Below are 57,671 nucleotides of genomic sequence, written 5' to 3' on the forward strand. Positions count from 1 at the left end.
GTCAGTAAGATTGCTCCGGAAAACAATACCTGAATTAGTTTCTGCTGGCTAAAAAAGTAGCAAAACTAATGGGTGTCATTGACTCATCACTTAAACTTACCTTTTGGATTTAAAGCTATTCAGGCTATATTAGTAAAAACTGGACTCAGATAAATATATTCTGTCCCCCAAATCTTGGACCACTGTTAAGCTGATTTAAGTTGATTGGTAGGTTCAAATTCATATAGCTTGCCAGACCTGGTTGCTGACGGTAATCTTCATATTTCTCAGCAAGTAGGGGCGAATGTATTTTGCCAGTCCTAATTTGCTTAGGTTCCTTTTCGGGTAAATCGTGGCAATGCCCATGGTTTTCATCGGCCTGCATACCCTTTTCCGATTTACTGTGATGCCAAGTTCCTTCAGCTCGTTGATGATTCTCCGAATCCCGAAACTGGGGCACTTTACCTGGATTTCATCAATCTGCCTCATTATTTCAAGGTTGTAGCCGCTCTCTTTTTTCGGACTATAATACAAGCTGCTCCGGCTGATGCACAATAGGTCGCACTGTCTCCGGACGCTTAATTCATAATTCTTGTCCACCATTCCCTCACGCTCTTTTACCGGCTGTCCATCCCTAAGTTTTTTTTAGAAAATTAATCTCTACCTGCAGCTGGCCAATCTTCTGATAGAGCTTTTTCGCAGGCTGGGCGGAAGTTTCTTTTTTCTTTTCTAAAGCAAAAACCTGGTCCGCGTTGTTCAAAAACTCCCTTTTCCAGGCAAGGATTTGATTGGGGTGGAGTTCGAAACGGCTTGCTAGTTCAGAAAGTGTCTCTCTCTCCTTTAATGCTTCAATGGCGATCTGGACCTTAAAAGCTGCCCCAAATTTTCTTCTTGTTTTTTTCATATTTTACGAGTTAAAATTAATGATTATTTTAACTTAACTCGTGGTCTGAATTTCGGGGAACATTATATCATATGGGAAGACTGAAAGGGCAAAGCGTGTGAAATTAATCTGCTTTTGATAAAAATCCCGAATCGTAACTAGCCCTGATTGCAGCGGTACCCCACAGTGAAGTCGCGAGCGCAGCGAGCGCCGAAACGAGGAGTATGAGCCGAAAGCAGATTCCCGGCTCCTGAACCACCCCGTCCGCAACAAGTTGCTGACACCCCTCCAAAGGAGGGGAAGAAAACTTCGTCTTCCTCACTCCGTTCGGAATCCACCCCTCTGAAAGAGGGGAATTATAAAAAAAGACACTCCGTAAAGTGTCTTTTGTCTTTATTCTTTGTTCTGTTTGTCTTACGATTTTGAACGCGCCAAAGGGGCAGTTCCTACAGTTATTCCGCTTTTGCCATTCTTTCAGCACGTTTTCTGTCTTCTTCGGCAAGGATTTTCTTACGCATACGGATGAAGTTTGGCGTCACCTCGATCGCTTCATCGGCTTGGATGTATTCCATGCATTCTTCGAGCGACATCTGGATTTTCGGGGCGATGCTTCCATCTTTGTCTTTTCCGGCAGCACGCATATTGTTCAGCTGTTTTCCTTCAACAATGTTCACAACCAAATCGCCGGGTTTGTTTTGTTCACCCACGATCATTCCTGCGTAAACTTCCTCACCCGGATCTACGAAGAAACGACCTCTATCCTGAAGTTTTTCAATGGAATACGCAGTTCCTTGACCTTGGTTTTTGGCAATCAGAACACCGTTGTTTCTTCCGGGAATTGCACCTTTGAACGGTTTGTATTCTGAGAAACGGTGCGCCATAATCGCTTCACCAGCAGTTGCAGTCAACATTTGCGAACGTAGTCCGATCAATCCTCTTGAAGGGATTTCGAATTCCATGTGCTGCATTTCGCCTTTGGTCTCCATAATGTGTAGGTCACCTTTTCTCTGGGTGGTCAAATCGATAACTCTCGATGCGTATTCTTCAGGAACATCCACCACCATTGATTCGTATGGTTCACATTTTTCACCATCGATGTCTCTCAAAATTACCTGCGGTTGACCGATCGTCATTTCGTAACCTTCTCTTCTCATGGTTTCAATCAAAACTGAAAGGTGCAGAATTCCACGACCGAAAACGAGGAAAGTGTTCGCGTCGTCGGTTTGCTCAACTCGCAATGCGAGGTTTTTTTCCAGTTCCTTTTCTAATCTTTCTTTCAGATGGTTTGAGGTTACATATTTCCCGTCTTTCCCGAAGAAAGGGGAGTTGTTGATGGAGAAAGTCATGTTCAAAGTCGGCTCGTCGATTGAAAGTCGGCTCAATGGTTCCGGATTTTCAAAGTCCACAAAGGTGTCACCAATCTGGAATGCGTCGAAACCTACGATGGCACAAATATCTCCCGCGAAAACTTCCTGTACTTTTTTCTTGCCCAGTCCTTCGAAAACGTAGAGCTCCTTTACTTTGCCTTTTACAATTTTTCCGTCTTCCTGCGCCAAACCGATCCACTGCGATTCCTTCACGGATCCTCTCGCAACTTTACCTACCGCGATCCTGCCAAGGAAGGAGGAGTAGTCCAAAGAAGTGATCTGCATCTGAAGGTTTCCTTCTTCCACTTTCGGTTCAGGAACGTATTGCAGGATTCCGTCTAACAAAGGAAGTATTGAATTTGCCGGCTCTAAACTGGTATTGAACCAACCCTGTTTTGAAGAACCGTAGAAAGTCGGGAAATCCAGCTGTTCCTCGGTTGCATCAAGGTTGAAGAACAAATCGAAAACATTGTCGTGAACTTCTTCCGGACGACAGTTGGGTTTATCTACTTTATTGATAACCACTATGGGTTTCAGACCGAGTTCCAACGCTTTATGCAAAACGAATCGTGTTTGCGGCATCGGTCCTTCGAAAGCATCGACCAACAGAATTACACCATCCGCCATTTTCAGAACTCTTTCCACTTCACCACCGAAATCGGCGTGACCGGGAGTGTCGATCACGTTAATTTTCGTGTCTTTGTAAGTTACGGAAATGTTTTTAGAAAGGATGGTAATTCCACGTTCGCGTTCCAGGTCGTTGTTGTCCATAATCAGTTCGCCTGATTCCTGGTTTTCCCTGAAAACGCTTGTCGCGTGGATAATTTTGTCGACCAAAGTGGTTTTACCGTGGTCAACGTGTGCGATAATCGCAATATTTCTAATGTTTTGCATAATCATTTTTTGACGGTGCAAAAGTAATGATTTTTAGTGAATTGATAATAAAATATAGATAAATTCACTTTCCTTTAATGTTAATAGAAAACCCTTGATTTTTCGTAAATTTTTTAAATCAAACATGAATTTTTTATTAATCGATTACCGAAATCGCTTTCACAAATCTTGCGGAATAGTGTGGTTCAGAAAGCGAAGAGACTGTAACGCCATTCGCTTTTCCGCTGGATGAGTGAATGAATTCGGAGTTGGTTCCATTTACATTTAGGACAATTCCCACATGTCCGATCTCCGGTGAATTTAGATCCGTCCCATTGAAAATCAATAAATCTCCTTTTCGAACATTTTCAACTGAAATCTCTTTTCCGAAATCAAAAAAATCTTTGGAAGAGCGAGGAACTTCATACCCGAAATGGCGATAAACATAATTGATAAAACCGGAACAGTCGAAACCGTTTTCAGGATCTGCAGAACCGTATAAATAGGGGACTCCCAGAAATTTCTGTGCGAAATCTACAATTTGCTGACGCTCTTTATTTGAATTGCTGATGACATTTGGTTTCTCAACTTTAGATGGATCTCTGTTAGAATTACATGAAAACTCTGCTGAATCTTTGGTTGAAACTAAAATCTCCTTCTTCCGGAAAATTAATTCAGAATATTGGTTTTTCAGATTGCTCTGATCAGTTTTTGAACAGGATAGAAGTGATAGGATTAATAAAAAACCAAGATTTTTCATCGACAATATTTTCAAAAAATTTGAAAACATTATGCCAAGAACACCCCGTATTTTTTCCTGCGGAAAAAATCCACCCCTCTGGAAGAGGGGAATAACGCTTCTTTGGAAATTTCTAGGAACAAAGCTCGATACTTTGGGCTTTCCTTATAAACTCCATAGGAGTTTTATCTGTGTAGCAATATTAAGTGCAGTTACATAGAACTCCGTAGGAGTTCAATCTATTTTATTAAAAAATTGTTTGCGATTCCGAATGATAAAAATAATACATTTAAATATTTGCGATTAATAATGGTTAGTTGTGAGTCATCAAGAAATTAATTGAAAACATTTGGTTAAAAAACACCCCGTCTTTTTTCCTGCGGAAAAAATCCACGCCTCTGAAAGAGGGGAATCATGTTTCCTTAAAAATTTCTTGCAACAAAAAAGCGGCTTTTCAACCGCTTAGAAATTATTATCGAAAAAATATTCTTAACCTTCCATTAGAAACGAATAAATTTCATCTTTCAGGTGTACTCTCTTTTTTCTGAGGTCGTTTAAGTGTTCATCAGTTGTGTGGTTAAAACCGTCTTCTTCGTAATGCTGAATGAGCGCGTTCACTTCCTCATAATTTACATACAGTTTTCTAAACGCTTCGTCATTCAGCTTGAGCTCCCCGATTTTTGTAACAAATTCTGGGAATTCGTGGGTTAAAGTATGATTTTCCATGACTTTAAGATTAATGGGTTTAATGGATTAAAGGTAGGAAAATTCAGGGGTGAAATCAATATGAAAAAAATCAGAATTTTTTTGTTGAAACAGTAATCGTGTTATTAGCGATCAATAGGAGCGGGCTTTAGCCCGTTTAGATTAGGTTAATCTCAGATGGCTTTAGCCAAAACGTAAATCGAAAAATCAATTATTTAATCATATCCAACTCCAGAATATTATTGTTTTTTGCCCTCAGTTCTTTTCCCTGAGTTTCCCGCTTTCTAAGGATTTCAGCGATGTCCACTTCCTTTCCGTCTTCGCCGATCACTTTTACCGCTTCATTTTGGTTCAAAAGTTCACGCAACGTTTTTCCGGGATCGTTTCTAAGTTCAACATACAATTTTTGGAACTGTTTCTGATTAATGACGACTTCGGTTGGAGCTATTATTCGTGGGTCGGTTTTCAATTTTTGCTTTTCCGGAATTTTAGCGATCCCTTTAAGCTCAAAAGCGTGGGTTTCATTTTTGTCGGAAAGTTTTAATATCAATCCAGGTAAACCTTGAAACTTATACGGACCATCCTGAATCGGGATTTCTGCGGTAAACCAAGCCGTCCACTTTCGACCGAAGATTTCAGTTTCTGCTTTTTGAGTGTGAAACTCCCCAATTTTTTCTTTTTCGGGTAGAATCTTCCAGACAGGTTTTCTGTCGTCGGAAACCTTGTATTCGTTGGAACCCATAAAAGTTTTGAAATAAGTCTCAAACGAAGGATAAATTTTCGATACTGTATAATTGATTTTCCCGCGGTAAATATGTTTGGTGTTAATGATATCGGAATCATCGAACTGTTGTTTTTCCGCGTCGATGGAAGCAAGGGAATCCATCTTGAATTTCTGGTAACTGTAAAACTCCGAACCTTTTGAAGTCACATCCAGAACCGTAAGTTCTTTCTCCAAATTGCTTCGGTCGGTTGAGTCGATGATGAATTTGTATTCGTAAATGAAGCGCTGGTTTTGTGCGTTTAATGCAGTGAAAATGAAAATAAAGAATGGGAGGAATTTGTTCATGATCAATTTTTTGTGAAGTTAAAAAAAAAACTTTGCCAAAGTTTCAAATCTTTGAACGTTAATATTTCGACCTCGGAGATTTTTGCGTTAAGAAAAATTGAAGTTTCTTCGGGATGAATCTTTCAACTTGTCCTGTATAAAAATCTCCACTGTTCGAAGCGCGGGAGAAAATTTCAATTCGAAGACAAAGCTTGCTTCCGCGAAAGTTTGGAGATTTTCTTGGAAGAAACTTCAATTTTTTAGCAAAAAGATCCAGTCTTGATTTTTGGTTACTTTTGCATCAAGGCAAAAGTAAAAGAATTGAAGAAGTTTGCTCAATTGTGTGATTTTTTTTCGCCGATTACCAAATTACGTAGATATTTTTTTGCAATTAATTCATGAACACAACTTTGCCAAAGATTTCAAACTTTGGCAAAGTTGGGAAGCGGTTATTTTCTAGTGTAAATACGAATCTCTGAATTTGCATTGCCGTTAAATCCTTTTTTGTTCACTTCCATTCTTTCGATTTTGTCGGATGGAAATCTGTTCATTTCTGATTTTGTAATCGGTTTCCCGTCGAGGAAGATTTTGATTTCATCGTCCGTTGCAATACTTTTTCCCGTACCGTTAAGAATGATGATGTTTGATTTTCCGAATAGGGAAGCATTTTTCGCGGCGAGTTCCGCAGCTTTTTTTGAGTCTTCGATACTTTGTTTGAATGCTTTTGAATTCACGAGCTTTTCTGCGTCCTTAGAAGCTTGCTCTGCAAGTTTAGCCATTTGTTCTGCACTTTTTGCAGTGAATTCAGAATTCCTGATTATTTCCTTAAACTGTGGAGAGTTCACCAAATCGTCAAAGTGGATCACTTTCGTGTTTGTTTGCTTCAGCATTTCTTCAAACTCTTTTTGGCTAAAGAAATATTTATCGGCATTGGCGTAAACTCTATCCAAATCGCTATATTTGCTTTCTAAAGATTTCAGATTTTTCTGGTATTCGTCGGATTTGAAGATGCCGTCAATTTTGCTGCCAAGTTCGTTCATCTGCTTTTCCAGACGCTTCAATTTCGGGTTGTCGAAATCCTTTTTCTTGGCAAGTTCGCGGAATTCTTCACCCTTTTTGCGGAGTTCCTCGCTGATTTTTTTTGCTTCGGTTTCCTTTAATCTCATCGCTTCACGGTGGGGCTCGATTTCTTTTCTTTTTGCATCGATTTCCTTTCTGATTTTTTCTCTATCGACGAAAACGTCTGGATTTTCTTTGTACAGTTCAATTTTATCTTTGTGCAAACCGGTTTCTTCTTCCACATAACCGATTTTTCCATTTGCTGAATCCAAATTGATTGTTTGAGGTTCGCTAAATTTCTTGGGAGAAATTGTGTCCTGTGTGAAGATTTGATTTGATTGATCAACTTTTAATTCAGTTACGAGCTTTTCAATTTCGCGGTTCGTTTCCTTTATTTCTCTATTTTTCGCATTTACCAAATACACGAAACCGATCGCGAAGAGCAGCGGCAATGCAAAAATCTTTCGCGCATAACCGTATTTTGTTTTTGATTTTTTGAGCATTTTCAGTCTTTTTTTTAGGTTGGAATTAAGGAACGGACTCGTTGCAGGCAACTGTTTTCCGGAAAAGTGACTTGCCAAAAGCATCTGCGCAAATGCTTTCGTGTCCGAGTTTTTTATGGCTTTCTTGTCGGCGAGGTATTCGTGGACAAGGTTGATTTCTTTTTTAACAAGGTAGAAAAACGGGTTGAACCAAAACAGGGAAGTGGTGATTTCTACCAGAATTTTGTCCCAGGAATGTTTTTGCTCGATATGGACCATTTCGTGTTTCAGGATCTGTCTTCCCAAATCGGAATGGAGGTGGATGGAGTTCTTCCAGAACAGGTTTCTGAAAAACGAGAACGGCGCTTCTTCTAAGTTGGTTTGGTAAAAATGGATCCCCTCAAAGTTTTCCTGCGGAAACTGTTTTTTGAACCGATGGATTTTAATTAGACCGAAAATTAGTTTAGTCAGAAAAAAGACAGCAACCAGTCCAAAAGCGAGAGCAATATGTTGAAGATAAAGTAAATCATGATTTTGGGAATTTTCAGAGTTAATACTTTGCAACTTGTTTAATATTAAATAAATATTACTGTTTACCTCAAGTGTAAAATAGTTCACTTTCAGCAAAGGAATTAAAATGCTGACCACCAGAACCGACAGCAAATAGAAGCGGTTATAGTGGTGGAAAGTCCTGTCTTTAAGAAACAACCGATAGTACAGAAACATTACACCGGAGCATAAAATAACTTTACCGAAATAGATGAAAATGGTTTCCATAGCTAATCTTTTTATTGTTTTGAACTCGAATCTTGGCTCTTCTTACTTGGCTCTTGGCTCTTTCCACTTGGTTCTTTCAATTCATTCAGCAACATTTCCAAATCTTCCACACTCATCTCGTTTTTCTCGACAAGGAAGGAGACCGCATTTTTGTAGGAACCTTCAAAGTAGTTTTTCACCAAACTCTTGATCGATTTTCCGCTGTATTTATCTTTAGAGATCAGTGCGAAATATTCGTGCTGCCTCCCGAAAACTTTGTAGTCTACAAAATCCTTTTCCTTTAATACCTTTAAAATAGTAGAAACAGTGTTGGTATGGGGTTTCGGTTCGGGGAATTTCTCGAGGATGTCTTTCAGGAAAGCTTTTTCAAGATCCCATAAATACTGCATAACCTGTTCTTCTGCTTTGGTGAGTTGCTGGATTTTCATATCACTATCTGTTTAGTGATACAAATGTAGGGATTAATTTTAATGATACAACTATTTTTTTAGTTATAAAATAAAATTTAATTTAACGAATTGATAATCAGCAACTAAAATTTTATTCCTGACTTTTTCTTTAGGTATCAAACTGAACACAAACGAAAAAATGTAATGTTAAATATTTTATAAACCAAGTTATCAAGGGTAAATCGGAACTATTCTTGCTACTTTTCTGGCACACCAAAAAATATCATTATGAACACAAAAAGACTTTCCACCAAAATGGAAAAAGCACTGAGCGACCAAATGAATGTTGAAGATTTGCAGTCGCATGTTTATCTTTCCTACGGAATTTGGGCGACCGATAAAGGTTACCAAGGAATCGGGAATTTCCTTTTCCGTCATGCGCAGGAAGAGCGCAACCATGCCATCAAGTTTATGCGTTATATTCTCGACAGGGGAGGAAAACCGGTCATCACTGCAATTCCGAAACCGGGAGCTGATCCGAAAAGTTTAACCGATTGTTTTAATAAAGTCTTCAAACACGAAGTTGATAACACCACCGCGATCTACAAACTCGTGGATTTGGCACTGGAAGAAAAAGATTGGGCAACCTGGAATTTCCTGCAATGGTTTGTGAAAGAACAGATCGAGGAAGAAACTTTGGCAATGGACCTGATCGACAAGCTGAAAATCGCAGGAGGAGACCAAGCGACCGACGAATCGCTTTTCACGCTCGACAAAACTTTGGAAAGCGCTCCGGATGACGCCGAAGATGCGAGAAATGCGACCGCGGAAAATCCGTAAATTATCAATACCTCAATACCTTCATTACCCGCAGAAAAATTTTCTGCGGTTTTTTTGGCTTTTTGATAAAGCTGGATCATAAAAGTAAATCTGTATGTACCTGTTGTGCATTTAAGACAAAATTTGTTCTCAGCGAATAATAGGCCTTTTGCAAATATTTGTTTGTCTTGGCTAAATGAAATGCCTTTGCGCTCTTGATGCAGTCATTTTGTCAAAATTTTCTTTGCGAACCTTTGCGAGAAAAAAAATCGTAAAGGGCTAGACAAAGCTAAATTAATTTTTTTGCTCTGTTTTTAAGATAAACAAAGGCGCTATAGGTTATTAATAATACACAAAGATACAAATGCACAACCGGTCTGTATATCAATTTTTACAGCATTTCAACTGGGTTAAAATACCCAAATCACGGTATTGAAAGTAAACTACTTCTTACTATTTTTACAAAAAATAACCTTAAATGAAAAAACGCTTACTATTTTGTTTTTTGGTAGTTTGCCAATTCTATTTAGCTCAAGATACGGATACTGTTTTTACAAACCTTGATAAAGAAAAAGTTGCCGCCAAAAAAATAACTCTCTATAGCCATTATATTGACATTCTTAAAACTAAGGATGTTTCAAAGTCCCTAAAACTATCAAGCAAGGCAATTGCGTTCGCAAAAGAGCAGAAGGATCCAATTTCAGAGGCGGACTTTATTAGACTTAGAGGGCTGACTCATTACCTCGGTGGCAATCTCGACAGTGCCAATAATTATTACCATCGGTCGCTTTCTATTCTCGAAAGCCATAGCGACAGCAAGCAGCTTGCAAACCTTTATAACAATTTGGGACAACTCAATAGAAAAATCCAGAACTATCCTAAATCAATCGAATATTATGACAAATCCATGCAAATATTTACGAGTATTAAGGATGACGAAGGTATTGCCACCATCTACAATGAAAGTGGTGTGGTTTACGAATACATGAAGAATTACGAGGAAGCCAAATCCCGATACATAAAATCGCTGAATATCCAGAAAAAAAGAGGGGATTTGGTAGGACAGGGTTACTCTCTCGAGTTCATCGGGGGCGTTAGTATGCTGCAGAAAAAGTATGCGGAAGCCGAAAAATACCTCACGGAGTCATTGAGTATCAGGAAAAAAACAAAGGACAATTTTGCGATAGCGCTCAACTACAATGTATTGGGGCATCTTTTTCTCGAAAAAAAAGAGTACCGAACCGCTGCGGAAAATTTCATAAAAAGCAATCAGATTGCCACGACTATTCCGTACATGGATTTAATGAGAGACAATTACTTGCAGCTCTCGAATGTCGATAAAGAAATAGGTAATTATAAGGGAGCTTACGAAAACCAGGAGCTTTTCGTACAATATAATGACAGCATCTTCACCGCTGAAAAAATGAAGCAGATTGAAGAAATCTCGGTGAAATATGAAACGGAAAAAAAAGACAAAGAAATCCTTATTCACAAATCGAAAATTTTCAAGAGGAACGTCGCCCTGCTTTCGTTGTCAGGTCTTTTAATTTTCGGTTTCGGCTACTATAAAAACTTTAGGCACCGCCAGAAAATAAAATTCCAGAAAGAAATCCTACACCAGCAGGATTTGGCGACGAAGGCCGCAATGAGCGCGGAAGACAATGAACGGAAAAGAATGGCAATGCACCTGCACGACGGAGTCGGGCAAATGCTCAACGCAACAAATATGAATCTTCAGGTATTGGAAGAATACCAAAACAACAAGGAGGGTTTCGAAATGGTGATGAACAAAACAAGAAATATCCTTACCGACGCAATGACTGAAGTGCGGACACTTTCGCACCAGATTATGCCAAACATGCTAGTGAAAAACAGTCTTAGCAATGCACTTAGAGAGCTAATCGACAAAAGCAATTCGCCGAAACTACACATTAATCTTACTATCGACGGACTACAAGAAGACCTCGCAGAAAATGTTCAGATTGTGATGTTCCGCATAATACAGGAATGCATCAATAACACCATCAAACATGCAAATGCCTCCGAAATTGACATTGCCGTAAAACAAGATTCCAATGAAATATCCGCATCATTCCGCGACAACGGCAGAGGATTCGATCCGACTTTATACCAGTCGAAATCTGAGGGAATGGGATTGGAAAACATTAAATCAAGAATTGAATTTCTGAAAGGGTATTTCCAGCTGGACAGCGAAAAATCGAAAGGCACCTCTATTACCGTAAAAATCCCCATATAATTGTTGGAAATTGTGGGCGCCCAAAACATAATTATTGGCAATGACACGGAAGGCGCTAGAAATGCGGCGACAGAAAATCCATAAATAATCAATACCGTTACGATAAAAACCCGCAGAAAATTTTTTTGCGGGTTTTTCATCACCAAAATTTACGCAGTTTTACGTATGCGATTACGTAGGAATACGTATTTGCTCGATCACTTTTCTGTAGGAATTTTGAAGAGTTAACCAATTACTTACTTTCGTTTTTAAAGTAAAAAATACCCAATTCGGGGTATATGAAATTTTGATGTTCCGCATAATTTTGAACAGTAAGAAAAATGAAAAATGAAAAAGCTCGCCCAATTTTTTAACCGGATAAAGACTGTAATTAGATCCTTTGTCATTATCGACCGAAATATCATTTGAAAAACAACCTTTAAATATCTTATTTTATGAAAACAAGAAAATTACTTGTGAGAGCACTTTACAGTGCAGCGTTCTCGTTATTTGCCACAGCGATGCAGGCAAATAACCTGCAAATCAGCGGGACATCTGTAGATACAACTACAGGAGAAGTTACCTTTAACATTAAGTGGGACAACAGCTGGCGCACCAATATCGCACCGGCAAACCACGACGCAGTTTGGGTATTCATCAAATATCAGGACTGTACCGACAAGCTTTGGAAACACGCAAATCTTAGTGTGACTTCGGCAGATCATTCCGCAGCTTCGCCGTTAAAGGTGGATGCGGTTACCGATGGAAAAGGAGCGTTTGTTTACCGCAGCGCAAACGGTGGCGGAAATATCGGGAATACTTCCGTAACCTTGAAGCTCAACATCGCGGGAGCCAACTATGCAAATCTCAACTTTAAAGTTTTTGGGGTGGAAATGGTGAACATTCCACAGGGAAGTTTTACAGTGGGTGATGGTGCTTCAACCAGTGCATTTACCCAATATACCGTGCTCAATGAAAATGCGCTTACCTCATCGACAATCGGGACAGGGAATGCCGCACCTGCAGCTTTTCCAAAAGGTTACAAAGCTTTCTACAGCATGAAGTACGAAATCACCCAGGAGCAGTATGTGGATTTCCTGAACACGCTTACTTACGGACAGCAGGCGAGAAGATCTGTTGCAAGTCCAGACGGAGCGGTGGGAACTTTTGCGTTCGCAAATACGTACAGAAACGGTATCAAGATTAAAGTACCGGGAAACAACGCAGCGGTTCCTGCGGTTTATGGATGTGATTTAACAGCGAACGATTTTGATGATTTAAATGATGGTCAGAACATTGCAATGAACCATTTAAGTTGGGGTGATCTTACCGCATATCTGGACTGGGCAGCACTACGACCAATGACAGAAATGGAATTTGAAAAAATCACACGTGGTCCTTTAGCTCCCGTTGCGAACGAATATGCATGGGGTACAACTACTCTTAACGGTTTTACAGCTGCAATGTTACAGAATGCGAATTCACCAAATGAAGGATTGTCAGTCGTTGCAAGTGGAAGAGCAAATTACGGACTGTGTTCTGGTTGGGGAGCAGGAGGAACTTATTCAAACCCTGTTAAAGTCGGTTTTACCGCTACCGCATCTTCAGGAAGAGAGTCCGCGGCGGCGGCTTATTACGGTGTAATGGAAATGAGTGGTAATGCAGTCGAATTGGCAATTTCTGCCAAAACAGCTGGTGGAAGTACATTTACAGGTGTATTAGGTGATGGGCAATTATCAACTACTACCGCAACCGATGGCGATTCCGATCAGGCAAACTGGCCAGATAATACTGGAGCAATTGAAAGAGGAGGAGGATTTTTTGTAGCTTGTGGTACTGTCTTTAACAATACTAACTCATCAACATTAAGAATATCTGATCGATCTTCTGGAGCATTGGGTGCTGCAAGAAGCTTGAATTATGGTGGTCGCGGTGTGAGATAATCAATTCTAATTTGAAGAGGCAGCGTCCTTTTAAGAATTATTCCATTAATATTAAAATCAAATTAGAATGAAGACAATCATATCAACCACAAAAACAGCGGTGCTGGGTTTCGTCTTACTGTTTTCATCTTTCCTGAAAGCTCAGGATGAAGCGTACGCCTACCGCGGAGGAATTGCGGACGGACACACGATGGAAGCCGTGGAAAACAACACCTGCGGAACTCCGTTCCACCAGTTTGCCTATTTCGGCGGGATTGGTGACGGGAGCTCCTTTGAACTGCTCGAAAACTCACCGTGTACAGCAACTCCGTTTCATCAGTTTGCTTACTACGGCGGCAACGGCGACGGTTATGCTCTGGAATTTATGAGGGTGTGTCCGGTAACGCCGCCTGCTCCGGTGATCGGTGCGAGTTCAGACAATATCTGCCTGAACCAGACGGTAACTTTCAGCGATACATCGAATACCGCGGTTATCTGGAAATGGACTTTCCCAGGAGGAACATTGGTGGCGCCATCAACCATTAACAGCAAAAATCCGGTAGTGAGATACACCACTGCAGGAACCTACTCTGTAACTTTGGAGGCGACGAATGCAGATGGAACATCCACGGTAACAGAAACCAACTTCATTACCGTAAATGCAACTGCATCTATTACTGCGACTACGCCCGGATCAAGATGTGGAGCAGGAAGTGTCACTATTTCTGCAACGCCGAACACGGGAACCGTAAAATGGTATAATGCGGCAACTGGAGGTACATTACTGTTTACAGGAAATTCCTTCAACACGCCGAGTATCAGTACGACTACAACGTATTATGCTGAAGCATTCAACGGATGCGTATCTGCGACCAGAACGGCGGTAACTGCGACAATCAATACTGTGCCTACAATCACCGGAACCGGCTCTACAAGCTGCACCGGAGGAACATTTACGCTCACTGCGACACCAAGCGCGGGAACCGTAAGTTGGTACGATGCAGCATCCGGCGGAAACCTTCTGGGAACAGGAACAGTTTTCAACACACCTAATATTACCGCAACCACAAGTTACTATGCAGAAACTTCCACAGCAACGTGTACTTCGACAAGGATTGAAGTGAAGGCAGTAGTGAACAATACCGCCGCTCCAACAGGAGATGCAACCCAGGTATTGTGCGGACCTAAAACGCTTGCCGATTTGGTAGTAACCGGAACAGCCATCAAGTGGTACGACGCGGCAACCGGAGGAAATCTTCTGCCGCCTTCAACGCCAATTGTTTATGGCACTACCTATTACGCATCGCAGACTGCAAACGGATGTGAAAGTGCATCAAGATTAGCGGTGACCGTAGAAGCTTGCTTGGCAACTTCAAACGTAGGTGGAAGAGAGGCGGTGCTTTATCCGAACCCGGTATCCGATATTTTAAATGTGAAATATCCATCGGAGATTGCAAGCATAGAAATCTACAGCATGACCGGACAGTTGATTTCAAAACATCATGAGAATTCGTCTCACTACAGAATGAATGTGCAAAAACTTACTTCAGGCGTTTACCTGTTGAAAGTTCATACTAAAGACGGCAAAACCGAGACGTATAAAATCATCAAGAAGTAGTTTTCATGTAGTTATTTTATGAAGGGTTCCTGGAGTATTTCGGGGATCCTTTTTTTTGAACTGTTAGAATTTCTGAATTCATAGAGAAACGGAAAAAATAACGGTTTACCCTCAAAAATACCCAATTCAGGGTATATCAAAAATTTACTACAAAAGTATCTTTGAACTAATAAAAAACCTAAAAACTTTATTAATATGAAAATTAAAAAACTACTTGTTGCCCTCGCAGTTGGAACTGCCGCACAGGTTTACGCACAGCAAACCGGAATCAATATTCTGGAAAAAGACTACGAAATATCCCGAAAAGCCAAAAAAGGGTATCTCGGTGGAGTGGAAGCTAAAGAAAATGGCAATTTCGACATGGTGTATTTTCTGCCTTCAAGCAGAAGAAAAGTGAAGATTGAAGTGTATAGTTTTGATAAGGACGCCAATCTTTTAGACACCAAAAAAGATGAATGGGATGTGGAAAAGGTTAAGAAAAAATGGAAATGGTTCAACTTTAAGGGTGACGAATATTCTACAACAGCAGCATCGTTAAGTACCAATCTTAGTGGCAAAATGATGTTTAAGAAAAGACTCATCAAAGCCAAATACAATTGGTTAGTTGGTGGATATTTGAAAAGTATAAAAATGCTTGATCGGCAAAAACTTACAAGTGAAAACGGTGAAGAATATCTTTTCAGCGGCGCTTATGAAGTAGAAAGAGACAGCACTATTTTAGCTTTGGCGTATCCTTATACAAAAGGTTCTTCCTACTCGAATTTGGATTTGATTAAAGTGAATAATGAAGGCGTTTCAAAAAAATTGGCTTCGGTTCCAACTTCAAGCCCAATGAAACCTATCTTTTCTAAACCCTTGTTGGACGACAACAGTAGGGATGTAGATAACGATGATTTTCCGCGAGATTGGGTTGTAGTTTTAGCTCCAACAAAAGCCTATGGAAAAAGCAATACAGGAACTCCAAACCAATTTACCTATTTGAGGATTTCCCCAGAAGGAAACTTAAAGGAAAATTTTACGTTTAATTCTCCTGATGCAGGTTACAGGATTTTGAACGTCTACGAAAAAAACGGAACTGTACTACTTTATGGCATGAGTATAAAGAAAGATGGCAAATATGCGGATGAAGTTTTAGGACAAACCGTGTCACCTTCAAGTATGGATGATCAGGAAAAAGCTGCAACATCTTCAAGTGGAGGTATGCTTGGCGGATTGGGAAAAATGGCAGGAATGATTTCTGGCAAAGAAGAATTGGCGCCATCACAAGCAAGTTTAGATAACGCATTAGACGAAAAAAAGTATGATAATTTCGTGATTACCAAAATCCAGAACGGAAATGCGGTCTATGTGAGACCTACCGCAATGCCTGAACTCAACCAAAAAGCAGTTGCAGGATCAGACATGAAAAAACCTTTGGAATTTGACGGAAAAAAATTCACAGCCAACAATTTTCAGATCCTGAAAGATGGTTCATTTGTTCTGTGTCTTCAAGATTTCAAACCAAGCAGTGGAGGAATTGGTGGAAATAAACTTTTAGGAGTTTCCAGATCGGGAAGTAGCTATGACAGAGTTTACAAAGGAATGTACATGCTACATTTTTCACCAGAAGGTAGTTTGGTAAGAAACTATACCGTTCTTCTTGATCAGAAGAATAAAAAGGGATTCTTCAATAATTCTCCAATGACTGCAGATAACTTTCCGGCAACAAGTTATGTGATTGAAAGTAAAGACGGCAAGTCGATAAACTGGATAATGGAAATGGTAAAAGCTATTGACAAAGATACAAGTGTAAGTACATTCTTGGATACTACCACAACTACAACAACCTATTCTCCGTTTTATAGTATTGAATATGGTAAATTGGATCTATCCACCGGAAAATCTTCCGAATTCAGAACTTTGGGAGATTTAGAAAAGAAAAAATATTACCTGTACGAAAAACACAACCGAATCCAGATTGGTGATTATACCTACTTCTTCAGCGAAACACCTAACGGAGGTCGCCTGCTGGTATCAAGAATCAATATTAATGATTAGAAACACAAACCGTGAGAATCAATTTCGCAACAAATAATGTTTTCATTATTCGTTTTTAGGGGTGGCCGGGAGAAATTCCGGTCATTTCTTTTATCGGTTGGTGAGGAATTGCTGCAAACTTGTATAAATTTTACGCTGAATTAAGTATTTCGAAACGCACCAAAGATTTTTAGTTTTAGATGAAAAATACCCAATTCAGGGTATATCGATTTGAAATGGCTGAAATACTTTTACCTCAATATTAACCCCTAAAATTTTTATTATGAAAACAATTTTCAAATCTATCGCTGTTTTAGCTGTATGCGCAGTTCTTTTTATTTCATGCAACAGAAGTGAAGATCCTGCCCCGAATAATCCGCTTCCTGCAGCTGCAGGATTCACTTGGAGAGAGAACGATCCCAATGGAGCGGTAAAGACGGCCGGCTCGTCAGAAGTCAGAACCCAATACAAATCCATTTTCGCCTTCGCAGGTCCTACAGCAACTTCGGGTACTATCTTTGAAATTAATCTAACAGGAACTGTACCTGCAACCTACGATTTGGCAACATCGGGAAATGCATTGTATTACGGTGGCTTTGGACCGGGGGGAACCATCACTGGCAAAGTGATCATCACCAAAAACGATGGGTCGAAAGCAAGCGGAACATTGGAGGCGTTTACCACAGCTTCAGGAAATATCACGAAAGTTTACGGAACCTTCACCGATATCCCCGTAAAATAATTTAACGAAGCCGGCGTATCACCGGTTTTTTTTCTTTAAAAAAATCAACGACATGAAAAAATTTTACTTATTAGCATTTCTTTCCTTGTCATTTTTGGGAAATGCGCAGTTTACGAAAATAATGGATTTATCCGGTGATGTAAAACCTGGAATGTATGACATTATTAATAATTATAACATCTGGAACAACAAGCTCTTCACTTTCACTATAGAAGACGGTACAAACGATTTGCTGGTAAAAGTTACCGACGGAACTGTTGCCGGAACAAAGCTTGTCAAGAGAATCTCAAAACCTGCCGCCTATTCTTCCTGGTCTCCATACGCAACAAAGCCTGCCGGAAACGGACTGTATTTTAAAATAGGAACTGTGGATAATGCAGGAAACAATATATGTGAACTATGGTTTACCGACGGTACAGAAGCCAACACAAGACTCATCAGCAACAACAGTTATCTGGAAATTGGAGGATCGCATATGGTTACCGTAATTAAGCATCGGGATGTGCAGCCCTCAAATATTGGAGACCTGTTTTTCTTCTGGAAAGCGACGGGAACAACTTCCAACACCCCTATGACGCTTTGGAAAACCGACGGAACTTCGGCGGGAACTTCACAGGTTTCTTCATCCATCTTTAATTTAGCTAACAACCTGGAGGAATTTGATTATGGGATTACGTTTAATGGTTATTACTATTTCAGAGGCGGAAACGGCACCACCAACTATAACCATCTTTACAGAACCGACGGAACTGCTGTCGAAACCATTAAACAATTTCCTCTAACACTTTCAGGCACCGGAATAGACAGAATGGGAACGGTTTTCAAAAATAAACTGTTCTTCGTCGCCACTACCGAAGTAGGTGTTAATGGAAGCAGCTATACTCAAACAGAAGTGTGGGAAACCGACGGAACGGAGGTAGGAACCAAAATGTTCTATAATTTTAAAGGGAATGATAGTGGAATGGAAAAATTTGAAGTCAACGACAGATTTAGCTTCAGAAAAACCGATCACCTGATGTTGCTCAAATCGCTGGAAAACACATCAACTGTTTATTATACAGACGGAACTTCTGCCGGGACCGCAATAGCTTTTAGCGGTGTTGACGCTCAACCTGCAAGAGTAATTACAGGCAATAATTCAGCTTATTTTTTAAGGTTGAATAGCAACAACGATACCCCAAAAAGAGTGAATGCCCTCATTGGATTTCCTCCTGTCGCGTATTCTTTCGACAAAAAAATATTTTCAGAAGAAGGCAAAGTCCTCAACAACACGCTTTGGTTTATGAATAAGGACACTTATAGTTCTTACAATGTGATACCATGGCGCTCCACAGGAACCGACACTACTACTTTTGCCACAGCCAATTCTAATTTTGGTATGGGTGGTTTCGGAGCGAAAACCTTTATATTGAATAACGAGCTTTATTTCATCACCAATTACTTAGGGTTTATGAATATGTCGCTGTACAAATTCAATCCCGATTATACCTTTACTAATGCAGCGGGAGACAACAACTGGTCCAACGTAAATAACTGGGTTGCGAAAAATATTCCTTTAAACAATGATAATGTAACGATTCCTGCTGCTTTTTCTCCAAATATCAATGGAGCAGCTTTTGCAAATGACCTTACCGTAAATTCGCCATTAAACATTTCCACCGGAAGTCTCAATATTTCAGGAAATTTAAATTTAGGCGCAAACATTACCTTAAACAACAACAATCTTAATTTAAAGGGCGGAAGTTCAAACGTTTCAAGAACTGCCATGGCTTCAGGTCACTACATCGTCACCAACGGAACCGGAACCGTAAACATCGAAAACCTCGATGCAGCAAGAGGTACGGTAAATCTGCCAATCGGAACGGCAACCAATTACAATCCAATTTCAATTTCAAATTCAGGGACTTCCGACACTTTTTCGGCAAGAGTTTCTGACGGAATCTCAAACACGACAAACGGTGCGGTAAATTCCACCTGGGAAATCTCTGAAGCAACCGCGGGCGGAAGCAACGTCAATCTGTCTTTGGGATGGAACGCTTCCCAGGAAAATTCGTCCTTCTCAAGAAATTCCGCAAAAGTCGGTCATTATTTAAACGGAAGCTGGAACGAAGAAAATTCGGGAACAGTTTCAGGAACGGATCCGTTTACAATCTCAGCAACGGGAATTACCAGTTTCTCGCCATTTTCTGTGATGAATTTCGGGGCGTTGGCAACACATAATTCCATAAAAAATGGAGTAGAAGTTTATCCGAATCCATTCAGTGAATTGCTGAATATTTCTTGCTTAGAAAACGGAACAGTAAGTTTCTATGACATGTCCGGAAAACTGGTTTCCACAGAATTTTTGGTTAAAGGAACGAACCTTTTAAACAAATCTAACTTACAAAAAGGAATCTACATTTATCAGATTAAAGGAAAAGATGGAAACGTAGTTGCAAACGGGAAAATTATTAAAAAATAGACTCTTTAATTTTTAAATCATACTGTAATAAAATAATTATACCAATACTACTTTTTTCAGATAGATTAATGAATATGGAAGAATAACAGGTGCTGGATTTTGGCAAAATTCGATTATCGATATTTTCTTAAAAATACCCAATTCAGGGTATATCGATTTGAAATGGCTGAAATACTTTTACCTCAATATTAGCCCCTAAAAATTTTTATTATGAAAACAATTTTCAAAATTGCAACCGCAACAGTAATCGCAGCATCACTTGTTTCATGCAACAGATCGGAAGATCCTGCCCCGAATAATCCGCCCTCTTCTGGAGTTTTGCCAAAAAAAATGGTAAGTACTTACTCTAATTATCCAAATAATCCTAGAACTGTAACTTACACTTATGACGGAAACAAAATTTCCGAGATCAACATTTTTCCTCAAGAAGACGTAAGTAAAATTAAATATACTTATACTGGAGATAATATCACTAAAATTGAAAAATTTACAGGTTCCAATTTTTCTTCATACTACATTTCAAATCTTGAATATCAGAATGATAAATTAGTAAAAGTTTCATCACCATCGGGTTACAACGAAACCACGTTTGTGCACAATCCGGATGGGACAGTAATTCAGACCTATAAATATTCATCTACTTCGAGCAGCCAACAAAGTAAGCTTTATTTCACTGGTGGCAATATGGTAAAAAGAGAAAACCTTGATGCCAACGGAGCTGTCGTACAAACAATAAATTATAGCTATGACACAGCCAAAAATGGAATGCTGAAAAACGTTACCGGTTTAACAAAGGTGTTATCGGGATTTTCTGCGTATGACGAAGGCGACACCGGTGTTAATGCTTTGACTGGAATTACTGATACAGGAGTCGCAAGTAACAACAGTACTTATACTTATGAGTACAACAGTGATTCTTTTCCAACAAAAAGAGTAAGAAATAGAAACAATGTTACAGCTACAGCAGTGATCAGTTATTAAAAAACAAAATTCCTGTGAAGTATTTCTTTACAGGAATTAAAATTTTCGCTCCAGAAATAATCTACATTTATCTGATCAAGGGAAAAGTTGGAAATTTGGTTTCATCTGGGAAAATTATTAAAAAGTAATTATTAGCTAATAAAAAACATTAAAACATAAAAAAAACATTTTATGAAATATATTTATACAGCATTTTTAGTCTTATGTTATTCTCTAGTTAGCTCTCAAACTAAGCTTATCCAATATATGACTAGGGTACCAGACGCAAGTCATTTTATAAATTATAAGACGGATATTTGGCAAAATAAAGTATTTTATAAGTCACAAGGATACTTAATGTATTTTGATGGCATTAATTTACCTAAAGTTGTAAAAAAGACAAATGATAATGCTTTTTATTCTAACCAGTTTAAATCTACAACAAACTGGATGTACTTTACTGATAAAAATCCTACAACGAATCTTATTGAATTATGGAGAACTGATGGTACCGATGCTAATACAATAAAACTTGATGAGGCCACATCGATTATTATAAATCAAGTTGGTTCAGGTTATTCGTATCAAACCGCAATTTTATACGATTCAGAACTAAACGGACAATTTTTCTATTTTAAAAATAATTCATTGTATAAAACAGATGGGTCCGTTTCTACACTTATAAAAAGTAATCTTTATAGACAAGGAACTTATTTTATTTGTAACAATGCATTTTATTTTTACAATTATAATAGTAGTACAAATACAGAGCACGGAATTTATAAATATGACGGTGCAGTGCTTGAAAATATCTATCCAGTAGTTATGGATTATACTGTAGTTGCTAATTCAATAAGTTACTTGCTTGGTAAATTTGGTAATAAAATATTATTTGCGGGTATATATAATAAAGTAAAAGGTTTCTATAGTATAGATACAGTGACAGGCAGTGTTGTATTGGAATTGCCTACAGAGTACTTGTCAGATGCAGATTGGAACAATGTTTCAGGATCAATCTCAAAAGATGGCATCTATCTTAAACTTTCTGTAACTAAAAATAATGCAACAACATATGGTATCTATCGTTTTGGAGCGGATGGTTTAATAAAAATTATAGATACATATGATTTAAATGTTAAACAATTTGTGTGCAATGATAATTTGATCTATTTAGTTTACACAAAAAATAGTGAATCTAATACCTCTTTGTATTTTAGGAAAATGACTTTATCAGGAAATTTAATTTCAGAATCCAGAATAAAGGACATTTCAAATATGAATACGAGTGCAAAATTTGGATTTTTTAGAGATTCCTACTGGTTTCAATATTCATTACCAAATATTGCAGATTTTGAATTATGGAGAACGGATGGAACAAATGAAAATACAGTGCAGGTACAAAATATTGACGAAAGCCAAAATATGAGTTCTGGGCCAACAAATTTTTTTGTTCTAAACGACAGGCTGTATTTCTTTGGCTCTAAAAGCTATATGCCGTGCCTTTATGAATTTGCTGGGGATTTTACATTCAACAATAATAAGCAGGATAATAATTGGAATAACAAAGAAAATTGGAATAGCTTGTTATTGCCTTCATCTGTAGACGATGCAAATATCCCTAACTCTCAAAATTTGCAAATTAACGGAAGTGCTTTTGCTAAAAATCTTAACGTTTCTTCACCCATTGATATATCTTCTGGCTCACTCAACATTTCTGGAAATATAGATTTAGGAGCAAAAATCACCCTAAATGGAAACAATCTAAACCTAAAAGGCAGCGATTCTAAAATTACAAATGCCAATTCCACCAACTACATCATTACCAACGGAACAGGAACGGTAAACGTAGAAAACCTCGACGCAGCAAGAGGAACAGTAAATCTGCCAATCGGAACAGCAACTAATTACAACCCAATTTCAATTTCCAATTCGGGAACTTCCGATACTTTTTCTGCAAGAGTTTCAGATGGAATTCAGAACACGACAAACGGCGCAGTAAATTCCACCTGGGAAATCTCTGAAGCAACTGCAGGCGGAAGCAACGTAAATGTAACTTTGGGATGGAATGCTTCACAGGAAAATTCATCCTTCTCAAGAAATTCCGCGAAAGTGGGACATTATCTAAACGGAACCTGGAATGAAGAAAACTCGGGATCAGTTTCAGGAACCGATTCGTTTACAATCTCTGCAACCGGAATCACAAGTTTCTCGCCATTTTCTGTGATGAATTTTGGGGCGTTGGCTGCGAATAATATTTCTAAAAATCAGGTTTCTGTTTATCCGAATCCATTTTCTGATAATTTAAATATTTCTACAGATGAAAATGCATCAATTTATTTGTATGATTTATCAGGCAAGTTGATTTCAAAAGAATTTTTGGTGAAGGGAAGCAACTCATTGAACAAATCTTCACTCCAGAAGGGAATCTACTTTTATCAGATTAAAGGTAAAGATGGTAATATGGTTTCATCAGGGAAAATTATTAAAAAATAAAAGTCATGAAAAAGATATACACAATTTTAGCTTTGGCACTGACATTTTTTTGCAGTGCGCAATTGTCGCAAGTTTTACCGTACACCAGTACAAACGGTTTCGGCACAACACAGACCGACGACACGATGATTTATAACAACGAGTTTTACGGATCAACTGCCGGAACTGTATCTTCGGTAGAACTCCGAAAATTCAACGGCACCACGATAACGGAAATAAAAAGTTTTCCAGGGTATTATTCCGGAAGCTTAGCCTCTACCATGATGTTGGGTAGTTTCAATAAAACGGAGAGCAAACTATATTTCATCACTACGCAAACGCTCTACAACACTAATTATACGGTGAACGAAAGCACAAGCGAGTTATGGGTTACAGACGGTAGTGCGGCAGGAACGCTGAAATTGTTAACGGTGACCAGACCTGGCAATTTTGCTTTCAACATTATTTTAACAGATACTCATTATGGTGCGTTCAAAACAAACAGCAATTATGTAGGCGACAAACTTATTTTCTCAACCTACAATACCACAATGGTTACAGACGGTACTGTGGCGGGAACAAAACCTTTAACTGCTAATGGAATTCCTATCCCTATGTTGTCAATGCCGGGACCAAAACTCAACGGGAAGTATTATTTTTCAGCTACAGACGGAACTTTGCACAGTACAGACGGTACAGATGAAGGCACCCAGAACATCGTCTCGAATTCAGTAGTTTCAGTTTACAGTCCTATGAGTATGCCGCTGAATGGAAAATTCATGTTCTGGGGCAACAATTCCGAAAGCGGAACCGAACTTTGGGAATCCGACGGAACTGCTGCCGGAACCAAACTTTTCTATGAGACCGTACCCGGACCTGAAACCGGAAAAATAATTTATGGAAATTCCATCGACATGGCTAATGACGGAAAACACATCTACTTCATGCTTGCTAATGGAACAGACCGCGAAGTGTGGTCAACGGATTTAACGGTAGCAAATACAAAAAAAATAAAAGATGCCAATAATTATCTGCCACAACTTAGTGTTTTAGGCAATGGTATCATTTATTTTCAGGAAAACACTATATCACCGCCTTATTTAAGTAAAATCTGGAAAAGTGATGGAACACCGGAAGGAACTAAACAGATTTCAGATGTCTTCAAAAGCAACTCCATGGCTCTTTATCAAAATTCACTCTACTTTCAAAGAGCTGAAAACAAAACCACTATTGGTAGTAATCAAGTGGATAATAATATTGAACTATGGAAATCCGATGGCGAACCTGAGAATACAAGAATGATTTTTGACATTTATCCTGGCGGATTGACTTCTCCTTATGTCGTAGCGAATAAATCCGAACCAGGTATGTTTTTCGTGCTGAATGATGTACTATACTTTGTTGCAAAAAACGCCTCAGGAAAATTTATCTACAAATTTAAAGGAGATTATACATTTAACGGTGTAACCAACAACAACTGGAGCAATCCTAACAACTGGAATTCTGGCGTGGCTCCAGGAATTCAGGATCTGGTAAACATTCCTGCAGGATTTAATTTAAATATAGACACCAACTCTTTTGGTAAGGATGTTAACGTAAGTTCTCCGCTCAATCTTTCTTCTGGAAACCTAAATATTGGCGGATATTTAAACCTCGGCGCGAACATTACATTAAACAACAACAATCTTAATTTAAAAGGCGGAAATTCAAACATATCAAGAAGCACATTGGCTTCAGGTCACTACATCGTCACCAACGGAACCGGAACCGTAAACATCGAAAACCTCGACGCAGCAAGAGGAACAGTAAATCTGCCAATCGGAACTGCTACAAATTACAACCCGATTTCCATTTCAAATTCAGGGACTTCCGATACTTTTTCGGCAAGAGTTTCCGACGGAATCTCGAACACCACAAACGGCGCGGTAAATTCCACCTGGGAAATTTCGGAAGCAACTGCAGGCGGAAGCAACGTCAATCTGTCTTTGGGATGGAACGCTTCCCAGGAAAATTCGTCCTTCTCAAGAAATTCCGCGAAAGTGGGACATTATCTAAACGGAAGCTGGAATGAAGAAAACTCGGGATCAGTTTCAGGAACCGATCCGTTTACAATCTCTGCAACGGGAATCACAAGTTTTTCGCCATTTTCTGTGATGAATTTCGGGGCGTTGGCTTCGAATAATATTTCTAAAAATCAGGTTTTAGTTTATCCGAATCCGTTTAATGAGAACTTTACTATTTCCTTAAATGAAAATTCGGTGGTGAATTTCTATGACATTTCCGGAAAATTGGTTTCTTCTTCCATTTTATTGAAAGGAAATAATACGCTCAACAAGTCCGACCTTCAGAAAGGAGTTTATATTTATCAGGTAAAAGGAAACTCTGGAAACGTGATTGCAAACGGGAAAATTATAAAGAAATAAAATAGCCAAGAATCTTCGAACAACATCGAGATGTTTTTAAGCCGGAATTTTTTCCGGCTTTTTTGCGAAAGCTATGTTGTAAATAATATTTTTAATTTATATTTGTACCTCTGAAAAAGAAAGAATGTACAATAAATTAGTAAGGATTGAAGTGATGAGAACGCTGGGAAAAGAGGTTGGAAACTTTATTTCTTCCTATTTAACCCCGGTTGAGAAAATTTGGCAACCTACTGATTTTCTTCCTGATCCATCTGCGGATTCTTTCAAACATGATGTTGAGGAACTCCAAACTTATGCTCAGGAAATGGGTTATGACCTTTTTGTAACATTAATTGGCGACTGTATTACCGAAGAAGCGTTACCAAGCTACGAATCCTGGATCATGGGAATCGATGGAGTAGAACAGGAAAACCGCACCGGTTGGTCGCAATGGGTGCGAAGTTGGACCGCCGAAGAAAACCGCCATGGAGATTTGCTCAATAAATATCTTTATCTATGCGGTAGAGTAAACATGCGTGAAATTGAAATCACCACGCAATATTTAATTCAGGACGGGTTTGATTTGGGAACTTCCTTGGATCCGTACCGAAACTTTGTTTACACAAGTTTTCAGGAAACGGCAACCAATATTTCCCACAGAAGAGTGGGGACTTTCGCAAAACAAAGCGGGAACATAAAACTTGCCAAAATGTGCGGTGTAATCGCAGCTGACGAAGCACGACACGCAAAAGCTTACAAACATTTTGTCACCAAAATCTTCGAACTCGATCCATCGGAAATGATGCTCGCTTTTGAGGATATGATGAAAAAGAAAATCGTGATGCCTGCACATTTGATGCGGGAAAGCGGCCAAAAAGCCGGCGAACTTTGGGCACATTTTTCTGATGCGGCGCAAAGAGCAATGGTTTACACCGGACAGGACTACATCAATATCCTAAGCGAACTTCTTACCGACTGGAAAATAGAACATATCTCCGGACTCAACGAACAGGCGCAGAAAGCACAGGAATATTTAATGAAACTTCCTTCGCGGCTTCAGCGGATTACCGACCGGCTTGCAACTCCCGACTTGCAGTACCAGTTCAAGTGGGTGAAATCTTAACACCAAATCATATCAAACTATATTGTTTTGAGGGTCGTCTTTTTTGATGACCCTTTTATTTTTATATCTTTGCAAAAACTAAATTTCACGCTATGAAAAGTAATAAAAAACTAGCCATTGATTTCGACGGAACCGTTGTAGAAGACGCATACCCGGGAATCGGAAAACCAAAAACCTTTGCCTTCGAAACTCTGAAAAAATTACAGTCGGAAGGTTACCGCTTAATCCTGTGGACTTACCGCCACGGAAAAACATTAGACGAAGCTGTAGAATTTTGCCGCAAAAACGGGGTGGAATTTTATGCGGTGAATTCATCATTTGAAGGAGAAGTTTTTGACCCTTCAGAAGCTTCCAGAAAAATTGATGCAGACCTTTTCATCGACGACCGAAACCTCGGCGGATTCCCCGGATGGGGCGAAATCTACAATATCATCAACGAGAGAATTGAGTTCCGTGTCGAAGGAAATGAAGTGCTGCCTTATTCCAAAATGAAAAAAGAAAAAAAGAAAGGACTTTTTTGGTAATTTACACAAGATAAAAGGCAAAAGACAAAAATGAAGAATGATTTGTTACAAAGAACCTTTAATTTTGGTATCGCAGTCATCAAGTTTCTGCGAAACTTGCCTGATTATCCTGAATATAAAATGCTAAGATTTCAGCTATTAAAGTCATGTGCTTCAGTTGGTGCAAATTATGAAGAATCACAGGCAGGATCGTCCAAGAAAGATTTTCGTAACAAAATCAGAATTTCTCTTCGAGAAGCGAGGGAATCGAATTATTGGTTAAGAATCATCGATGCTTTAAGCGATGTAAAATCCGAAGAATTAGACCGACTTTTGCAAGAAAGCTCTGAGCTAAAAAATATTCTTGGAGCAATTTTACGGAATTCAAAAGATGACGAAAACGAAACTTAACTATTGTTTCATTCTTGCCTTTGTTTTTTCTTTTTATCTTTTTCCTTTTATCTTTTGTCTTAAGAAAAATGATTCAACTCAAAACCCTCGACGAACTTCGTCTCATGCGTGAAAGCGCGCAACTCGTTTCAAAAACTTTAGGAATTATCGCCAAAGAGATAAAGCCGGGAGTTACCACCAATCACCTCGATAAGATTGGTGCCGAATTTATCCGCGATCACGGTGGCGAACCTGCTTTCCTCGGAATGTATGGATTCCCGAAAAACCTTTGTATTTCACCAAATGCAGAAGTGGTGCACGGAATTCCCAACGACAAACCTTTGGTTGAAGGCGATATCCTTTCCGTTGACTGCGGTGTTTATATGAACGGATTCTATGGCGACCACGCTTATTCTTTTGAAGTTGGAGAGGTCGCTCCCGAAACCAAGAAATTGCTGAAAGTTACCAAAGAATCTCTCTACAAAGGAATCGAACAGTGCGTTCGCGGAAAAAGGGTGGGAGATATTTCCAACGCAATTCAAACTTATTGTGAAAAGCATGGATACGGAGTTGTTCGGGAATTGGTCGGTCACGGTTTGGGAAGGAAAATGCACGAGGATCCGCAAGTTCCCAACTACGGAAAAAAAGGGAGCGGAAAAGTCCTGAAAGACGGCATTGCACTTGCCATCGAACCCATGATCAACCTTGGAACCCACGAAGTAAAATTCCACGACGATGGTTGGACGGTTACTTCCCGCGACAATTCACCTTCAGCACATTTCGAGCACGATGTGTGCATCATCAACGGCAAACCAGTTTTGCTCTCTACCTTCAAATATGTTCACGAAGCTTTGGGAATTGTGAGTGATGAAGAAGCGCCATTTACATTGGATTTTTAATTTGTTTCTATAAATGAAATTGAAAGGAAGGAGCGGCGAAGCCGCAAAATGTTGGTAGTATTGATATGGTGTTAAAAGGAGGTGCGAAGCACCGGCATGTTGGTAATATGATAAATTATGGCTGATTCAAACGCTACATACACACAAATACACATCCAATTTGTTTTCGCTGTGAAATTTCGTGATTCATTAATCCAGGAAGATTGGAAAGAAGAACTTCATAAATATATTACAGGAATAGTACAAAATAACAATCACAAATTATTGGTAATAAATTCAATGCCGGATCATGTTCATATCTTGGTTGGAATGAGACCAAAACAATCTGTATCCGATTTGGTAATGGAAATTAAGGCCAATTCTTCTAGATTCATTAATGAAAAAAAATTCTTGTCAACAAGATTTGAATGGCAAAAAGGATATGGAGCTTTTTCTTACGGTAAATCGCAAGTTAATGATGTAATCAACTATATTAATAATCAGGAGAAGCATCATCACAAAAAGTCTTTCAAAGAAGAATATATTGAATTTTTGACAAAATTTGATATTGATTTTAATCAAGAGTATATTTTTAATGATTTAATATAACCAACATGTCGGTGCTTCGCACCTCAATAACCTGCACTGCAAATCTTCTACCAACATTTCGCGGCTTCGCCGCTTCCCTAAACTTCCTTTAATTGAAAAAACTAGCCAAATTCCTTTTAAACAAAATTCCGCGGCCGATGCTTATCAACTTAAGCATTTTGCTGCGTCCACTGATTTATCAGTTCTTTAAAGGAAACAAATTTTACGATCCCATTGACGGGAAATCGTACCGGAAATTTCTTCCCTACGGTTACGGAAAACAACGGGAAAACGCACTTTCACCGGGAACGCTCAGTTTGGAGCGACACCGACAAATGTGGCTGTATCTTCAGAACGAAACAGATTTCTTCACCAAGAATTATAAAGTTCTCCATATCGCACCAGAACAGGAATTCCTGAGAAAATTCAAAAAAATGAAAAATCTGGATTATACTTCGGCAGATTTATTTTCACCGATTGTGGATGTGAAAGCCGATATTCTGGATTTGCCGTTTGAAGATGAGAGTTTCGACATCATTTTCTGCAACCATGTTCTGGAACATATCGAGGAAGACAGAAAAGCGATGAGCGAGCTTTACCGTGTGATGAGAAAAGGAGGGTGGGGAATTTTTCAGGTGCCAATGAAGAATTCTCTTGAGAAAACCTACGAGGATTTTTCCATTAAAGATCCGAAGGAAAGGCAGAAACATTTCGGGCAATACGACCACGTCCGCTGGTACGGAATGGACTATTTCGAGCGACTTAAATCCGTTGGTTTTGAAGTAGATATCAATTTCTATTCAAGAAAATATTCAAATGAGGAAACCCAGAAATTTGGCTTGATGGAGAACGAGATTCTCCCTGTCGTTTCAAAGAAGTAAGCGTTTATTCCTTAACGATCTTGAACATTTTCTCGTTGTTAACCTTGATGAAATAAGTTCCTGTTTTTAGACTCTGTAAATCTATTTTTTGTGTTTTTGCGTGATCATACTTCATTTGGTACACCAATTTTCCCGAGATATCAAAAACTGAAACAGTGTTGATTCCGCTTGTATTTTCCACAGTCAAGAAATCTTTCACAGGATTTGGTGCAATACTGTAATTTGGCAACTTATTGTCTTCCACAGTAAGATTAGTCGCTTCGAAATGCATTTGTTGAAATATAGGAGTTGTTATCACTAAAGTCTTCGTATTGCCGTTATTTTGAATGTAATAATGGAATATAAAAGAAGATTCAAAAAATGTACATAAATAACTAAAAAACTGGTTTACTTCACCATTGTCACCTGTATAAACCTCATTGGTACATGTTTTATTGCTTACGGTAAAACTATCTTGTCCTATGTAATCTAAGTTTGCCGAAATCAAATTAAAAAAGGAAGAACTCAACTGCGGAGATACTGTGGAAAATTTAGTAACCTGATTATAAGTCATTGGAGGAGCAAACCATGGCGACGGATGCAATTCATCTTCAACAAAAGTAATTTTCCAATTATTGTTCACTAAATCAGGATGTTGGGCGGAACAGAAGCTTGCCATCAAAATGAAAAGTAGAGCTTTTTTCATGATTTTTCTTTCAAATCTACAGTTTATTTTTGAATAATCATTTCACTACCTTTGCAAATATTTTTTTACGGGAAAAACAATTTCTCGACACCTTTCAAACTAATATTTTTTTGATCAAATACATGCACAAAGCAGGATTCGTAAATATCGTAGGAAAACCAAATGCGGGAAAATCAACCCTTCTGAATCAACTGATGGGAGAGAAGCTCGCGATTGTTACCCAGAAAGCGCAGACAACGAGACACCGTATTTTCGGGATTTATAATGAGGAGGATCTGCAGATCGTGTTTTCTGACACACCGGGAGTTTTGGATCCGAAATACGGATTGCAGGAAAAGATGATGGATTTTGTGAAGGATTCTTTGCAGGACGCCGATGTATTTCTGTTTATTGTGGACATTACCGACAAGACTGAACCGTTTGAGTTTCTAGTGGAAAAACTGAACAAGATTCCCGTTCCTGTACTGATTTTAGTCAATAAAATCGACGAGAGCAACCAGGAAGAACTTGAAAAAACGATGGAGTTGTGGCACGAGAGGATTCCGAAAGCGGAAATTCTGCCGATTTCTGCGCTGAAAGGATTTAATACCAAAGTGATCCTGCCAAAACTGAAATCGCTGCTTCCCGAAAATCCGCCGTACTACGACAAAGATCAGTTTACCGACAAACCGGAAAGGTTTTTTGTGAACGAGGCGATCCGCGAGAAAATCCTTTTGAATTACGAGAAAGAAATCCCGTATTCTGTGGAAGTAGTTACCGAACAGTTCAAGGAAAAAGAGGGAATCATCTTCATCGACTCGATTATTTATGTGGAGCGTGACACACAGAAAGGTATTATTATCGGGCATAAAGGCGAAGCGATCAAGAAAGTGGGAACAGAAGCGAGAATCGATCTTGAGAAGTTTTTTGCCAAGAAAATCCACCTCAATCTTTTCGTAAAAGTGAAAAAAGACTGGCGAAAAAATGAACGGGATTTGAAGAACTTCGGATACCGATGATAAAAAAACTTCCTTATATCGCTTGATATAAGGAATTTTAGTATTTTTGGGTTATAATTTACGAAATGAATTATTTCACTTCAACTAAAAGCAACCCTTTTCTGGTGGATATTTTCCTTCTTGTAGTACGCATATTCATTGGGTTTGCAATGATTTCGCACGGGTTTCCGAAACTACAGATGCTTACTTCGGGAGAAGAAATCCAGTTCTTTGACTTTTTGGGAATGGGTCCGAAAGCGACTTTGGTTCTCGCAGTTTTCGCCGAGTTTGTTTGTTCAATATTTATCATTTTAGGGCTCTTCACAAGAATTGCAGTTTTCTTTTTGACCTTCGCAATGTTTATTGCTGCGTTCGTGGTACACAGCGGTGATCCCTTTGCTAAAAGGGAAATGAGCTTGCTTTACCTGTGTTTATATCTGTTATTGTTTGCTTTCGGTCCAGGAAAATATTCTATTGACGGAATGATTAGCAAAAGAAGGGAATCCCGGTGGTAATTCATTAATTTTTATAGAATGTGTTTTTGGTTGTTCAGGAATATTCCATTTAACATAATATAAATTATAGGAAATTTTAATCTGTTGATTTACAATTGTATATGATTTCAGTTTAACATATTTAACATGTATATATCCTCTTTTAAAATAACTAATCTACACAATCTATATTTGGCGTAGTTTATTCACTCCCAATAGCTGAGAACCAATCTCTCACATCATGCAAAAGTTGTTTTTAATTATTTCCATGTTTCTAATTGTTTTCGGCTGCAAGAAAAATTCTGAAGTCTTGTCCGAAAAAAATCCTACAGCCGATTCTCAGCGATTAGAAAATTCAACGACTTGCTATCTGTCTGTAATTGGTCAGGATTCCGTGAGAATCTCTCTAACAGATTCTGGCGGAAAAATCTCTAGAGAAATTGATTTTAGAAATTCCGAAACCGACGGTTCTGTTGGAGCTTTCATAGGAATTAAATCCGGAGACACCATTAAACTTAAAGCCAGAACAATTGCCGAGGGTTACATTTCGCACAACGATATTTATCTTCTGGAAAAAGACGGTAAGCTTTACGAAGGTGTCGGCGAAATTAAGAAACAGAACGATTCGACAACCGTCTTCGCAGATCCAGCGAAAATAGACTACTCTAAAAGTTTCGTATTTTCAAAAACGGATTGTCCGAAGTAACTCAATTTAACATAATGTTAATCTTTGGATTTCATGAATTCTCAAATTTTCATTAAATTTAACCTTTCTTCAAAATACTCCTTTTTATTATGAAAAATCTGTTGATCGCCGCATTTGTCGCTTTTGCTGTGGCAAGTTGTGAGAAAAAATCCGAGCAATCGGTGCAAACCAGCACTACTCCACCCGATTCGATGACCGTTCCTGAAACTCACGAACCTGTGGAACCATCAACTTTACAAAGCTGTTATGTCGGAAATACAGGTAAAGATTCCGTGTTTATCTCGCTCGACGATAACTTGGGAACCATTACGGGGAAGCTTCGCTATAAAAATTTTGAGAAAGACAGCTCAATGGGCGATGTGATGGGAATTAAAAGTGGCGACACGCTGAAACTAACCTACAGCTTTGAATCTGAAGGAACTTCTTCCGAACGCGACATCTATTTTTTGCAAAAAAACGGTGAATTAATTGAAGGAATCGGCGACCATAAAACGGAAGGCAACAAAGAATTCTATGTAAATCCCGCAAAACTGAAATACGAAACCGCCGGTTTGAAATCAGCAGACTGTATAGATTTCGAAAAGAAATTTGCATCAAAGTAAGACGATTAGAAATTCAAGAGCAACCAGATTTTCTGGTTGTTTTTTTTGGCTAAAATTTATGTCTCAAAAAAAGAAAATAATCATTATTTTTGGTTCGTATGAAAACTGATGATTCTAAAAACAAGCAGAGCTTACAGGAACTTATTGATACCAAGGACTTTGTGGAGCATATTTCTGTGGATTGCGCCATTTTTGGTTTTGATGAAGGGATAATGAAAGTGCTCCTACTTAAGTACCATGATCTGGATTTGTGGTCGCTTCCAGGCGGATTTGTCTTTAATGATGAAGATCTAGACGATGCTGCGTCTCGGGTTCTCTACGAACGAACTTTGCTGAAAGACGTTTTTTTGAGCCAGTTTCATACCTTCGGAAAAATCGACCGCACCGAAAATAACGTCCACAGAATTCTTTTGAAAAACAAAGCAATCGAGGTTTCCAAAGACCATTGGATTTTTCAGCGATTCATCACCGTTGGCTACTGCAGTTTGATCGACTTCACTTTGGTTGATTCTTTTCCGGGTGCACTCAACGAAACAATTGCCTGGTTCGAGGTCAACAAACTGCCGAAAATGGCGTTTGACCACGAAGAAATCATTCAGAGAGGATTGGAACATATCCGAAAAGATATCGACACGCAAATCGTCGCCAGCAAACTTTTGCCTGAAAAATTTACGATGAAGGAACTTCAAACCGTTTACGAAACCGTTCTGGGTGAAGAACTTCGCAGAAATAACTTTCAGAGAAAAATTCTTGCACTTAATACTCTGGAGCGGCTCGAGAAATTTTACGACGGTTCCGCAAACAAGGCACCCTATCTTTACCGGTTTGCCGATAAAAAGTAAGTTCACACAAATTCGGTGAGCAATCACTTCCCTACTCTTCAGAAAATCCTTAATTTTAACAAAACAAATAAATTATGTCTTATTACCCGCTTTCGAGCATTCCGGATTACTATTTAATGGATGAACTTTTAACCGACGAACATAAACTGATCCGGCAATCAGTAAGGGATTGGGTAGAAAGTTTCGTGATGCCAAAAATCGATGAGGCGGCACAAAACCACCACGATATTCCGGGACTGATGAAGGAATTGGGAAATATCGGCGCTTTAGGTCCGTATATTCCTGAAGAATACGGCGGCTCTGGATTGGACCAGATTTCTTACGGAATCATCATGCAGGAACTGGAAAGAGGCGATTCTGCAGTTCGTTCTGCTGCTTCTGTTCAGAGTTCTTTGGTAATGTTCCCAATCAACGAATTCGGTTCGGAGGAGCAAAAAAAGAAATACCTTCGGAAATTGGCGAGTGGCGACATGATCGGCGCATTTGGATTGACTGAACCCAACCACGGTTCGGATCCCGGTTCTATGGAAACTCACTTTGAGGATAAAGGTGATCATTATCTCTTGAACGGTGCGAAGATGTGGATTACCAATGCTCCACTTTGCGACATCGCAGTAGTTTGGGCAAAAAATGAGGAAGGAAAAGTTCAGGGGTTGATTGTGGAGCGAAGCTATGAAGGTTTTACGACTCCGGAAACCCACAATAAATGGTCGCTTCGTGCATCCAAAACAGGTGAATTGGTTTTTAATAATGTAAAAGTTCCGAAGGAAAATTTATTGCCAAAAGTAGTTGGTTTAAAAGGACCTTTATCTTGTCTCAATTCTGCGCGTTACGGAATTTCATGGGGCGTAATCGGAGCTGCAATCGACTGTTATTGCACCGCCGTTCAGTATTCCAAAGAAAGAAAACAGTTCGGGAAACCGATCGGCTCGTTCCAGCTTCAGCAGAAAAAATTGGCAGAATTCCTAACCGAAATCACTAAAGCTCAGCTTCTCTGCTTACAGCTCGGAAATTTGAAAAACGCACACAAAGCAACTCCTGCGCAAATCTCGATGGCAAAGCGAAACAACGTGAAAATGGCGATCGACATCGCAAGAGAATCGCGACAGATTCTCGGCGGAATGGGAATCATGGGCGAGTTCCCGATGATGCGTCACGCTGCAAACCTGGAGTCAGTCATCACTTACGAAGGAACGCACGACATTCACCTGCTCATCACTGGACTTGATATTACGGGAATCAACGCGTTTTAGATATTGAATTTAACGATTTAACTCACAAAAAAACTTCAGAAAATTTCTGAAGTTTTTTTGTGAATATGGTGTGTTCACCATTAATCTTACCAGTTGTTGGATCCGCCTCTGTCGTAACCACCACCTCTGTTGTAGCCACCGCCGCCACGGTTTCCGCCGTATCCGCCGCGGTTGTTGTCGAAGCTTCTTCTTGGTTTTTGTTCTTTAGGTTTCGCTTCGGAAACGTTAAGTTCTTTTCCGTCGAGTTCTCTTCCGTTTAATTGCTCGATTGCTGCTTTCCCTTTTTCGTCACCCATTTCTACGAATCCGAATCCTCTGGATCTTCCGGTTTCTCTGTCGGTGATAATTTTGGCAGAAGTTACCTCGCCAAATTCTGAAAATAATTCATGCAGCCTCTCTTCTTTCGTTGCATAGTTGATGTTTGAAACAAAAATGTTCATCTTAAAAAAAATTAAAAAAATTAATACCTGTTGAGATTATAAATGAAAGTCAACAAAGTGATGAACAAATATTGATTTCGGATATAAAAACGGGTGCAAGATACAACTATAAATCAGATTTGCAACCTTTTATTTTTTTATTAGTCAACCTCTTTCCCTTTTGAAGCTTCGAGGAGTCGGAACCAGTCTTCCCTTTCGAGGTTGATATTTAAGCTTTGCTTGAGCTTTTGGATATTTTCAGATTTGGAAGTACCGATGACCGGAAGAATTTTTGCCGGATGTTTTAAAATGAACGACAGTAAAAGTTGGTTTTCTTCGGCACCATATTTTTGGCAAAGTTCATCAAGAATCTTCCCAATCCTGGAGTTCTGCTCTGATTTTTCGGTAAAGTAATTTCCCATTACGGAGTAAGCCATCGGTTTCAGTTTCTTGCGCATCATCTGCTCTAAAGTTTCGTCATAGAAAGAGTTTGTGTGATTAATCGAGATTTCGACTTGGTTCGTTGTTAATGGAAAAAGGTCATTAATCAAATCAAATTGGGAGGTTGAAAAATTAGAAACGCCAAAATCCAAAACCTTTCCGCTACTTCGCAAAACACCGAAAGCCGTGGCAATTTCTCCGGGATTCATCAAAGGCGATGGTCGGTGAAGCAAAAGCAAGTCGAGATAATCAGTTTGCAGATTTCTTAAACTGTTTTCCACAGAACTGATAATATGCTCCTTTGAATAATTATAAGATTTAATTTGGAAACCGCGGTTGGAACACGGCATTTCGATTCCGCACTTTGAAATAAGCTGCACTTCTTCCCTATCTATTTTCATTTCAGCGAAGGTATCGCCAAATAATTTTGCAGTCGTATAATTTCCGTAAATGTCGGCGTGATCAAAAGTGGTGAGGTTTTCTTCCAAAGAGATTTCGATCAGTTTCTGCACTTCTCTCTCGTTATGATTTGCTCCCCAAATTCCCCATCTCATGCATCCTACAATGATTTCAGAATAATCCATACGCTTTCAATATTTTAACCAAATTTATAAAAAAAGAGCTGGCTTTTTAACATCGATAATTATTGCCTTTACCATAATATCTTTAACTTTGAGCCAAAATTGATATAATGAAAAAATTGTCTTTATTATTTCTGAGCGTCTTCTCGACTTTTATTTTCGCTCAGTTTACCACTCCCGGAAACGGGACAACCTACACCCTTTCAACGCTTTCGGCAGCAGCGCCGACTGTTTTGGTGAACAACGGAACTTTCTACCAAATGACTGCAAACATCACCATTGCTGCAAACGATACTTTATTAATGGATGAAGATACCACCTTGAAAATCGATGGTGGTCTGGTTCTGACAGTAGCAGGAACTTATAATACCACCGCAACTAATTTGTTGATTACAGCAACCAATCCGGCGGTTGTTTTCAAAGGATTCCGTTTGGAGTCCACAGCAAACGTGACCTTCAAAAACACTACATTTGAATATGGAGGTGGAATTCAGTCGTTGACCGGAAATTTTCTGATGGACAACTGTATCGTACAATTTAACAAGTCTGGTCAATCAACAGGAGCAGCAATTAATTTCTCGACCGGAAATCCCGTGGTGAAAAATTCTCAGTTTATTGAGAACGATCTACCCGCGGTTGCTTCTGGAGCAAACCAGACCGTAGCGCTTGAATTTTCTAACAACTACTTGTTCCAAAACACCAAACTTAATTCCAACCGTCCACAAATTAACATGGGACCAAGCGGAGCGGGAGGACTTTCAAAAATTTTGAACAATACCATCATCGGAAACAGAGCCAACGACAAAGTGGGCGGAATTTCGGTATCTGGTCTTTTAGGCACCACTAATAATGTTTTGATCGACGGAAATACGGTAACCGACAACCGCTACGGAATTACGGTTACAGGGAATAATGCTTCAGGTACGATTTCCAATAATATCCTAACTAATAATAACGTAGAAACTGTTCCCAACAACGGAGGTAGCGGAATTAACCTGAACGGAAGCGGTTCCTTTAAAATTGAAAACAACCAGATTCGCGGACATTTATGGGGAATTACACTTGTGAACAACAAAGTGGCCGACCTTGGTGGAGGAAGTTTGGGAAGCGTTGGGAATAACGTTTTCAAAGACAACGGAAACAGCGGAGTGATTTATGCGCTTTACAACAACACGCCAAATGCGGTTTCTGCAACCAACAACTGTTGGAGAGAGGGCGAGCTTTCTACCGACGCGATGGTTGAAGAAGTGATTACGCACCAAGTTGATATCGCTACTTTAGGATTGGTTACCTTCAGTCCTTATTTATGTGCAGTTCCATTGGCGACAAGCAATGCTGCAGTTGCACAAAACAGCATCTACCCAAATCCAAGCAACGGAACCTTTACTTTTGATGCTGAAAAATCTGGAAACATCGTAGTTACTGATATGACAGGTAAAATCGTTTACAGCGGAATTGTGAACAAAGGTAAAAACAGGGTTTCTGTAAAAGCAACCTCAGGAACTTATGTGCTTCTTTATCAGTCCGAAGGCAAGAAATCCAGCTCAAAGCTGATCATCAAATAATTAATTGATCTCAAAATAGGCAAAACTCATCTCAATCTTTTTGGGATGAGTTTTTCTTTTTAGTTACATGAAATAATCGCAAAGTTTTTATTCAAAATAACTACCCTATTTTAAGGGTACAAAGTTTTTTCCGCCAAAGGCGGATTGATGAAGCGGTCGCTTCAACAGTGGATTTATCCACAGACTTTGCTTACCTGAATTTTGAATATTGAAAAGAAAAGCTTTGCGATTTAATATTCTGAATTTAGAAAGCAAATTTGTACAAGAAATTGATTATCTTCAACCAATGAAAATGCACACAACCAATTACAAAAACACCTTTATAGAAGTTGCAGAAGACTGCCCTGTTTCCGTAGCTGAGATTCCGCCTGTGAAAAGAAACAAGACTTTGGCCAATATTCAGCTGGAGATGGTTCTTGAAAATCCGTACAAATACACTTCCGACGAGGTTTTGTTCGAATGTTTTGCGATCAAAAATGAAATTGGCAAAGATGAACGCGATGAAGCCCGCAGAAATTTTTTCTCAAAAGGTCAACCCTGCTTTCGTTCATCCGCATTGGGAAAAAGATATGGTTTCGGCGTGCATTCGGATGCGGAAGGAAAGATTGCGTTTTTTCCAGTGGAAAGTGAGGAATATCAAAATTTTTTGAAAGATGATTCGGTGAAGAAGGTAAAGGCGATGCGCACGAAAAGGGCGAAGTAATTCCATAATCCATGGATTTCATCTACGGTTACTAATATTAAACCCTTCGGCTTTTTCTATTCGAGCGTTGCCGACAGCCGATTGCAGCAAGCATAGAGTTAGCAGAAATTTTACACCAATGATAGTTCCAATAACAATTTTAAGTATTCTATTTATCGGAATAGGATTTATAATTACTGAAAAAAATGCCAAATATTTACTTTCTGGATATAATACAATGTCCGAAAATGAGAGAGGAAAATTCGACATAAAATCGTACATTCCATACTTCAGAAATTTTCATATTTTTCTAGGACTCTCTCTATTCGTTATTTGCTTATCTGTTTATTATTTTATTGATCCAGATTGGAGCGGCATCGTTATGACAACCTACCCCATAATTGCATATATATTTTTTGTTTGGAAAGGGAATCAATTTTCAAAATTAAATAATAAAAAGTCTAATAGAAAAACAATTATGACCATGATTTTCTTAGTTGTTGTTTTTATTACTATTGCAGGAATGTTCTTAAATAGTCTAAATGATAATAATATAGACATAACAGGAAATACTATAAAAATAAAAGGAGATTATGGAATGGAATTGAAAAAAAGCGATATAAAATCAATAAAACTAGTAAATGAACTTCCTGAAATTTCATACAAAATGAATGGTTTTGCATTACAGAATGTAAAAAAGGGTTATTTTAAAACTAAAACTGGAGAAAAAGTTAAGTTATTTATCAATTCTGATAAATATCCATTAATTTATATAATAACCGAAGACAATCAAAAAATATATTATTCCTCAAAAGAAAAATCTAACAATATTGTTTTCAAAGATTTAAAAACTGCGATAAGCAAATAAAAACTTCTGCTACCATAGTATTGGAAAAATGCGGGGTTAAAGTCTTAATAGAAAGATTTGTTTGTATTTTGTCGCAAAAAAACTTTTCGTTCCACATTTTTTCTGTAATTTAGTTCCACGAAAAAGTTTTTTGCTTAGTGTAGTCTAAGTTGAACATTTTCAACTTCTTAACCCGCACTTCGCCAATACTTTTTCCGCAGAAAGCAGAAAACTAATTGCCGAAAGCCGATTGTTACATTGCTACATTGGTAAAATGTACATTGAAAAGCTTCCTTCCAACACAGCGAAAACCGCGACCCGGCTTGAGTGGAGCTCTTTTTTCTTTTTGATGGAAAATGGGTTGGCCAAAGAAAAAAAGCGGGAACGGAAGACGGAAATAGTCGCCCAAAAAATCAATTAATACTTTTATTTTGAAAGTTTTGTAACCTTTTCCAAATTCCTGTCGTATAATCTATTGCAGTCCTTAAACTGGATTGTTTTTTTCTATGAGACAGTTAAAAATTACAAAGCAGGTTACCAACAGAGAAACCGCATCGCTTGACAAGTATCTACAGGAAATCGGGAAAGTGGACCTGATTACCGCCGATGAAGAGGTGGAACTCGCACAGAAAATCCGAGCAGGAGACCGGGTTGCACTGGAAAAACTGATCAAGGCGAATTTGCGTTTCGTGGTGTCTGTTTCGAAACAATACCAGAATCAGGGATTATCACTCCCCGATTTGATCAACGAGGGAAATCTCGGTTTGATGAAAGCCGCAAAAAGATACGATGAAACCAGAGGTTTTAAGTTTATTTCTTATGCGGTTTGGTGGATTCGCCAGTCGATTCTGCAGGCATTGGCGGAACAGTCGAGAATTGTTCGTCTGCCGCTGAACAAGATTGGCTCAATCAACAAGATCAACAAAGCTTACGCACACCTTGAACAGGAAAACGAACGACCACCGTCTCCCGAAGAATTGGCTGAAGTTCTCGATATGAGCGAGGAAGACATTAAGGAATCGATGAAGAATTCCGGTCGTCACCTCTCGATGGATGCACCGCTTGTTGAAGGTGAAGATTCCAATTTATACGACGTTTTGCGTTCGGGAGAATCACCAAGTCCAGACAAAGACTTGATGCTGGAATCGCTGCAGATTGAGATCGAAAGAGCATTGCAGACCTTGACTCCGAGAGAAGCAGATTTGGTTCGGCTTTATTTCGGACTGAATGGCAAACATCCGATGACTTTGGAAGAAATCGGTGAAACCTTTGATCTGACGAGAGAACGTGTTCGACAAATTAAGGAAAAAGCGATCAAACGATTGAAACACAATACCAGAAGCAAGATTCTGAAATCTTATCTCGGTAAATAATTTTTTAGCAACAACAGAAAAGGAACCCCAAATTGAGGTTCCTTTTTTTATTTATGAGGTTTGGAAATTCTTCCGCGCCAATTCCTTTCGCACACGGCTTAAACTTTCAGGCGTAATTCCCAGATAGGAAGCGACCATCCATTGCGGAACGCGCAGCAAAATGTCGGGATACATTTTGATGAAGTTCATATAGCGTTCCTCGGCGGTTTCTGCCAACAATGAATTCACTCGGTTCTGCAAATTCCTGATGTGTTTCTGCAAAAGCAGGTCATTATTTTCCGCGGTATGCGGAAACTGCTGATTGATGGTCGTAAAGAAATCGTTTTTCAATAAAAGAACTTCCGACTCCTCCACTGCTTCGATATAATATTTGGACTTTTCGTTAAAGTAGAGTGAGCTTCGGTCAGAAATCAGCCAGTTTTCAGGCGCAAACTGTATGATGTGTTCCTTTCCGTTCCGGTCGATGGAATACATTCTCAGCAAACCTTTTTCCACGAAAAGCGTCTGGTTGCAGACTTCACCTTCGCGGAGAAGAAATTCGTTCTTGGCAACTTTTTTTGCCGTATAGTGACTGGTGCAGGTAGAAACGGCTTCCTTCGGAATTTCCAAAACTTCCGAGAGGTAATTGGTGATATTCAGCTTTTCTTCCATTAAACTTTAAACTAAATCAAGTGAAATTGAATGATGGGACGCATTTTTGACAGCTTTTCCATTTTCCAGAACGATAAGTTGCGGACTTTGATGCTGAACACCAAAATCATCGGCAATCTTGTTGGAAAGATTTCGGTGTGCCAACAAGTCGAGGAAATAAAACTCCGCATCCTGTGCTGAATTCTGCACTTCTTTTTCAAAGTTTCTCAAAACCGTTTTGCTGATGTGGCATCTTGTGGAATGTTTGAAAATCGCCACCTTTTTTTCAAAGGATTTTTTTACGGCTTGTTTCAGATCGCTTTCCGATTCGATGGAATGCCAGAAATTAACCGAATCTTTTTCCGCGTCGGAACCGCCAAATATTTTGTCAAAAAAACTCATACTCCAAACTGTTTTAAATGATGGTCAAGATGTTTGTGCTCCATAAAACCCCAATCTTTCGTGGTCATTGTTCCGAAGAGTTCGTGCTTTTTTGGGAGTTTGCCGCTTTCTGCAATTTCACAGAACTCTCCAAGGGTTTTCAGGAGTTGATCTCTCGATTCCCCAAAGTTACAATTTTCCTTCACAATCAGTTTGCTGAAAGTCGGCATATTGTGCGGAATTCCATTATTAAAGATTCTCATCTCGATCTTGGTCAAATTCCCGATGGCGTAAATCACAGGATTAGTTTTTGGCAGAATGATTTTTCCGATTGCCACCATCAACACTTTATTGCAGTGATAAAGCATTTGCGACACCTCGAGTTGTCCCCATTTTGGCGAACATTCTTTATTCAAAGCCAAGATTCTGCGTTCGGTTTCTTTCCGAATTTCGGGATCGAGCAGTGATTTGTATTTTACCAACCTTTCTCTTTTTTCAGGTTTACAATCTGCGCATAATGATGATCGCAATGCCATGAGTAGAAAGCGAGATTCTCTTTTAACGAGATATTTCTGTTTTGTTCGGGATGGAAAAAAGTTCTTTCAAATTCCATGTTGGTCATGGATTTCAATTCGTAAACCCAACGTTTGTGGAGACCTTTGAGCATTTGCAGAGCGGGTTTTATTTCGATGGTGAAGCTGTCCTGCAATTCTGCCCAAGCTGCTTCGTCGTAGGTTTTAATGGTGGGATTGTCTTCCGTTAATGCCAGTTTCAAACGCACATAACTGTTCATATGGCTGTCTGCAAGATGGTTGATTAATTGTCGAACTCTCCATCCTCCTTCCCGATATTGCGTGTCGAGTTGTTCGTCGCTCCAGTGTTCAACAAGGTTTTTTAATCTCGCTGGGAAATCCTTTAGCACCTTGATATGGTGGTCGATTTCCTGATCCGAGATATTTTGTGGTCCCTCGAATTTTCCGATGGGATATTTTTTATGTTCTAAGTTGTCCATTTTATTCTTAAAGTTTTGACGATTTGGCTGAATATTCTATTTGGCTGAAATTTTGTGGCGATCTTGATGTAAATTTATCAAAAATTTGCCTTGAATGAAATACTTAAACAAAATTTAATCCAATGAAAAAAGCCCTGATTATCGTTGACGTGCAAAATGATTTCTGTGAAGGCGGCGCTCTCGCTGTTCCCGGAGCGAACGAGATTATTCCTTATATAAACCTTTTAATGGAAGAAAATGAATACGATCAGATTGTTCTGACGCAAGATTGGCATCCCGCAAATCACAAAAGTTTTGCTTCCAACAACGGTAAGCAAGTCGGAGAATCCATTATCCTCAATGGTTTGCCGCAATTTATGTGGCCAGATCACTGCGTGCAGGGAACTTTCGGGGCAGAGTTTCATAAAGACCTGAACCGCGATAAAGTGACACACATCATCCAAAAAGGAAAAAATCCCGATGTTGACAGCTATAGCGGATTTCAGGACAACAACCATTTCGTGAAAACCGGCTTGGATGATTTCCTGAAATACCACGACATCCAATTGGTAGAAATTGTTGGTTTGGCTATGGATTACTGTGTGAAGTTCACCTGTCTCGATGCAGCGAATTTGGGTTATGTGACGTGTCTGCATTTCAACGGAACGCGCGCTGTAAACGTGAAACCCGATAATGGAAAGAACGCCATTTACGAAATGCTGCAAAATGCGGTGACTGTTTTGGGATAAAGTGGTTTTCAACATCAAATAATTAAACTTCTCTTTACCGCGGAATTTTTTTTGTGGACTACTCTTAAGAATTTTATATTTTTAAAGAAAATTTTTTTTGAGAAAACTGCTGTACTTATTGACTCTTTCGTTTTTGGCATCCTGTGTTTCCGTGAAGAAGCACAACGAAAAACGTGAAATCCCCATCGCGCCGGAAAAACTGAAAAAAGATGTCGACTTCGCCTACCAAAAACTTCAGAAGCTCCATCCAGAACTGTACTGGTATATTTCTCAGGACAGCTTGGATTACAAGTTCGACAGCATTAAAACCACAATTAAAACTCCTTTAAAACCCAACGATTTTTATCAAAAATTAGCGCCCGTTATCGCTAAAGTAAAACAGGGGCATCTTCGGCTCTACCCTCTCGAAAAACGGTTGACCAAAAAGGAAATCGAAAATCTGAAGAACCAGAAAGGTTTGCTCAGCCGCTTCAACTTTGTGGTGGATGATAACAGAATTTTCGTTTTAGACAATACCGAGAAAATCGCCAATATGGACGTGGGAACCGAAATCCTGAAGATTAAGGATATTCCCCTGAAAGACCTTTTACAGAAGTATCACCCGTTTATCAACAGTGACGGTCTCAACAAAACTTTCCAAAAATATTCGCTTGCACGAAGATGGCCTGCTTTTTTCACAGCAGAATTCGGGATTTTAGATTCCGTAAAACTCGAGACGAAGTTGAATAATGCCACAAAAACTTTCTACCTGCACCGCGAAAAAATGTCGAAGGAGGAAAGGAAAAAAGAAGAATCAGCCAACAAGAAAATCACCAAAAGCGAGACAGGGAAAACCAAGGATTACAACATCATCACTAAAAGTTACAACCGCGACCTGCAGTTTCCCGTGAAAGATTCGTCGGTTGCGTATATGAAGATCAAGACTTTTTCGGGAACTTTCTCCCGAAAATTTTACAAGCAAAGTTTTGCCATACTCAAAAAATCACCTGCAAAGTATCTGGTACTCGACATCCGCGATAATCTGGGCGGCTCACTTTATGAGATCAACAACCTGTATTCTTACCTCGCGAAAGAGGATTTCAAATTTATTAACGATATCGAAGTCACCTCACGTTCAGCAATGTTTCAGGCAGATTACTTTTCGGAGTTTTCGTGGATTTATAAACCATTGGCGGTTGTCGGATATCCATTTTATTGGTTGGGAACTGCACTTTCCGTCAAGAAAAAAGATGACCGTTTTTATCTGAGGAACAACGGAATTTTCTCCATTAAGAAAGTAAAGAAAAACAATTTCGAGGGAAAAGTTTATGTGCTGATGAACGGTAGCAGTTTTTCGGCGGCAGCAATTCTCCCATCAAAACTGAAAGGAGACCAACGCGCATTTTTGGTCGGTGAAGAAACCGGCGGCGCCAACGACGGCACGGTTGCTGGAAGATATTCCACCAAAAAACTTCCGAATTCACGGCTTTATCTTCCGATTGGTTTAATGCTGATTCAACCGAATATCGAATTCACCAACACCAAAAAAGGGGTGATTCCCGATAAAGAAATCACCCCCACTTTGCTTGAAATTCTTCAGAAAAAAGATGTGCAGTTGGATACCGTGATGGAACTCATCAAACAGGACAAGAAATCCATTTCCGAAATCAAACCCTAAAACTCAAAAATAAATCCGAAATAAGGAAGCGGCGTTGAACGGTCGGCTTCACCGTAATTCAGCTGGTAGATTTGCTCGTTTTGCGGTGCTGATGGATTCACGATAATTCCGTTTCCGTTGGCATCACGTTCCAAAGCGATGACAGGAAGCGCGCTTGGTTTTTGCGAACCATAAGCATTCACGACATCTACATAAAACGTCATTTGCCATTTGTTGAAAATCCATTTTTTCTCGGCTCTGATATCGAGTTGATGCACCAGATTTCCGCGTTGTGAATTCAGTAAAGCATAATCGGAAACCGGCGAATTGGCGATGTTCCAGATATTCACCAACTGGCTTCTTTGCAAATCATACGGCGTTTCCGGAAGTCCGCTCTGCAAACGGAAACGCACTCCGACATTCCAGTTTCGTTTGAAATATTTACCTGCAGTTAATGAAAAAATATGCCGGCTGTCCCAACTTGAAGGTTTTAAATCGCCATTGAAATCACTAAATTTCGATTGCCCGAAAGTGTAGGAAGCAATTCCGTAGAAATCGTTTACGGTTCTTTTTTGAGCCAGAATTTCGAAACCATAAGTTTCACCGAAACCTCTGCTGTCCAAAGGTTCAGCTCCTACCACTCCAAAATCGCCTCCCAAATTCGCTAAAGAAATTCCGTTGCGCAGCGAAAACGGATAGTTTTTATATTTCTTGTAATAGGTTTCGCCAGTGATTCTTAAATTATTGTTTCCGTTAAATTCCAAACCGCCCACAACCTGCGAATTTCTGATATATTTCAGAGAATTTTTGTTGATGAAGTCGCCATTCTGAAGAAATCCTAAAGCCGTATAAGAAGGCAGCATATAATAAATACCGCCATTCAGGTTGAAGGCAAATTGGTTGGCAAATCTGAATTTCATCGAAATTCTCGGAGAAAACTGCTCCAACGGATTGGAAGTTAAATCTGAATAATCGCTTCCATCAATTCGGAATCCGCCGGAAATTTCCACTTTATTATCCAATAATTTTGTAGCGCTTTGAAGGTAAAAACCGTACTGCGAAAGGTTCATTTCCGAAAGATAATTGTCGAGAGCGGGGCCGTTTTGGGTAATGATCCTCAGATTGGAACGGTTGAAATAATTGGCAAAATTCACATTGGTACCTGATGAAAGCTGAAAATCTCCCAACCGGAAATTTCGGTCGATCCGGATTTTGTTTTCTGCCTCTTTCGAGTGGTAATCCAGCAATAAATTATCGGAAACTTCGATATTTCGGTAATATTTCGTGGCTTTATTGTCGAGCATATTTCTGCTCCAGGTGAAGAGCCAGTTTCCGTTTTCGGTGAGATGGCGGTAACCTGCACCCATCGTATAATTCCACTGTGGCGAAACGGGAAGTCGCTCAATCAGTGTTAAATTGTAGAGCGTTTCGTTGGCTTTCGTGTTGAATTTAAAATTGTCGAGTGCTCCCAAACCTATAAAATACAGCTCGTCACCCGACTTGAACTTCTTGGAAACCTTCACCGTCGCATCCGAGTACGAAGGCAAAAACGGCACTCCCATCGCTTTGAACAGGAACTGAAGATTCGATTTTCTCGCGCTGAAAAGTCCTGACCAGCTTTGGTCTTTGGAAAGCGGACCATCCGCCATCAACTGAATATCATCAAAACCGATCACCGCTTTATAGCCGATTTTATCTTTTCGCGCCTGCTTCAAATTGAACTCAAACAAGGACGAAAGCGTACCATTTCTTTTTGCTGGAAAAGCACCACTGTAGAAATCGACATCTTTAATAAAATCAATGGTCAGAATTCCTTTCGGTCCGCCACTCGCTCCCTGCGTTTGAAAATGATTGATCACGGGAACCTCGATTCCGTCGATATAAAATTTGTTTTCTGCCGAACTTCCGCCGCGGATAAAAAGGTCGTTTCGGAAAGTCGCCGTCGTCCCAACTCCCGGAAGCGAAAGGATCGCCTTCGAAATATCCCGGTTGGAGCCGGCATTTTTCTGAACTTCCTCACTCGTAATATTTCTCAGAGAAACTGGACTTTCAGCGGTGGTTTTATAGGTTTTTCCTTTAATAACCACGGTTTCGATATCTGTTTCTCGCGAATTGCTTTTCATTAAACCCATTGAAAAAGTAAGATTCTGATTCGGAACCACATTAATATCGTTGAGTGTTCCCGTTTCAAAACCCTCTGAATTGATCTGGAAACTGTAATTTCCTGCGGGTAAATCTTTGAGCAAAACATTTCCGTTCGCTGAAAAAGTCTCTCCGCTCGAACTGATCTTGACGGTTGCCGGTAAAGGTTTTTTGGAAAAATCATCAAAAACGTTGATGTTGATGCTTCCTGTTTGCGATGAAAAAAGGGCAGCAAAAAAAAGCGATATAATTAAGATAATTCTGGCAAAAAATACAGTCATAAATATTGTATAAAATTTTAAAAATTAAACCAAACCGAGCGTCATCAGATATACGATCAGCGCAGAAACAGCAGTATAAATCAGTCCGATCAGGACGGCTTTCCCCAATGTTCTGTGCGTTGCTGAAAAATTTCCGGGAAGTGTTTTAGAGAACTTTTTATTTGAGACGATGATGAGATACGTCCACAAAATATAAGTAAGAACGGCACCGATGATGTGTGCAATCAGGATTGTTTTAAAAAGCGAAGTTCCCGCGTGAGGGCTCATTCCCGACAGGCTTCCCGAACCGCCCGAAACCCTGATTAATCCTTCCAAAACAATAACGCCAAGAACCGAAATTCCGAAAATCCAGGTTTGACATTTTTTGTGGGTTTCAAAATCTTTATTTTTTGCAAATTTCACGGCGTAAACCGCAAAAACAGGCGATGCAAGTGTGAGAATGAGCACAGCAGTCATAATGATTACGGTTGTGTTCATATTTTTTTGTGTAAAAATGGTAATTTGCTGGTTGCTGCACAAAAATATCGGACGAAAAACACATTTTCCCCGACGAATCAGCGATGCAATTATTTCAAAACAATTATCTTGCATCCGCTTTGATAATCAGGACACAAAATACAGGATTCATCACTTCCGTCATCGGCTGGCTGATTTTGGCCGCGGTGATGCTGGTGATAATTCCTATGGCTTACCGCGCCAATTTGCCTCTGGAATACCATTTTTACCATGGATTTCTCTTCCTGATGCTGTTTGGAATTTACTATCTGAACAGTAAAATTCTGCTTCCGAAATTCTACGAAACCAAAAAGTATACTTTATTTCCTGTCATTGCTTGCGGTGAGCATTTCGCTGATTTTTCTGATGAATTTTATTGAAGACCGGCTGAATTTGGCGGAACTCATTCACAAATCGCTGAAACCGAACGAACCTTATGTTCCGAAAAGCCGTGGAGTACTGATACCGCTCTATCTTTTTATGCTGTCGGCACTGATGTATTTTATCGGATTGGCATCTCGAATCATCATCAAAAAAAATATTGAAGAAAAGAAAAACATCATTCTGCAGGAACAGAAATCACGGGCAGAACTCGACACACTGAAAGCGCAGATAAATCCACATTTTTTCTTCAACACCCTGAATACCATTTATTCCCTCACCTTTTTTGATATAGAAAAATCGCAAGACGCACTGCTGAAACTCTCAAAAATGATGCGATACGTGATGAATGAAGACGGACTGGAGAAGGTAAAACTGACTGATGAAATTTCATTTGTTAAAAATTATCTGGATCTGATGCAGCAGCGCCTGCCGGAAAATGTTACACTGGAAACTCAGATTCCTGAAGACTGCTCCGATGCTGAAATTGCACCGATGATTTTGCTTACTTTCGTTGAAAACTGCTTCAAACATGGCATTTCGTCGGAAAAGTCCTGTTATATTTTTATTAAAATAAAATGTGAAAACGGAACGTTGCTGCTGGAGACAGAAAACGACATCACCGAAAATCTGAACCATAAAAAAACCAGCGGAATCGGAATTGAAAATACCGTGAAACGTCTGAACATCCTTTATCCGAAAAAGTTTGACTATTTTTCCGAAATTAATTACAACCGCTACCACAGCTCACTGAAAATTGATTTGAAATGAAACTCACCTGCATCTTAATCGACGATGAGCCGCCCGCACTGAAACTGCTGCAGGAATTTGCGTCCAGAATTGATTTTCTGGAAGTAAAAGGTGCGTTTTCAAGCGCCGAATCGGCCCTGAAATTTCTTTCTGAGAATGAAACCGACTGTATTTTTTCAGACATCGAAATGCCCGGACTCAATGGAGTGGAGTTCACCAAAATCGTGAATAATTTTGTCAAAACACCGGAAATCATTTTCGTGACGGCTTATGGAAAATATGCGCTGAACGGCTTTAAAGTGGAAGCCACCGATTTTCTGCTGAAACCCTACAGTTTTGAAGAACTGAAAACCGCCGCCGAAAAAGCCATGAAAAACACCGAACTGAAAAGACTGGCGAATACGGAAACCAGCGAAAACCAGCATTTTTTTCTGAAAGTGGATGCAAGGCAAATCCGTTTTGAGCCATCCAAAATTCTGTTTGCCGAAAGTATGAAGGATTATGTGAAAATTTACACCGAAGACCGCGATATTCCCTATATTCCGCTGATTACGCTGAAAAAATTCCGGGAAGTGCTGCCGGAAAATTTTATTCAGATTAACCGTTCACAGATTATTAACTCCGACAAAATTTCTTCATTTGGCAAAAATACGCTCTCGATTGGCGACCGCAACTTCAGCGTAACCGGAAAATTCCGTGACGAATTTGAAAAACGGAAAGAAAACTTAATTTAAATTCTCCTGTAAACCTCATCAAACGGCACCCTCATTCTGTCGCCCCAAACTCCGCCCTCTTTGCGAATTCCGCAGGACACAATCACATTGATTTCAGCACCGAATGGTAAATTGAGGATTCGTTTTGCACGGATGCTGTCGAAACCTTCCATCGGACAGGTGTCGTAACCTTCGTTTGCCATTGCCAACATAAAGGTTTGAGCAGCCAACGCGCAGGTTTTGTGTACCACGACTCTGGTATCATTTTCCGAAACTTCGTAGGTTATCGGGCGGAAAATCCCCACTCCATACATCACTATTTTTCTGAAAAGTCCAAGGATTCCGAAAAATTTGGCGTACAGAAAGGGCATCACGGTTTTATAATATTGTTCCCAGCGTTTGATGCGTTTTGCCTGCTTTTCGGAAGGCGAATTTTTCAAAACATTTTCTGTCTCGAGTTGGAGCATTTTTTTTGCTCTTTTTCTGAACAAATCCTGTCGTGTAACAAAGACTACCATTTGTTTTGCGGTGGTTGCTGTTTGTTGGTCGAGACAGGCGTGAGAAAGCTTTTTCAAAGTTGCAGCGTCGGTGATGTGATAAAATTCCCACAACTGCATATTGGACGAATTGGGAGCGAGTGTCGCCAATTCGATGCAGTGTTTCACAATTTCGGGATCGATATTTTTAGATTCGTCGTAATGGCGTACAGAACGGCGGTATTGGAGAATTTCGTCGAAAGTCATTGGAGTCTTTTTTGAAGAGACGAACAGGTTCGCCAAATACTTTATTTTTCTGCAATTTCTTTCACTTTTTCCAACGCTTTCGGGAACACTTCTGCAAAAAATGGGATATATTCTTCCGGAGCATTCATGGTTGCGGTGAGTTCGGTTTTGCCGTCGGTTTCCGTCAAATCATATTGTTCAATGGCTTCATTTCCATAGGTTGCTTGTTGTTTTTCGCCACTGTGCACTTCTCCTTTGTGTTTGAAATACATTTTTTCAAAAGGAATCATTTTTTCTACAACGCCAAACATTCCGTTTTCGCCGGGAGAAAGAAACAGGATTTCGCTTCCTTCCTGCAGATCCGATTCGTAATACGAACCTTCGTGGAAAACGGAAGTCCATTCTCTGTAGTTTTGATCATTCCAAAGCGCTTCCCAAACTTTTTCTCTTGGAGCGTTGATTTGTATGGTAAATTGGAGTTTTTTCATTTTTAATTTTTTTTAGTATTGCCTTAACAAGTCATAAGAAATTTAGAAAGTTTTGTCAGTAAAGATTTTTTCTGACCACCCCGTCCTTCGGACACCCCTCCAAAGGAGGGGAATTTTTCATTTTCTCAAGATTTTTTCCATTGCCTTCCCTTTCGCCAATTCGTCAATCAGTTTATCTAAATATCGGATTTTCTGCATTAATGGATTTTCAATTTCTTCAACTCGGTAACCACAGATGACGCCGGTGATTTTTAAAGCGTTTTCATTGAGTTTCGCATTATTAAAGAAAGTTTCGAAATCGATTTTTTCATCAATTATTTTCTGGATTTCTTTATCGGAATAGCCAGTCAACCATGAAATAACTTCGTGAAGTTCGGCAACAGTCCTTCCTTTGGATTCCACTTTTTTCACATAATGGGGGTACACACTTGCGAAGGACATTTTGAAAACGCGGTCGTAATTTTTTTCCATTTCTTTTGGGTGTTGGATTGAATTCCAACCTTAATAAATCGTTCGTCGCTATGCGAATTGTACAAAATAGCGATGATAGATTTCTCAACATTAGATTTCAATGTAAGTCAACGAACGATCATCTATTTTTAACCAGTAACCAACCTTTAAGTAAAGCAAAATTAGGAATTTCAATAAGATACCAGTATGATCCAGTAGGTAATTTGATTTCAATATTTGCAAGGTTTTTCCCATCATTAATGGTTAATTCCTTTACTAACGTTCCATATTGATCAAATAGTTTCACCTTGATGGTTCCTGAATAAAAACTTAATGTACTTAAATCCCAAAAATCATTTATTCCATCACCATTGGGAGTTATCGCATTCGGAATAAAGGGAATATGGATTGTTTTCGACGCTACGCAACCTTGTTTGCTCTTTTCCCTTACAAAAATAGTAATCGTATCGCCTTTTGAATAAGGAAATTGATTTTCATTCTGCCATGTAATCCCATCCAAAGAATATTCAAAGGGAGCATTTCCCGATGTCACATGCACTACTAAGTGGTTGGAAGTAATTTCTACTTCAAACTCCAGCAAATTTGCTTCCTTAACTAAAACACATTGCACAAACGAACAACCCTCAGTTGAAGTGAGTTTGACGCAATATTCACCAGGAGTATTAACTTTAATTTTTTGGGTAGTTTCATTTGTGGGCGACCATTCATAACTATAAAAACCTTCGCCTGCATCCAATTCTAATATAGTTCCACCACAAACATAATAAGGACCTTCACCCAAAGTATCTGAATATACATTTTCTCGAACATACAAATCCAGTGTTGCATATACTGTGCATTTGTTGGGAACGGAAATTCTTGCAAATATGATGTCATGATCAGGAACTTCATTGGGATAAGAACTTGTATTAGTAATTGGGTTCTGATTCATTTCCGCATCTTGTAAAGTCTCAAAAAAGGTTACAGTTGCATTGGTTTCTGTAGTTAATGATGCTTTTGTTGATAATAAATCAAAGCTTCCGATTCCCGTTCCAGAGATATTACAGCTGAAAACATCCAAATTTTGAAAGTATTGTGGCTTTGACCATATAGCTACTTGTTGTGAATACGTATTTGGTGCAATACAGTCAACCAAAGATCCAGGATAATGGTAAGTAATTGTATACACCCCATTTTGGCTGTTTGCAACATCTATCATTCCGGTTGTTGCATCAATAGATAAATTCGAGCTCGAAGAAGAAAATGTTCCCCCCAACTGAAAACCAGTAGGTAGCGTAGGCAAAACAGAAATCACATCATTACAAATTGTAGTTGGAAAGTTAAAATTAAGTATGGGATTTGTGTAGTGCTTTATTTCAACAAAAGCGCCATAATCAACAATTCCGCATGTTGGATTTACATATTTATTATACTTTACGATGTAATTTCCGGGCGATGACTGAGTCAAATTAATCACTCCCGTTAATGGATTGACCACTAACCCGGAAGTTGATGAAAAAGTACCGCCTGCCGAAAAATTTGCTGGTAATTGCGGTGATAAAAAATTATATTTTTTAATACAAACAGGAGATTCGTAACTAAAGCTAAGATTTATATTTGACGGTAATGTATTCACTAATTTCACATCATCAGAAACAGTGCAAATACCGTTTGAAACAGTCCAACGCAATGTTGCTGTTTGAGAACTTAAGACAAAAATTTGTTTTGGATCTGAAGAAACATTAGGCGATACATTCCCGGAGATAATTTGCCAAAATCCATTTTCTCCCGATGCGGGTACACTGGCATTCATCTGAAAAATATTTGAACATTTCGTCTGATCTGCACCTGCATTGGCAATAGGTTTCGGAACGACTTCTACCAAAACATCTTTCGTTTTGGAACATACACCGGTAGATGATACTTTATATAGCGTTGTTACGGTAGGTGAAGCTACAACATGAGCACCCGATGTAGTATTTAACCCTGTAGATGGGCTCCAAACAAATGGACCACAACCTTGCGTTACACTTAAATCAACCGAATCTCCTGCACATATTTTTGCAGATGGAGGATCTACAACAATTTCCTTTGTGTTGATTCCCGATGTTTGTGTAATCGCATATTCAAAATAGCATCTATTATTAATGCCTTCAAGTTTAATGGTATATAATTGACATTCTTCCAAAATATCATTAATCTTAATATCATAATAATTTGTATCTGGAATAGAATTTAGATTATAGGGTAAAGTATACGTTTCCAATGGTTGAGATCCCGCACTGATACAATCTGAACGATAAATACTGACATAAAGCTCGATTGGCAAATAACCTCCCAAGTCTCTGTCTGCTCCTGCATTTTTTATCCAAACTCTGAAAGAAGCATTTTTTCCGGATGCTTTGAATTTTACGTAACCTTTCTTGCCATTACGAACCGTGTTATCATAAACTCCACAAAATGATTTCCCATAATCACAAAAAGCTTCATCGGCACATGTTGTCGGGATACTATAAGTACAATCCGGATATGGCGGATCGGGAGGTGTGACTACAGGATTGTCTCCAAATGTTAGAGTCCAATCAATCAAATTTCCCGATAATGATGCTGAATTATTCCAAATTATGAGGGACCAGTTTCCATCTCCAGATTTATTATTATTTAAATTTCCTAATGATTTTTCCGGTAAGAAATTGCCAGTAAAAGGAGCTTGTCCTAAAATAATTGTGTTTGTTGATACTCCATCGAAACATGTTCCTATATAGTCTGAACCTTGTCCACCATTATTTTCACTTAGAGTGATCATTGAACCGAAAGGTGAACGTAAAACTATTTTTAAATTCTCATCATGAGGAAAATTTAAGTTAATGCAAATCTTTTCTAAGCCATGATTGGAGTCTAAATTACCGATTCCATTAACAGGAATATCAAAAACAGTATAGTCATTTTTAGCAATAATTCCTCCTGCACCACTGAATGTCTGTGCCGTGCATAATTTATAAACAATCGTTAATAATAGGATGATGTGTTTTTTGCTAAACATGTGTAGCAATAAGATTAATTTTTATCAAAGTAAAGAATTTTGGATGATTTAAAATCGGATTACTTACACAAGTTTAACAGATTGTTTCACCGTTGTTGCCTTCAATCACATTAACTATTCTCCCTTTCGATGGCTGAAAGCAAAGTTTCATCCACCAAATTCGGCAGCGTCACTTTTAGGTTCGGTTCTACTTCCATCGCGCGTTTTATCGCGAAAATCGCGCCTTCATTTCTTGCCCAGCTTCTTCGTGAGATTCCGTTGTTTACATCCCAAAAAAGCATGGATTTTAATCTTCTGTCGGCATCATCACTTCCATCAAGCAGCATTCCGAAACCGCCGTTGATCACTTCGCCCCAACCAACGCCACCTCCGTTGTGAATGGAAACCCAGGTTGCTCCGCGAAAAGAATCGCCAATGACGTTGTGAATCGCCATATCTGCGGTAAATCTTGAACCGTCGTAAACATTGGAAGTTTCACGGTAAGGCGAATCTGTTCCTGAAACATCGTGATGATCCCGACCTAAAACTACAGGTCCAATTTCTCCATTTTTAATGGCTTTGTTGAAAGCTTCAGCGATTTTCATTCTTCCTTCTGCATCGGCATAAAGGATTCTCGCCTGACTTCCGACTACTAAATGATTTTCCTGCGCACCTTTAATCCACTGAATATTATCCGCCATTTGTTGTTGGATTTCTTCAGGAGAATTTTTCATTATTTCATTTAATACTGAAGTCGCAATATCATCCGTTTTCTGCAAATCCTCAGGTTTTCCACTGGTGCAAACCCATCGGAACGGACCGAAACCATAATCAAAACACATCGGTCCCATAATATCCTGAACATAACTTGGATACCTGAATTCGCGTCCCAAAGCCGGATTTTCCGCCAATACATCGGCTCCTGCTCTGCTTGCTTCCAACAAAAATGCATTTCCGTAATCAAAAAAATAAGTTCCGTTGGCTGTGTGTTTATTGATTGCTGCAGCATGTTTTCTTAAACTTTCCTGAACTTTTTCTTTGAATAATTCAGGATTTTCCGCCATCATTTTGTTAGATTCTTCAAAACTTTGTCCAAGCGGATAATAACCTCCTGCCCAAGGATTGTGAAGAGAAGTCTGATCGGAACCAATATCAATCTTCAAACCGGCTTCAGCAAATTTTTCCCAAACTTCCACTACATTTCCAAGATAAGCGAGAGAAACCGTTTCCTGATTTTGTTGTGCATTTCTTACTCTTTCAACTAATTCATTAAGGTTTTCGTGAATTTCATCAATCCATTTCTGTTCGTGGCGGATTTTGGTGATTTTTGGATTTACTTCAGCGCAAATTGTGATGCAACCTGCAATATTTCCGGCTTTTGGCTGTGCTCCACTCATTCCGCCCAAACCTGAAGTTACAAACAAACCACCTTTTGGAGATTTTCCAATTTTTCTGAACGCATTCAGCACCGTAATCGTCGTTCCGTGCACAATTCCTTGCGGACCGATGTACATATAACTTCCCGCCGTCATTTGTCCATATTGTGAAACACCCAACGCATTGAATTTTTCCCAATCATCAGGTTTTGAATAATTTGGAATCACCATTCCGTTCGTCACCACAACTCTTGGCGCGTCTTTATGCGAAGGAAACAATCCCATCGGATGACCGGAATACATTACTAATGTCTGTTCATCCGACATTTCCGACAAATATTTCATCGTCAGAAGATATTGTGCCCAATTGCTGAAAACCGCACCATTTCCGCCGTAAGTAATCAGTTCGTGGGGATGTTGAGCGACTGCATAATCGAGATTGTTCTGAATCATCAGCATAATCGCTTTTGCCTGTTCAGATTTTCCAGGATATTCAGAAATCGGTCTTGCTTTCATCTCATAATCGGGACGAAAACGGTACATATAGATTCTTCCGTAATCCTCAAGTTCTTTTTTGAATTCTTCAATCAGTTCCGAATGAAATTTCGGCTCGAAATAGCGCAAGGCATTTCTCAGAGCGAGTTTCTTTTCTTCTTCATTAAGAATTTCCTTACGTTTCGGAGCG

General features: G+C 39.2%; 54 protein-coding genes (1 of these 54 only partly in view). 31 read left to right on the forward strand and 23 right to left on the reverse strand.

The features are described 5' to 3' along the window. Positions 1 to 219 precede the first annotated feature (219 nt). The 9 genes from MTP09_RS14545 to MTP09_RS07445 form a co-directional block, all read right to left on the reverse strand. The gene (locus MTP09_RS14545) at positions 220 to 582 is read right to left on the reverse strand and encodes an IS3 family transposase (RefSeq protein ID WP_396022214.1); all 363 of its coding nucleotides are present in this window, start codon (positions 580 to 582) and stop codon (positions 220 to 222) included. Positions 583 to 613: 31 nt separating this feature from the next. Beyond that, positions 614 to 883 carry a transposase gene (locus MTP09_RS07410; RefSeq protein ID WP_243547529.1) on the reverse strand — a complete coding sequence of 90 codons (270 nt, stop codon included), beginning with the start codon at positions 881 to 883 and terminating at the stop codon, positions 614 to 616. Between the two features lie 103 nt (positions 884 to 986). Continuing rightward, complete coding sequence (locus MTP09_RS07415) at positions 987 to 1,184, reverse strand: hypothetical protein (protein ID WP_243547530.1); 198 nt, start codon at positions 1,182 to 1,184, stop codon at positions 987 to 989. 130 nt (positions 1,185 to 1,314) lie between these two features. Then, on the reverse strand, positions 1,315 to 3,123 hold the full coding sequence (gene typA / locus MTP09_RS07420) for a translational GTPase TypA (RefSeq protein ID WP_243547531.1): 1,809 nt from the start codon (positions 3,121 to 3,123) through the stop codon (positions 1,315 to 1,317). A 136-nt stretch (positions 3,124 to 3,259) separates the two neighbouring features. Further along, the gene (locus MTP09_RS07425; RefSeq protein WP_243547532.1) at positions 3,260 to 3,862 is read right to left on the reverse strand and encodes a C40 family peptidase; all 603 of its coding nucleotides are present in this window, start codon (positions 3,860 to 3,862) and stop codon (positions 3,260 to 3,262) included. A 468-nt stretch (positions 3,863 to 4,330) separates the two neighbouring features. Beyond that, complete coding sequence (locus MTP09_RS07430; protein WP_243547533.1) at positions 4,331 to 4,567, reverse strand: YdcH family protein; 237 nt, start codon at positions 4,565 to 4,567, stop codon at positions 4,331 to 4,333. A gap of 190 nt (positions 4,568 to 4,757) precedes the next feature. Next, on the reverse strand, positions 4,758 to 5,615 hold the full coding sequence (locus tag MTP09_RS07435; RefSeq protein ID WP_243547534.1) for a GLPGLI family protein: 858 nt from the start codon (positions 5,613 to 5,615) through the stop codon (positions 4,758 to 4,760). A 428-nt stretch (positions 5,616 to 6,043) separates the two neighbouring features. After that, on the reverse strand, positions 6,044 to 7,912 hold the full coding sequence (locus tag MTP09_RS07440; RefSeq protein ID WP_243547535.1) for a M56 family metallopeptidase: 1,869 nt from the start codon (positions 7,910 to 7,912) through the stop codon (positions 6,044 to 6,046). A gap of 11 nt (positions 7,913 to 7,923) precedes the next feature. After that, a complete protein-coding gene (locus tag MTP09_RS07445; protein WP_243547536.1) occupies positions 7,924 to 8,340 on the reverse strand; it encodes a BlaI/MecI/CopY family transcriptional regulator in 417 nt (138 codons plus the stop codon). Positions 8,341 to 8,589: 249 nt separating this feature from the next. Between MTP09_RS07445 and MTP09_RS07450 the strand changes: the two genes are divergently transcribed. From MTP09_RS07450 to MTP09_RS07525, 16 genes are all read left to right on the forward strand, one after another. After that, positions 8,590 to 9,141: a ferritin gene (locus tag MTP09_RS07450; RefSeq protein WP_243547538.1), complete on the forward strand. Its 552-nt coding sequence runs from the start codon at positions 8,590 to 8,592 to the stop codon at positions 9,139 to 9,141. A 457-nt stretch (positions 9,142 to 9,598) separates the two neighbouring features. Continuing rightward, the gene (locus tag MTP09_RS07455) at positions 9,599 to 11,377 is read left to right on the forward strand and encodes an ATP-binding protein (RefSeq protein ID WP_243547540.1); all 1,779 of its coding nucleotides are present in this window, start codon (positions 9,599 to 9,601) and stop codon (positions 11,375 to 11,377) included. A 434-nt stretch (positions 11,378 to 11,811) separates the two neighbouring features. Continuing rightward, a complete protein-coding gene (locus MTP09_RS07460; RefSeq protein ID WP_243547542.1) occupies positions 11,812 to 13,299 on the forward strand; it encodes an SUMF1/EgtB/PvdO family nonheme iron enzyme in 1,488 nt (495 codons plus the stop codon). Positions 13,300 to 13,366: 67 nt separating this feature from the next. Next, on the forward strand, positions 13,367 to 14,896 hold the full coding sequence (locus MTP09_RS07465) for an Ig-like domain-containing protein (RefSeq protein WP_243547544.1): 1,530 nt from the start codon (positions 13,367 to 13,369) through the stop codon (positions 14,894 to 14,896). A gap of 195 nt (positions 14,897 to 15,091) precedes the next feature. Continuing rightward, positions 15,092 to 16,933, forward strand: a complete 1,842-nt coding sequence (locus tag MTP09_RS07470; RefSeq protein ID WP_243547546.1) for a hypothetical protein — start codon at positions 15,092 to 15,094, stop codon at positions 16,931 to 16,933. Between the two features lie 262 nt (positions 16,934 to 17,195). After that, positions 17,196 to 17,654, forward strand: coding sequence for a hypothetical protein (locus MTP09_RS07475; RefSeq protein ID WP_243547548.1), 459 nt, complete (start codon positions 17,196 to 17,198; stop codon positions 17,652 to 17,654). Between the two features lie 52 nt (positions 17,655 to 17,706). Beyond that, on the forward strand, positions 17,707 to 20,115 hold the full coding sequence (locus MTP09_RS07480) for a T9SS type A sorting domain-containing protein (protein ID WP_243547550.1): 2,409 nt from the start codon (positions 17,707 to 17,709) through the stop codon (positions 20,113 to 20,115). 210 nt (positions 20,116 to 20,325) lie between these two features. Further along, positions 20,326 to 21,096 carry a hypothetical protein gene (locus MTP09_RS07485; RefSeq protein WP_243547552.1) on the forward strand — a complete coding sequence of 257 codons (771 nt, stop codon included), beginning with the start codon at positions 20,326 to 20,328 and terminating at the stop codon, positions 21,094 to 21,096. A gap of 171 nt (positions 21,097 to 21,267) precedes the next feature. Then, positions 21,268 to 23,568, forward strand: a complete 2,301-nt coding sequence (locus tag MTP09_RS07490) for a T9SS type A sorting domain-containing protein (protein WP_243547555.1) — start codon at positions 21,268 to 21,270, stop codon at positions 23,566 to 23,568. A gap of 5 nt (positions 23,569 to 23,573) precedes the next feature. Continuing rightward, on the forward strand, positions 23,574 to 25,970 hold the full coding sequence (locus tag MTP09_RS07495; protein ID WP_243547558.1) for a T9SS type A sorting domain-containing protein: 2,397 nt from the start codon (positions 23,574 to 23,576) through the stop codon (positions 25,968 to 25,970). Positions 25,971 to 26,094: 124 nt separating this feature from the next. Further along, positions 26,095 to 27,072, forward strand: coding sequence for an acyl-ACP desaturase (locus MTP09_RS07500; protein WP_243547560.1), 978 nt, complete (start codon positions 26,095 to 26,097; stop codon positions 27,070 to 27,072). Positions 27,073 to 27,164: 92 nt separating this feature from the next. Beyond that, a complete protein-coding gene (locus MTP09_RS07505) occupies positions 27,165 to 27,596 on the forward strand; it encodes a BT0820 family HAD-type phosphatase (protein ID WP_243547563.1) in 432 nt (143 codons plus the stop codon). Between the two features lie 30 nt (positions 27,597 to 27,626). Next, a complete protein-coding gene (locus MTP09_RS07510; protein WP_243547565.1) occupies positions 27,627 to 27,986 on the forward strand; it encodes a four helix bundle protein in 360 nt (119 codons plus the stop codon). 68 nt (positions 27,987 to 28,054) lie between these two features. Then, the gene (gene map, locus MTP09_RS07515; RefSeq protein ID WP_243547568.1) at positions 28,055 to 28,864 is read left to right on the forward strand and encodes a type I methionyl aminopeptidase; all 810 of its coding nucleotides are present in this window, start codon (positions 28,055 to 28,057) and stop codon (positions 28,862 to 28,864) included. A 117-nt stretch (positions 28,865 to 28,981) separates the two neighbouring features. Beyond that, on the forward strand, positions 28,982 to 29,452 hold the full coding sequence (tnpA, locus tag MTP09_RS07520) for an IS200/IS605 family transposase (protein ID WP_243547570.1): 471 nt from the start codon (positions 28,982 to 28,984) through the stop codon (positions 29,450 to 29,452). A 92-nt stretch (positions 29,453 to 29,544) separates the two neighbouring features. Continuing rightward, positions 29,545 to 30,312 (forward strand): class I SAM-dependent methyltransferase, encoded by a 768-nt coding sequence (locus MTP09_RS07525; protein ID WP_243547572.1) that lies wholly within the window; start codon positions 29,545 to 29,547, stop codon positions 30,310 to 30,312. A 4-nt stretch (positions 30,313 to 30,316) separates the two neighbouring features. On the opposite strand, the gene MTP09_RS07530 is transcribed toward MTP09_RS07525, so the two are convergent. Further along, positions 30,317 to 30,997, reverse strand: coding sequence for a T9SS type A sorting domain-containing protein (locus MTP09_RS07530; RefSeq protein WP_243547575.1), 681 nt, complete (start codon positions 30,995 to 30,997; stop codon positions 30,317 to 30,319). 122 nt (positions 30,998 to 31,119) lie between these two features. Here MTP09_RS07530 and era point away from each other — a divergent pair, with 122 nt between their 5' ends. The 6 genes from era to MTP09_RS07560 all read left to right on the forward strand — a co-directional run bounded on the left by era (position 31,120) and on the right by MTP09_RS07560 (position 35,871). After that, positions 31,120 to 31,995, forward strand: coding sequence for a GTPase Era (gene era, locus MTP09_RS07535; protein ID WP_243547577.1), 876 nt, complete (start codon positions 31,120 to 31,122; stop codon positions 31,993 to 31,995). A 65-nt stretch (positions 31,996 to 32,060) separates the two neighbouring features. Then, entirely contained in the window at positions 32,061 to 32,489 is a 429-nt protein-coding gene (locus MTP09_RS07540) for a DoxX family protein (RefSeq protein ID WP_243547580.1), read from the forward strand. A gap of 220 nt (positions 32,490 to 32,709) precedes the next feature. Continuing rightward, positions 32,710 to 33,174, forward strand: coding sequence for a hypothetical protein (locus MTP09_RS07545; protein WP_243547584.1), 465 nt, complete (start codon positions 32,710 to 32,712; stop codon positions 33,172 to 33,174). Between the two features lie 89 nt (positions 33,175 to 33,263). Continuing rightward, the gene (locus tag MTP09_RS07550; RefSeq protein WP_243547586.1) at positions 33,264 to 33,776 is read left to right on the forward strand and encodes a hypothetical protein; all 513 of its coding nucleotides are present in this window, start codon (positions 33,264 to 33,266) and stop codon (positions 33,774 to 33,776) included. 98 nt (positions 33,777 to 33,874) lie between these two features. Further along, on the forward strand, positions 33,875 to 34,618 hold the full coding sequence (locus MTP09_RS07555; protein WP_243547588.1) for an NUDIX hydrolase: 744 nt from the start codon (positions 33,875 to 33,877) through the stop codon (positions 34,616 to 34,618). 74 nt (positions 34,619 to 34,692) lie between these two features. After that, positions 34,693 to 35,871, forward strand: a complete 1,179-nt coding sequence (locus MTP09_RS07560) for an acyl-CoA dehydrogenase family protein (RefSeq protein ID WP_243547590.1) — start codon at positions 34,693 to 34,695, stop codon at positions 35,869 to 35,871. A gap of 86 nt (positions 35,872 to 35,957) precedes the next feature. Here the strand turns inward: MTP09_RS07560 and MTP09_RS07565 are convergent, their stop codons facing one another. Next, positions 35,958 to 36,311: an RNA recognition motif domain-containing protein gene (locus tag MTP09_RS07565; protein WP_243547591.1), complete on the reverse strand. Its 354-nt coding sequence runs from the start codon at positions 36,309 to 36,311 to the stop codon at positions 35,958 to 35,960. A gap of 140 nt (positions 36,312 to 36,451) precedes the next feature. After that, the gene (locus MTP09_RS07570; protein WP_243547593.1) at positions 36,452 to 37,315 is read right to left on the reverse strand and encodes an aldo/keto reductase; all 864 of its coding nucleotides are present in this window, start codon (positions 37,313 to 37,315) and stop codon (positions 36,452 to 36,454) included. 107 nt (positions 37,316 to 37,422) lie between these two features. Here MTP09_RS07570 and MTP09_RS07575 point away from each other — a divergent pair, with 107 nt between their 5' ends. The 4 genes from MTP09_RS07575 to MTP09_RS07590 all read left to right on the forward strand — a co-directional run bounded on the left by MTP09_RS07575 (position 37,423) and on the right by MTP09_RS07590 (position 41,779). Then, a complete protein-coding gene (locus MTP09_RS07575) occupies positions 37,423 to 38,877 on the forward strand; it encodes a T9SS type A sorting domain-containing protein (RefSeq protein WP_243547595.1) in 1,455 nt (484 codons plus the stop codon). 292 nt (positions 38,878 to 39,169) lie between these two features. Beyond that, entirely contained in the window at positions 39,170 to 39,580 is a 411-nt protein-coding gene (locus MTP09_RS07580; RefSeq protein WP_243547598.1) for a DUF6157 family protein, read from the forward strand. Between the two features lie 118 nt (positions 39,581 to 39,698). Then, positions 39,699 to 40,427, forward strand: a complete 729-nt coding sequence (locus MTP09_RS07585; protein WP_243547600.1) for a DUF3784 domain-containing protein — start codon at positions 39,699 to 39,701, stop codon at positions 40,425 to 40,427. Between the two features lie 485 nt (positions 40,428 to 40,912). Then, positions 40,913 to 41,779, forward strand: a complete 867-nt coding sequence (locus MTP09_RS07590; protein ID WP_027376244.1) for a sigma-70 family RNA polymerase sigma factor — start codon at positions 40,913 to 40,915, stop codon at positions 41,777 to 41,779. 51 nt (positions 41,780 to 41,830) lie between these two features. Here the strand turns inward: MTP09_RS07590 and MTP09_RS07595 are convergent, their stop codons facing one another. From MTP09_RS07595 to MTP09_RS07610, 4 genes are read right to left on the reverse strand one after another with little or no spacing between them, the layout of a single operon-like run. Further along, entirely contained in the window at positions 41,831 to 42,430 is a 600-nt protein-coding gene (locus MTP09_RS07595; protein WP_243547601.1) for a Crp/Fnr family transcriptional regulator, read from the reverse strand. A gap of 6 nt (positions 42,431 to 42,436) precedes the next feature. After that, the gene (ytxJ, locus tag MTP09_RS07600; protein ID WP_243547603.1) at positions 42,437 to 42,811 is read right to left on the reverse strand and encodes a bacillithiol system redox-active protein YtxJ; all 375 of its coding nucleotides are present in this window, start codon (positions 42,809 to 42,811) and stop codon (positions 42,437 to 42,439) included. Further along, positions 42,808 to 43,272, reverse strand: coding sequence for a DUF1569 domain-containing protein (locus MTP09_RS07605; RefSeq protein ID WP_243547605.1), 465 nt, complete (start codon positions 43,270 to 43,272; stop codon positions 42,808 to 42,810). The genes ytxJ and MTP09_RS07605 overlap by 4 nt, the downstream gene beginning before the upstream one ends. Next, positions 43,266 to 43,802 (reverse strand): YfiT family bacillithiol transferase, encoded by a 537-nt coding sequence (locus MTP09_RS07610; protein ID WP_243547607.1) that lies wholly within the window; start codon positions 43,800 to 43,802, stop codon positions 43,266 to 43,268. Before MTP09_RS07610 ends, MTP09_RS07605 begins: the two co-directional genes overlap by 7 nt. A gap of 122 nt (positions 43,803 to 43,924) precedes the next feature. Here MTP09_RS07610 and pncA point away from each other — a divergent pair, with 122 nt between their 5' ends. Continuing rightward, a complete protein-coding gene (gene pncA / locus MTP09_RS07615) occupies positions 43,925 to 44,530 on the forward strand; it encodes a bifunctional nicotinamidase/pyrazinamidase (protein WP_243547610.1) in 606 nt (201 codons plus the stop codon). Positions 44,531 to 44,627: 97 nt separating this feature from the next. Next, positions 44,628 to 46,187: a S41 family peptidase gene (locus MTP09_RS07620; RefSeq protein WP_243547612.1), complete on the forward strand. Its 1,560-nt coding sequence runs from the start codon at positions 44,628 to 44,630 to the stop codon at positions 46,185 to 46,187. Here MTP09_RS07620 and MTP09_RS07625 read toward each other — a convergent pair. Continuing rightward, complete coding sequence (locus tag MTP09_RS07625; RefSeq protein ID WP_243547614.1) at positions 46,184 to 48,589, reverse strand: TonB-dependent receptor; 2,406 nt, start codon at positions 48,587 to 48,589, stop codon at positions 46,184 to 46,186. The genes MTP09_RS07620 and MTP09_RS07625 overlap by 4 nt on opposite strands. Positions 48,590 to 48,613: 24 nt before the next feature. Next, a complete protein-coding gene (locus MTP09_RS07630; protein ID WP_243547617.1) occupies positions 48,614 to 49,066 on the reverse strand; it encodes a DUF420 domain-containing protein in 453 nt (150 codons plus the stop codon). 83 nt (positions 49,067 to 49,149) lie between these two features. Between MTP09_RS07630 and MTP09_RS07635 the strand changes: the two genes are divergently transcribed. From MTP09_RS07635 to MTP09_RS07645, 3 genes are read left to right on the forward strand one after another with little or no spacing between them, the layout of a single operon-like run. Then, positions 49,150 to 49,464 (forward strand): hypothetical protein, encoded by a 315-nt coding sequence (locus MTP09_RS07635; protein WP_243547620.1) that lies wholly within the window; start codon positions 49,150 to 49,152, stop codon positions 49,462 to 49,464. Beyond that, positions 49,451 to 50,236: a sensor histidine kinase gene (locus tag MTP09_RS07640; RefSeq protein WP_243547622.1), complete on the forward strand. Its 786-nt coding sequence runs from the start codon at positions 49,451 to 49,453 to the stop codon at positions 50,234 to 50,236. The genes MTP09_RS07635 and MTP09_RS07640 overlap by 14 nt, the downstream gene beginning before the upstream one ends. Next, positions 50,233 to 50,949 (forward strand): LytR/AlgR family response regulator transcription factor, encoded by a 717-nt coding sequence (locus MTP09_RS07645; RefSeq protein ID WP_243547625.1) that lies wholly within the window; start codon positions 50,233 to 50,235, stop codon positions 50,947 to 50,949. Before MTP09_RS07640 ends, MTP09_RS07645 begins: the two co-directional genes overlap by 4 nt. Here the strand turns inward: MTP09_RS07645 and MTP09_RS07650 are convergent. The 5 genes from MTP09_RS07650 to MTP09_RS07670 all read right to left on the reverse strand — a co-directional run. Then, positions 50,946 to 51,671 (reverse strand): nitroreductase family protein, encoded by a 726-nt coding sequence (locus tag MTP09_RS07650; protein ID WP_243547626.1) that lies wholly within the window; start codon positions 51,669 to 51,671, stop codon positions 50,946 to 50,948. The two genes, MTP09_RS07645 and MTP09_RS07650, sit on opposite strands and share 4 nt — an antisense overlap. A gap of 41 nt (positions 51,672 to 51,712) precedes the next feature. After that, entirely contained in the window at positions 51,713 to 52,138 is a 426-nt protein-coding gene (locus tag MTP09_RS07655) for an SRPBCC family protein (RefSeq protein ID WP_243547628.1), read from the reverse strand. Positions 52,139 to 52,255: 117 nt separating this feature from the next. Next, positions 52,256 to 52,609, reverse strand: coding sequence for a DUF2200 domain-containing protein (locus MTP09_RS07660; RefSeq protein ID WP_243547630.1), 354 nt, complete (start codon positions 52,607 to 52,609; stop codon positions 52,256 to 52,258). A gap of 118 nt (positions 52,610 to 52,727) precedes the next feature. Continuing rightward, on the reverse strand, positions 52,728 to 55,631 hold the full coding sequence (locus MTP09_RS07665) for a T9SS type B sorting domain-containing protein (RefSeq protein WP_243547633.1): 2,904 nt from the start codon (positions 55,629 to 55,631) through the stop codon (positions 52,728 to 52,730). A gap of 110 nt (positions 55,632 to 55,741) precedes the next feature. After that, positions 55,742 to 57,671: the 3' portion of a urocanate hydratase gene (locus tag MTP09_RS07670; protein WP_243547635.1), read on the reverse strand. It continues 80 nt past the right edge of the window; only the last 1,930 of its 2,010 coding nucleotides appear in the window; its start codon lies beyond the right edge, outside the window; the stop codon is at positions 55,742 to 55,744.

Origin of the sequence: Chryseobacterium suipulveris (assembly GCF_022811685.1) — a bacterium.
Classification (GTDB): domain Bacteria; phylum Bacteroidota; class Bacteroidia; order Flavobacteriales; family Weeksellaceae; genus Kaistella; species Kaistella suipulveris.

Bases quoted from the DNA above. Each gene is read 5' to 3' on its own strand.
- MTP09_RS14545 (WP_396022214.1), bottom strand. From the start codon at position 582: ATGGTGGACAAGAATTATGAATTAAGCGTCCGGAGACAGTGCGACCTA.
- MTP09_RS07410 (WP_243547529.1), bottom strand. From the start codon at position 883: ATGAAAAAAACAAGAAGAAAATTTGGGGCAGCTTTTAAGGTCCAGATC.
- typA (WP_243547531.1), bottom strand. From the start codon at position 3,123: ATGCAAAACATTAGAAATATTGCGATTATCGCACACGTTGACCACGGT.
- MTP09_RS07425 (WP_243547532.1), bottom strand. From the start codon at position 3,862: ATGAAAAATCTTGGTTTTTTATTAATCCTATCACTTCTATCCTGTTCA.
- MTP09_RS07430 (WP_243547533.1), bottom strand. From the start codon at position 4,567: ATGGAAAATCATACTTTAACCCACGAATTCCCAGAATTTGTTACAAAA.
- MTP09_RS07435 (WP_243547534.1), bottom strand. From the start codon at position 5,615: ATGAACAAATTCCTCCCATTCTTTATTTTCATTTTCACTGCATTAAAC.
- MTP09_RS07440 (WP_243547535.1), bottom strand. From the start codon at position 7,912: ATGGAAACCATTTTCATCTATTTCGGTAAAGTTATTTTATGCTCCGGT.
- MTP09_RS07445 (WP_243547536.1), bottom strand. From the start codon at position 8,340: ATGAAAATCCAGCAACTCACCAAAGCAGAAGAACAGGTTATGCAGTAT.
- MTP09_RS07450 (WP_243547538.1), top strand. From the start codon at position 8,590: ATGAACACAAAAAGACTTTCCACCAAAATGGAAAAAGCACTGAGCGAC.
- MTP09_RS07455 (WP_243547540.1), top strand. From the start codon at position 9,599: ATGAAAAAACGCTTACTATTTTGTTTTTTGGTAGTTTGCCAATTCTAT.
- MTP09_RS07460 (WP_243547542.1), top strand. From the start codon at position 11,812: ATGAAAACAAGAAAATTACTTGTGAGAGCACTTTACAGTGCAGCGTTC.
- MTP09_RS07465 (WP_243547544.1), top strand. From the start codon at position 13,367: ATGAAGACAATCATATCAACCACAAAAACAGCGGTGCTGGGTTTCGTC.
- MTP09_RS07470 (WP_243547546.1), top strand. From the start codon at position 15,092: ATGAAAATTAAAAAACTACTTGTTGCCCTCGCAGTTGGAACTGCCGCA.
- MTP09_RS07475 (WP_243547548.1), top strand. From the start codon at position 17,196: ATGAAAACAATTTTCAAATCTATCGCTGTTTTAGCTGTATGCGCAGTT.
- MTP09_RS07480 (WP_243547550.1), top strand. From the start codon at position 17,707: ATGAAAAAATTTTACTTATTAGCATTTCTTTCCTTGTCATTTTTGGGA.
- MTP09_RS07485 (WP_243547552.1), top strand. From the start codon at position 20,326: ATGAAAACAATTTTCAAAATTGCAACCGCAACAGTAATCGCAGCATCA.
- MTP09_RS07490 (WP_243547555.1), top strand. From the start codon at position 21,268: ATGAAATATATTTATACAGCATTTTTAGTCTTATGTTATTCTCTAGTT.
- MTP09_RS07495 (WP_243547558.1), top strand. From the start codon at position 23,574: ATGAAAAAGATATACACAATTTTAGCTTTGGCACTGACATTTTTTTGC.
- MTP09_RS07500 (WP_243547560.1), top strand. From the start codon at position 26,095: ATGTACAATAAATTAGTAAGGATTGAAGTGATGAGAACGCTGGGAAAA.
- MTP09_RS07505 (WP_243547563.1), top strand. From the start codon at position 27,165: ATGAAAAGTAATAAAAAACTAGCCATTGATTTCGACGGAACCGTTGTA.
- MTP09_RS07510 (WP_243547565.1), top strand. From the start codon at position 27,627: ATGAAGAATGATTTGTTACAAAGAACCTTTAATTTTGGTATCGCAGTC.
- map (WP_243547568.1), top strand. From the start codon at position 28,055: ATGATTCAACTCAAAACCCTCGACGAACTTCGTCTCATGCGTGAAAGC.
- tnpA (WP_243547570.1), top strand. From the start codon at position 28,982: ATGGCTGATTCAAACGCTACATACACACAAATACACATCCAATTTGTT.
- MTP09_RS07530 (WP_243547575.1), bottom strand. From the start codon at position 30,997: ATGAAAAAAGCTCTACTTTTCATTTTGATGGCAAGCTTCTGTTCCGCC.
- era (WP_243547577.1), top strand. From the start codon at position 31,120: ATGCACAAAGCAGGATTCGTAAATATCGTAGGAAAACCAAATGCGGGA.
- MTP09_RS07540 (WP_243547580.1), top strand. From the start codon at position 32,061: ATGAATTATTTCACTTCAACTAAAAGCAACCCTTTTCTGGTGGATATT.
- MTP09_RS07545 (WP_243547584.1), top strand. From the start codon at position 32,710: ATGCAAAAGTTGTTTTTAATTATTTCCATGTTTCTAATTGTTTTCGGC.
- MTP09_RS07550 (WP_243547586.1), top strand. From the start codon at position 33,264: ATGAAAAATCTGTTGATCGCCGCATTTGTCGCTTTTGCTGTGGCAAGT.
- MTP09_RS07555 (WP_243547588.1), top strand. From the start codon at position 33,875: ATGAAAACTGATGATTCTAAAAACAAGCAGAGCTTACAGGAACTTATT.
- MTP09_RS07560 (WP_243547590.1), top strand. From the start codon at position 34,693: ATGTCTTATTACCCGCTTTCGAGCATTCCGGATTACTATTTAATGGAT.
- MTP09_RS07565 (WP_243547591.1), bottom strand. From the start codon at position 36,311: ATGAACATTTTTGTTTCAAACATCAACTATGCAACGAAAGAAGAGAGG.
- MTP09_RS07570 (WP_243547593.1), bottom strand. From the start codon at position 37,315: ATGGATTATTCTGAAATCATTGTAGGATGCATGAGATGGGGAATTTGG.
- MTP09_RS07575 (WP_243547595.1), top strand. From the start codon at position 37,423: ATGAAAAAATTGTCTTTATTATTTCTGAGCGTCTTCTCGACTTTTATT.
- MTP09_RS07580 (WP_243547598.1), top strand. From the start codon at position 39,170: ATGCACACAACCAATTACAAAAACACCTTTATAGAAGTTGCAGAAGAC.
- MTP09_RS07585 (WP_243547600.1), top strand. From the start codon at position 39,699: ATGATAGTTCCAATAACAATTTTAAGTATTCTATTTATCGGAATAGGA.
- MTP09_RS07590 (WP_027376244.1), top strand. From the start codon at position 40,913: ATGAGACAGTTAAAAATTACAAAGCAGGTTACCAACAGAGAAACCGCA.
- MTP09_RS07595 (WP_243547601.1), bottom strand. From the start codon at position 42,430: ATGGAAGAAAAGCTGAATATCACCAATTACCTCTCGGAAGTTTTGGAA.
- ytxJ (WP_243547603.1), bottom strand. From the start codon at position 42,811: ATGAGTTTTTTTGACAAAATATTTGGCGGTTCCGACGCGGAAAAAGAT.
- MTP09_RS07610 (WP_243547607.1), bottom strand. From the start codon at position 43,802: ATGGACAACTTAGAACATAAAAAATATCCCATCGGAAAATTCGAGGGA.
- pncA (WP_243547610.1), top strand. From the start codon at position 43,925: ATGAAAAAAGCCCTGATTATCGTTGACGTGCAAAATGATTTCTGTGAA.
- MTP09_RS07625 (WP_243547614.1), bottom strand. From the start codon at position 48,589: ATGACTGTATTTTTTGCCAGAATTATCTTAATTATATCGCTTTTTTTT.
- MTP09_RS07630 (WP_243547617.1), bottom strand. From the start codon at position 49,066: ATGAACACAACCGTAATCATTATGACTGCTGTGCTCATTCTCACACTT.
- MTP09_RS07635 (WP_243547620.1), top strand. From the start codon at position 49,150: ATGCAATTATTTCAAAACAATTATCTTGCATCCGCTTTGATAATCAGG.
- MTP09_RS07640 (WP_243547622.1), top strand. From the start codon at position 49,451: ATGAATTTTATTGAAGACCGGCTGAATTTGGCGGAACTCATTCACAAA.
- MTP09_RS07645 (WP_243547625.1), top strand. From the start codon at position 50,233: ATGAAACTCACCTGCATCTTAATCGACGATGAGCCGCCCGCACTGAAA.
- MTP09_RS07650 (WP_243547626.1), bottom strand. From the start codon at position 51,671: ATGACTTTCGACGAAATTCTCCAATACCGCCGTTCTGTACGCCATTAC.
- MTP09_RS07655 (WP_243547628.1), bottom strand. From the start codon at position 52,138: ATGAAAAAACTCCAATTTACCATACAAATCAACGCTCCAAGAGAAAAA.
- MTP09_RS07660 (WP_243547630.1), bottom strand. From the start codon at position 52,609: ATGGAAAAAAATTACGACCGCGTTTTCAAAATGTCCTTCGCAAGTGTG.
- MTP09_RS07665 (WP_243547633.1), bottom strand. From the start codon at position 55,631: ATGTTTAGCAAAAAACACATCATCCTATTATTAACGATTGTTTATAAA.